This is a genomic window from Serratia sp. DD3, from assembly GCF_000496755.2.
Genome location: NZ_AYKS02000123.1, coordinates 1 through 57,671, shown reverse-complemented (window position 1 = coordinate 57,671; position 57,671 = coordinate 1). Strand labels below are relative to the sequence as shown.

The following is a 57,671-nucleotide window of genomic DNA, read 5'->3' as shown; positions in this document are numbered from 1 at the left end:
TCAATCAGTTGCTTCACCTGAGCTTTATATTCTTTCGACAACGCAGCTTGTTTTTGTTGTTCGCTAAGCTGTTTATCACGCTCAAGTTGTGCTTTTTTGTTTTCTTCTACCGCTTCTCTTGCCTCACGAGCTTGAACTCGTGACTTTTTAGCCGTTCTTTGAACTTTGGCCACTTTTTTGCTGGTCACTAATCCCGCTTTTAGCAACTGCTCTTGTAAGGTGAGCTTTGTCATCTTGGTTTCCAAATTCGTTGAATAATTTGTGCGATTATATACCCAAGCTCAATGAAGTTGCAGGACAAAACGCATGGCGTTTTGAACAGTGCCTACGGTTTACCCCAAGGAGCGGGGCTCTGACGAATGGAGTTAGGTGGCGAGGGAAGCGCAAGCTGGTCAGGAACGGATTTGACCACAGCTTGACCACGTCACCTACATGCAGCAACGCTTTCCGCACCAGGGCAAGCAAAGCATTTACCTTTTGCTTTACCGAACCCTGGCTTCCCTCAACTGACCGATGCCATCACTGCAATGCACAACCAGAATGGTGAACTGGCCCAGCTGGTGATCGAAAAGTGATATTCTGGACAAGTTGCTATCTGACAGCAGAGATGAGAAGAAAGCATAAGATCGCCCTCCGGTTTATTCTCTTTGTTAAGAGCCTTGATATATGACGGGTATAAAATAATAAAATCAAAAAATAGAACCATATATATTTTTATATTATTTCCTGCCGCAAGTCATACTTGCTAGGTTATTAACTGAGTAAAAAAACAAATGCTGCGCTATTGTAACAAATAGGAGTGTTATTATGGTAAGTAATGTTAAATGGTTGCCTTTAACTATCATCATCGTTCTGGCATTAATATTCTGGAATATCGCGCCACCTGAAGGGCTGAAGTTGGCCGCCTGGCATTCTCTGGTATTATTTGTTGCTACGATCATCAGCATTGTTATTAATGTGCTACCGATTGGTGCTGTTGGCATCATTGCGATCACCGTTTATGTTGTCCTCAATGCCGGTGGAGATGCCACCGCCGCCGATGCGATTAAAACCGGCTTAAGAAATATGAATAACTCAACAATCTGGTTGATTGTTGTGGCGTTTCTTATCGCGCGAGGATTCATTAAAACCGGCCTGGGGCGTAGAATTTCCCTGATACTGATTACCCTGTTAGGGAAAAGAACCTTAGGCTTAGCTTATGGTTTGGCATTAGCTGACTTGATTCTGGCTCCTGCTATGCCGAGTAATACGGCTCGTTGTGGTGGGGTTCTTTATCCCGTCGCAGACTCATTGGCACGTAGCTTTGAATCCCGGCCAGATGATGCTTCACGTAAAAAAATAGGCACTTTTCTGGTGACTTGCATGGGGAATATCAACGATGTTACTTCCGCCATGTTTATGACAGCCTTTACCGGTAACTTATTGATTGTAAAACTAGCCGCGAATGAAAATATTACTTTGACCTGGACCGGTTGGTTAGTGGCTGCGGTGGTCCCTTGCCTGGTTTCTTTTATCCTTATCCCGCTGGTTATCTACTTTTTTACTGCCAGACCCGAAATCAAACACACGCCTGATGCTCCAAAGTTGGCAAAACAACAGCTGGCAGAAATGGGGGGAATGTCAAAACCAGAGTGGATGATGGCAGGCACGGTTGTTGTGCTGCTTGTTCTGTGGATTTTTTACAAAGTGTTAAACATCGACCCAACCACTGGGGCATTTATTGGTTTATCTCTGCTGTTACTGAGTGGTGTATTAAGCTGGAAAGATGTGATTTCCGAAAAAGGGGCTTGGGATACGTTGATTTGGTTTGCTGCACTATTAATGATGGCAGATCAATTGAAAGACTTGGGCTTTATGTCATGGTTTGGCAACACGGTCGGCCAGGAAGTGAGCGGCCTGGCAGGTAACAGTAATTGGATAGTGCTATTGGTAGTATTGAATGCAGTGTATCTGTATGCGCACTATTTCTTTGCTAGCGGGAATGCGCAAATTGTCGCGCTATACTCAGTTTTCCTCACATTAGGTATCCAACTGGGGATCCCAAGTATGCCAATGGCTCTGATGTTGGCATTTTCCAGTAGCTTCTCATGCTCTTTGACACAATACACCCATGCACGCGGGCCCATTTTATTTGCCCCTGGCTATGTTCCCACCGCCACCTGGTGGAGTACCGGGTTTGTCTGTAGCGTGGTCAATCAGCTGGTGTTGTTAACTGTCGGTCTGGCATGGTGGAAGTTCTTGGGCCTTTACTAACGAGATTATTGATAATCTATGGCTTCTCCTCCTTGAATGAGGGGGAGCCTGTCTGTTGACCTTACTGACCGTACCAGCACCTGGTGGAACCCTGCGTACATTGGCAAAGATACCTGCATCATGTTTTCCTTACTCGGCAGCAGAAACCGTTAGAGTCTGTTGACTCCAGGCGGTGAGATGCCGCACCCAGCGCTCAAACAGCATATCGGTGATGATCGCCAACAGGGCTACCACCACGGCACCCTGGATCACATAGGCAGTATTAAAGCCGCTAAGGCCAATAATAATCGGCGAACCAAGCGTTTTAGTGCCAACGGTGGAGGCGATCGCCGCCGTGCCGATATTAATGATCACCGAAGTGCGGATACCGGCAACAATCACCGAAGCCGCCAGGGGGAGTTCAACACGCCACAGGATCTGCCTAGCACTCATCCCGACTCCTTGCGCAATTTCGCGGATGGCACTGGGTACCGATTCAATGCCCGCCAACGTACCCTGCAGGATTGGCAACAAACCGTACAGTACCAGCGCAATAATTGCCGGTTTTTCGCTAAACCCCATAACCGGTACCGCGACCGCTAACACCGCAATCGGCGGAAAGGTCTGGCCAACCGCCACAACGGTCTCCACCAGCGAACGGAACTCTTTACCTGCACGGCGTGTCACGCCAACCCCAGCGGCCACACCAATCACCACAGCAATCATGCTGGAGACCGCCACTAACAACAGGTGTGCCCATACCAGTGAGATAAAACTGTCTTGCTGATATACAGGCCGATCCAGATCCGGGAACCAGGCGGCAAACAGACCCTGTAGATGATTCATGCCAAACACCAATGCCAGCAGCAGGGCAAAGGTCCAGGGCAGTGGATCGCGTAGCCAGCGCAAGACCGATGACAGGTTCATGACAATGCCTTTTGGCTAATCAAATCACTGAAATACAACACGCCAAGCGCCTCGCCTTGTTCGCCAATCACCGGTAAGCATTCACAGCCCCGGGCCACAAACACCGACAGTGCTTCGCGCAGACTCATGGCGGCGGTGATGGGTTCCCCTTCCGCATGGCCAGGGCGTACCCGCTTAGCCACGGTGCTTAACGACAAGAGTTTGATACCGCGATCGCTGCGGCCAAAGAAATCACGCACAAAATCGTTGGCCGGTACGGTTAATAGCTCCAGCGGTGTGCCCTGCTGCACGATGCGGCCCTGGTCGAGCAACACGATACGGTCCGCCAGGGCCAATGCTTCGTCAATGTCATGCGTCACTAACACAATGGTGCGCCCGGAGAGATGATGAATACGTGAAATCTCAGTTTGCAACGCCGCACGTGTCACCGGATCAAGTGCACCAAAGGGTTCATCCATCAACAACACCTCTGGGTCAGCAGCCAATGCGCGTGCAACCCCAACCCGCTGCTGCTGCCCACCGGAAAGCTGGTACGGATAACGATGACGGAACAAATCCGCTTCCAGATGTAACAGCTCCAGTAATTCAGTCACCCGATCGCGAATTCGTGCGCGTGGCCATTTCAGCAGTTGTGGCACCGTGGCAATATTTTCCTCCACTGTCCAATGCGGAAACAGACCAACCGACTGGATCGCATAACCCATTCGGCGGCGCAGATCCTGCGGTTTAAATTTCTGAATCTCTTCACCGGCAAAGAAAATTTTTCCCTGATCGTGTTCGATCAGTCGGTTGATCATTTTTAACGTTGTGGACTTGCCTGAACCAGAGGTGCCGATCAGTACGGCAAATTCACCCTTGGCAATCTGCAATGTAAGATCGTCCACCGCGGGCTTACCCTGAAAAATCTTGCTGACCTGATTAAACTGAATCATCGGCGTGACACTTCCAAAATTGAAACCATAAACTTGAACAGTGAATCGACGATTACCGCCATCACGATCACCGGAATAACCCCCAGCAGCACCAAATCCAGTGCGCTACTGAGCAGGCCCTGGAACACAATAGCGCCAAAACCTCCGGCACCAATCAGCGCCGCGACCACCGCCATGCCGACGGTCTGCACCGCAAGAATACGCACGCCGGTCAGGAACAACGGCAACGCCAGCGGTAACTGTACGCAGAAGAAAACCTGCCCACGCGTCATCCCCATGCCACAGGCGGATTCGATCACGCTGGCTGGCACAGTTTGCAACCCAGCGACAACACTGCGTACCAGCGGCAACAGGGCGTACAGCACCAACGCAAAAATTGCCGGTGCCATACCAATGCCACTGACGCCATGTTCTGCCAGCCAAGGAAATGCTTTCGCCAAACCCGCCAAAGGCGCGATCAACAGGCCAAACAAGGCAATCGACGGAACTGTCTGGATAATATTCAGTGTGGAGAATATAGGCCTCTGCCAGCGTGCAGAGCGAAAACACAACACCCCGAGCGGCACACCAATCAATAATGTCGGCACCAGCGTCGCCAATAGGATAGTCAGGTGCTGTAACAGCGCGGCATCAAACACATCTTGCCGATTGTAATACTCTTTCAACAATGAGAGTTGATCCAACTGATGGCTGAACAACAGCACCAGTGCAGGCAATATCACCAACAGGTTGCTGAGCATGCGCCATAAATGCGAGGAGGTAATGCGAGTGATGGCGTCGGCAGCCATCAGCAGGCTCAGCGCTAGCATCAGCCAACAACCGCTCCCCAAGGAAGTGCGCGCCAGTTTGGAACCTTGTTGTGCCAACTGCAGGGCGGCATGGCCGCTTATCCACAGTGTGAGCGTCAGCAGCGTCGAAGCCGCCAGCACGGTTAATAACGCATTGCGCCTGAGCGGTGCCAATAGGCTGAGAGCCGCCAGTAGCAACAGGGGCGCCAACAGCCACAGCGGCGGACCGTGCAATAGGGACATCAGGGAAATACTCGTGCCCGATAACAGGCGATTGGGGGCATAACTGAGAAACGGCAGCCCAAATGCAGCCAGCAGCAACAGAATAAACAGTGTCAGTAATACGCGGTTTTTTACGGCAATAATCAAAGAAACTCTCCGGCTCCATGTCGGCCCCCATTGGGGGCCAGAGATGTTATCCCTTCACCAAACCTTTCTCTTTAAGGTAAGCCGCCGCAACCTGTTTGGCGTCCTGACCTTCCACCGCGATCTGCGCATTGAGTTTTTGCAGCGTCGGACCGTCCAGTGAAGCGAATACCGGTTTTAGTAATTCAGCGATGTTGGCATGCTGTTTAAGCGTTGCTTCACGAATAATCGGTGCTGGCGCGTAAATCGGCTGCACTCCCTTTGGATCTTCCAGCGTTTGCAGCCCCAGCGCTGCTACCGGGCCGTCGGTCCCGTAGGCCATCGCCGCGTTCACACCGGAGGTTTGCTCCGCCGCCGCCTTGATGGTCACCGCAGTATCACCACCGGCCAACGACAGCAACTGATCCTGGTTCAGCTTAAAGCCGTAGGCATCCTGGAACGCGGGTAGGGCATCCGAACGCTCGATGAATTCAGCTGACGCCGCCAGCTTGAACTTGCCGCCAGCGTTGATCCACTTGCCCAGATCGGCCATTGTTTTCAGATGATTGGCATCCGCCAGGTCCTGACGGATAGCAATGGTCCAGGTGTTATTGGCCGGCGCGGCATCCAACCAGACAATTTTGTTCTTGTCATAATCCAGCTTTTTCACTTTCTCAAAACCGGCCTGAGCATTTCTCCATGCAGGGTCTTTTTCATCAGAAAAGAAAAACGCACCGTTGCCGGTGTATTCCGGATAGATGTCAATTTCACCGGCAGTGATCGCGCCGCGCAACACTTTGGTGGTGCCAAGCTGTAACTTATTGGTGGTTTTAATGCCGTTAGATTCCAGCACCTGTACGATGATGTTACCGAGCAATGAGCCTTCGGTATCAATTTTAGAGCCAACGCGCACCGTATCGGCTGCTTGCGCCATACCAACGCTCGCGGCAAGCAAACCCAGCGCCAGAGCAAAGACACGACCACGTGAAGGGGCGATTACCATACTTTTTCCTCTTGTTGTGTATTGTCCAGCTATTTGGCCAGAACGATTGAAAAATCTTGAGAAGCGCGCGTCCATCGCACTATAAATGTTTCCGTCGACCAGTACCTTTGGACAGAATACCCGGTATGCTCACAGCAGGGCGACCTTATTGTTTTATCTCTGAACCTACATCCTCAAAGCATCAACATCTCTGGCCTTCAGTGTCAGGATATTCCTGGTTGGCGTGTAAGATGTACTATCTTGCGTATCATCCTGCGTCATTTGGCAGATAATACTTTCTGAGCGAGGAAAGCCGACACACATGCAACTGGCAAGTATGACGGATATATCAGACTAATACAGCCCATTTTATACCAAAATGATCAGCCGGGTCAGGGAGTCTCCCCATGTGCTGGATGGGTTGCTGTATCACCTCATCAGGTCATAACAGGTGTGCGGTTCCCCGCACACCTGCCATCACATCAAGACATTAAAGAAAACAGATCAAGCCCTTAGAATTTATACCTCACCCCCAGCATCGCCGCTTTGTCATCATAACTCTGTTGCCCAATCTGGTTGGTCAGGCTACCCCAGACACTCAGGTTGTTGTTGACCTTACCTTCGACACCGAGTTTCACTTCAACCAGATGACGGCTGCCAGTCTGTTGCATCTCCATGCCATCCATCGTCACACCCGCCAGACGGGTGTTGTGGATCCAGTTCAGTTCCAGATAGCTGGTCAGGATCTGTGGATGCGCTTTATCCGCTCCTAATTGCGTATCGTTAGAGAACTTGGCACCCAAACGCGTTTGCAGATTATTCTGTCCACTCTGCTGTACCAACGTGCCGTTGTCCTCGGTGAGATCACTCATCTTCGCACCGTTGAGAGTGAGCTGGGCTTGCGGCGTGATATAGCCACTGTTGTCAGCCACCTGATAGACCTGGAACGGATAGCCCCCCTCCACCGACATGCTCACACCACGCAGGTGGTATTTTTCACTGGAGAGCAGATCACCGTTCACTGAACCTTCAAACCACTCGTACTGCAGCCAAGTGTGGACATAAGGGCTGTTATGTTTGACGGCATTCTGATACCAGGTGCCGTAGACACCGATACTGTAACCCGTCAGGCTGTTATCCGCCTTATAGGTCAGTGACGTGGCGTCGGTGGTACCGGTAGAGCGTGCATAACCGGCCATCACGCCTACACCCACGTAATCCTTACCCGTCAACTGGCCATCCCACACTTCGCCACCCAACTGGGTCACAAAGCGACTGCTGGTATTGGAGAGCTGCCCGCTGGCATCCTTGAATTTGTTGCGTGAGATAGATTGACGTAACCACAGGCTGGTATCCATATCGTCCGTGCCATTGGCGGTACTGCTGGCGCTCATGTCTTCCAGGCGGCTGTTAAACAGAGTATTGGCCGCCGCAATATTGGCGATATAGCCTCCCGCTTCTGGACGATAAGTCGGTTGGACATAGTTCGAGCGCAGATACCAGTTGCCATTGGTCGGGTCAGCCGTCGTGCCTTGATAGAGGAAATATTCCAAAGCTCCAGCTACCGCACGGCCATTGAGGGTAAAGGTAGCGGCAGAGGTGCCGCCAACACTGATGATTTCAATGCCGTTCGTGTTTTGTGCCCCTTGACCGCCGATATTATTCACCGCCACGGTCCCCGTTCCCGACGTGTCGCCCGCTATCACTAGTTTATCGGTGGGTGAGTTATCGCCGGCCAGGACGCTATCAAAGGTCAGGTTACCGCCTTGACCAATATAATCACCATTAACGGTGAGGGTGCCGTAATCAACGCCATTAGCACTGCGGCCTACCAGAACATTCCCCTCATTGGTAAGGTTACCAGTTACGGTGCCATCACCACCGAAGGTGCCATAGGTCTGTACAAAGACATCGCTATTTAATACCACCGGGCCACTTGCCGCAGGTAAGACTGCGCTCATGAGAGCTGGCTCAGTGCCAATGATCAAAGACCCTGCCTGCACCACGGTGGCATTGGCAGTCACAGTGCTGCTACCGATATATACCATGCCGTTACCTTGCTTGGTCACCACGCCCGTGCCGCTAATCGGCGTAGTCAAATTCCAGTAGCTCGTATTGCTCAGTATGAGATTGCCGTTATTGTTCACCGACGCCGCACCAAAGTTTTTAGCTTCGGTTGCCGTCATCGCATTGTCTGATTCCAGCGTGAAAGTACCGCTATAATTACTGTTATCATTCATTAACAGAACATCAGAGTTATTGGTCAGTAGCGTATTGCCAGAACCGGATAGCGGGTTATATAAACCACCAACGGCATCATCGAGATTTAAAGTGCCATCGACAATAATCGCACCAATACCCAGCGCTTTGGTTTCTTTCAATAACGCTGTAGCACCTGCGTTAATATCGGTGATACCGCGATAATCAGGGCTGTTGCTCGTCAGTGTTAATATTCCACCCGTGAGTACTAAGCCACCCTTGCCAGTCAACATGCCGTTACTTAATCCGCCATTGCCAACGGTTAGAGTACCTTCGCCCATATCCAGCAGCGCGTTGGCTTCTGTGTTCAGTGTGCCGACACTTTGTGTGTAGGTACTTAAATCAACTGTTGCGCCATTGCTAATACTTAAGTTGCCGGTATTACCCAGCGCGGAATTAGACCCTAGCTGTAAAATACCTGAACGCACCAAGGTAGCGCCTGTGTAGCTGTTGGTGTCATTAGACAACACGACGATGGAACCATCGTTAGGCGAGTTCACCGCCAAATCACCCGTACCGATAATTTGTGCAGTGAGTTCATTAGCCGCCGTGCCGTTATCCGCCAAAGCTCCTGTCAGTACTAAAGCGTCGTTAGTCGTTGTCAAAAGATCCAAGACAGACAAGCCATAATTCATATACAACCCATCCAGCGCTTCTCCCGTGGTCAAACCAAAACCAAAGGTGCCTGTTGCTGCAACTGTGGTGCTATTGGGATTGAGAATTCCTTGCTTATAAGTGGAGGTAATGGGTGTATTGGTGCCATCAGTTAAGGTCAACTCTTGACCCGTTCCAGTTGCAGTACCTTGGATTAAACCCACTACGATCGCCCCGGTATCCAGGCTTAATACGCCAAGACCGGTAATATCAGGCTGCACATTTGCCGGTAATGCCACGCTCACCGTACCGCCACCTGTGGTATTAATTGAGGTTGCATTGATGGTGCCAGCTGCAGTCAATTGCCCATTGTTTTCAATGATTTGGTCATAAATCAGGGTGCCCCCATTAAAGGTTAACGCGCCGATGGATTGCGTTCCTGTTCCCACCGTGGTGGTGCTGCCTGTATCTAAGTTCAGCGTAGTGCTGGTATTGCCTGTGGTGTTATCACCAGAAAGCAGGAACTGGGTATTGAACAGGTTGACCGTACCCGTAAAGCCATTGCCGATATTCGCACCAAAACTAAATTGGTTATTGTTCGTGGTAACATTCATCACGCCTGTACCAATTAGCTGATTATCAAAAATAAAATTACCATTATTGTTGATATTCAAGGTGTCGCTGCCCGTCACGATATCGACGATGGTGGCAGTATTAAGCAAGTTAGCGCTATCGATATTGAGTGTTGAGCTGTTGTTGATACTGACCGTGCCGAGGAAAGTATTGGCATTAGTATTAATTAAATCCACGTTACTGCCTGATAACGCCCACGTCCCTGCACCACTGAGAACATTATTTAATGTGCCGGTTAATTGATTAAAGATTAAGGTGCTACCCGTTTCGATATCAACCGCACTCGCCCCCAGATTTTGGTTGTCACTGACACTCAAGGTGCTGGTACCGACAATATTGATCAGGCCATTTAACCCGCTGTTATTACCAGAGAGCGCCATATTGGCCGAGTTATTAATCAACACGGTGGAATCAGTCACTCCGGTCAACATGTTGGCAACCGTATCTGTCACTCCGCTGAAAATTAGCTGTGAAGTGTTCGTCAGCAAGTTCACTGTAGCCGCCGCATCACCCAAATTATTGGCAGCCGTTACCGTCAATGCACCGTCAGCATTAACGTTATGAGTACCTGAAAAAGTACTCGCGCCAGACAATTGCACCGCGGCGTTAGTATTGATGACGCCAGCACCTCTAAACTGATTGGCAAAGGTATTCGCACCGTTGAAATTTAAGGTACCCCCTACATCCACCAGGCTGCTGACGCCAAGATTACCCGTACTGTTGAGTGTGACTGTGGCCCCAGAAGCAATATTGGTCGCGGCGGATAACGTATTATTATCAGCAGATAAGGTCAGTGTGCCTCCGGTGACATTCAGGGTACCGGCACCCGTTAATCCACCCACGGAATCGGAAGTACCGCCATTGCTTATGTTCAGCACACCTTGTGCGAGGTCAATGGTTCCCGAATTCGCCAATACTTTAAGATTTTGACTGTGCCTATCAAGATTCCAGGTAGCCCCGGTATTCACGGTCAAGGTTGACGTGCCACCAAGCACATTATCAGCGCCAGAGATCAGGTTGCCAGCACTGATGGTTGTCGCTCCCGAATAATCATTGTCGTTATTGGAAACCGTTAAAGGGCCGTTAGTGGCATCAAAAAAGATGTCACCCGTGCCGGTAATCAAAGCTGTGAGTTCCCGATTAGACGTAGGGTCAGTGCCTGTGGCAACTTTCAAGGCATTGGCGCCATTGAATACTAAATTCAACTCGGTTAAGCCGTAATTCAGATAAAGCCCTGCGGCACCGGAAGTGTCACTGTCCGTCAAGGCGTAGTTATAGGTTGCGATGGCAACGGTATCTGCTCCCTGAGTAATGTTCGCCGTCACCGCAGTACTCGAATCAATGGCAACCCCATTGATCTGTAAGGTGAGGTTACCTGCACCTACCGAAGGACTAGTAGCATTGATTAGCTTAGAGCCCACCACACCGCGGTTTTGATCGAGAATGGAAAGGCCTGTCGGTACAGGATTGACGTTATCCCATCCGAGCCCGGTATTGAGATTAATAGCGCCACCATTAGCCGTAAATGTACTTACATTTAACACACTTTCTGCTTCGGCTAAGGGCGCGCCAGCGGTAAAGGTCAGAACAGCGTCATTGTTGATTTCCAGATTCTGTATGCTGGGATTACTGGATACACTAGGCACGCCCACTGTAGTTACACTGCCCGAGTTAAGGGTTAGTGAAGCTCCAGCTAAAGTAGCTGCGTTGGTATCAGCCAAAGAGAATTGAGTATCTTGTAAAGTCACTGTGCCAGCAAAACCCGTACCAACGGTATTAGCAAAATCAAAAGCGCCATTGGCGGTATTGACGTTAACCGTACCTGTACCGAGCAATTCATTGCCAAGTGTGAAGGCACCCGTGGTGTTAATATTGAGCACGCTGTTGCTATTAGCAAGATTGAGCGCTGTTCCAGCATCCAAGGTCGTAACCTGATTCATGGTTAACACCGCCCCGTTATTAAGAACGATGTCGCCAGTGAGGCCAGAAACGCGGGTCGTATTATCCGACAAATCGATACTACTATTGGTTAATATCCAATTCCCTGCGCCAGTTAACGTGTTATTCAGCGTTGATAAAATGCCACTATTGTAACCATCAAAAATCAGCTGCCCGCCACTGGCAATGGCTACTGAACTTCCACCTAAATGCATGCTGTCGCTGGCAGTCAGGGTGCTGGTGCCGTCAATATTAAATAATCCTGCAAAACCTGAGTTATCGGTGCTTAATACCGTATTGGCGCTATTGATAACCTCCACGGATGAGCCCGTTACGCCCACAAGTGCCGCCGTTAATGAATCATTAAAGCCATTCAAGATCAGTTGAGCGCCACTATTGAGCAAATCAACAGTACTCGTACCTAAATTGTTAGCTTGAATGGCGGTCAGGCTACCGGGTGAAGTCACATTATAGAAACCAGTAAATCCGGTGTTATCAGCGGCCAACGTAATGGCAGCGTTGGCATTAACAGCGCCCGCGCCTGACAACACATTATCGAAGTTAGCGTCAGCGGCATTGAGATTCAAGGTGCCAGCAACACTAATCCCCCCTGAGCCCAAAGCGTCCGCGGCACTTAAGGTAACAGCAGCGCCTGTATTAATGTTCGTTTGTGCCGTGTAGCCATTATTCGCCGCTGAAACGGTAAAAAGACCATTTTGAACATTTAAGTTACCTGTGCCTACTAATCCGTTAACGCTGGATGAAGTACCGCCGTTAGTAAGAGTTAACGTACCACCAACAAGATCAAGGATGCCTGCATTCGTCAAAGAGCCTACTGTTTGCGTGAAACCGCCGAGGTTAACGATCGTGCCTGCTAATGTGATTAATGATGACGTATTGCCCAATGCACCATCAGCGCCAACATTCAATGTGCCTGAATCTACGCTAGTAGTACCTTGATAATTATTCGCACCATTATTCAAGGTAATGGGGCCACCAGTGGCATCAATAGCTAAGTTACCTGTACCTGTGAGTTGCGCGCTTAGCCCTGTGTCAGTGGCTCCTGCTGACGTTAATGTGAGGGTTTGCCCGTCCAAAATTTGCGATACAGATAATTGTTCATAAATACTTAATCCCAGATTACTGACCAAAGAAAAACTGAAGGTATTTAAAGCAACATTATTACCCCCTTGGAAATAAGCGACATCTCTGCCTGGAGCAAGAGTCGCACCGCTAAGGTCCGTCAGGGTAAAATTAGCCAACTGGGCTGGAGTCAGTGAATTTTGGCTACTTACCAGATCCATTAATACCCCAGTATCGAGGTCTAACAGGTTGCCTGAGGTTAACAATTGTGGGTCAGCTTGAATGGTAGAATTACCCGTGGTACTTAATGTGTTCGTAGTAATAAGAGCGCCGGTGGTAAAACGCAGCGCCCCGCCACCAAAGTTTAAATTACCAATATTGTAATTACCGGCGGACATGGTAATCACACTGCCCGAGTTATCACTTAATGTTGCATTCTGTAATACGGCACTATTAATGGGTGTTAAATCCAAAATGGTATTCGAAATATTGGCGGTTCCAGCAAAGGCGTTACCTACGCCAGCACCCGCACTAAAACCTGTACCCGCATTATCAATATTAAGGATACCGTTACCTGTCAGTGCATTATTGAAGGTGCCAGCGTTGGTTAAATTCAAAACACCATTTAACTCAATAGCAGCACTACCTAACTGGTTGCCCGGCGAAAGAACACTGTAGTCACTCGCATTTAATGTGCTACCGAGTTCAACATTCCATGTACCCACAAAAGTATTAGCACCGGTTAAGGTTACGTTAGCACCATTTAATAACTCAGTATTACCAACCCCGCCAATCACAGCGCTGAAATCACCATTATAATCAGCGCCAAATACCAGTTGATTTGTACCAATGCCTGACAAATTAATGGTGCCGGAAGTGACATTATTAGTATCACTCAAGATTAGCTGAGAGGCAGTATCCAAGTTAATCGCAGAGAAATTTTGTAATGACGTGGTGGGAGCCAATGCAATAACAGAATTAATTAAACTCAGCGTGTTAATTCCCGTGCCTGCATTCAGTAACCCCAGTTCTATTGGACTCACGAGGCTTGAATTATAAATATTGAAAAGATCATTGTCTGTCCCGGTTTGAATATCCGCAACGGTAGCGCCTTGATAAATATTAACGGTATTAATACCATTACCTAAATCAATCACATCATTGCTTACTGAACCCGTGTTAAGCGTTAACACATCATTACCCGCGCCACTGGTGAGGGCTGCTAATGTTCCATTATTGGTAATGGTGTTACCGATTCCCCCCATTGCAACGCTACCACTGACAAGGCCATTATTGGTTAAGGTTTGCGCTAGAGCGCCATTATCGTAACTGATGGCAGTGATTCCAATAAGAGAGGTATTAGGGCCGACAATTACGCTTTCCGAACCAGCAAGCGTGCCTGTGGTGGAGATACCTTTACTGCCACCCGCGATTGAATCAATGGTGAGATAAAAATTGGTTAAATCCAGTGCTGCGGTTGTGCGAAAACCAATACTGGCAGGATCCGTAAGATTGATGATGTTGGTTCCGGCGTTAAAATTATAACCCCCCGCCCCCCCCGCGAACGTGAACACAGGGCCAGCACCGTTGTTATTAATCGTGGTATTGCTGAGATTTACTGTCGCGGCACCACTCGCTTTAACAATCGCTTGTCCTGTGCCATTGATATTAAAGGTTGTTCCGTCAATAGAATGGGTTCGAGCACCTGTAGTGGAAGAGAAATTAATGCCGTTAGCGGCATTGGTGGTCGCAATAGTACCGCCGGTTAGATTGAGGATGGTATTGGCATCACTGAGCGTAATACCGTTGCCCGCGATAGCATTAATAATACCCCCCGTGCCAATCACATTCATGGTTTTACCAGCGGCCAGTGTTGACGTGAGGGTGATGCCCGAAATATTACTGGTGATCGTGCCCGCATTGGTGATATTCACGGTGCCCGCAGAAGCATTATCCGTCACGTTGATGCCCGTGGCTTTGACAATATTGCCCGCACTGTCATTCATAACCACAACATTGCCCGCTGAGCCTGTTGCGGTTTCACTGACATTAATCCCAGTACCTGCGCTAGGGGCACCAACACCAGTACCATCCGAAGAAATCAGTCCATTAGAACGGATATAGATATTACCCGTTCCACCCGCACCCGTTTTGCTGACATAAATACCGTTGTTGCTAGCGCCTGAGGCGACAATAAGACTGGATCCCGCCCCTAGGTTATAAATCACATCACCCGGAGAGGTAGGGCCATTATCAATCTTGGAACCGACAGTGCTGGATGCATTACTGATCACATCCCCCGCCAGATTATTCATAATAAGAGTAGCACCGGTACCAAATGTCCCTGCTCCAGTATTATAAGAGCCTATCTGCACACCGTTATTAGCCACCCCTAATGGGTTTTGCGCAGAAAATGCCATATTAACAATGGCACCATCATCAATCTGGTAACTGTAGGTTTTTCCTGTTCCTCCTTTGTCAGCAGGTCCATTAGTAAAAACACGGCCTGTGGCTGTTACGTTGGAAGTCCCATAAAAATGCATCAAACTATTAGCCGCATTACCCATACCCCAAAATATGGCTGGATATCCACCACTACCCAACCCAGCAACAGTACTTGTGCCGGTGAATTCCACCGTAGTCGCTAAAGCCAACTGGATAAAAGCAGCATAAGTGATACTTCCATTAAAATTAACCAGTCGCAACACACTGTTATTATTGGCAGGCAAAGATGTCCCACTATCATCACCAAGAGAAACTATTTTGCCATTTGGTATAGTTCCAAAATTATCAAGACTCACTGTAACGGCTGTTGTGGTATTAGTGACCGAGTAAAATATAGGACCGCCATTATTGGAGCTAATATTACCAAAATTTTGAAAAGTCAGATTGCCAGAATCCGTTGCCGCACCAGTGAATGCCTCAGCTGCATTAAAGGTAAAATTATTTCCCCCACCATCAATAACCAGGTTATGTCGATTATTAGTATTATTTAACAAAACAGGAATAGATGAAGGAATGACCAAGGGAGCGGTGATAAGTACTGTCGTTGGCGCATTTGTCGCACTATTATTGATTGCATTCGTTAATGCCAAAACGGTACCTACCTCAACGCAATTCGGATCTGCCGAGCATTGAATCGCTGTGATGGCATAGGCGTTTTGATAGATGGCCAGAGAGGAAAAAAGTGATAACGCGATAGCGCTATTTCTGAATAAGTTATTAGATTGAGTCCTTTTTTTATTACTTTGATGAGAGCAACTACTGTGGTTGGCTGTTTTCTGTTGACTCTTGGTAAGCTCACTGACAACAACCCAAACCTGTAATGCTGCACTCCATATGACTCTGTAGGACTTATTCATGTTTAATCCCTCTACTGATATTCTGGCAACCCATTGTTTTTAAAAAAATCACCATGTGGCATTAAAACGAGGCATAACGCAAATAAAAGAAAATCTCTATTAAAGCGTAGACTCTTTTTTTTATATTTCAACCAAGAGGAGAGATGCTGAATATTAAATTAACGCTATGTTTTTAATGAATAACGAGCTGGTCAGATAGACTTGTTCATTAAGCGTATCCTGCAGAAAATCGTAAAGGTTCGCCATAGTCGCTTGGGGAAGCCACAGCGTTTCTTGTTCAAAACGGTACTCAACGGGCACTTTTCCATCGCCGCATGAGTCTGCTTCGTGCATTGTGTCGCCCGCGTATACTGCTACCACGCAACAGGAAAATATCAGAACGCAAAAGGATTCGCGCCATGTCAGTTACCACATTCCGCATCACAAGCCTGGCCATCTTTGCTCTGCCATGGTTGCTCAGCGGCTGCGTTTACCATGATTACCCCACCCCGCAGATTGAGGGCACGTTGACTAACGCTGGAAAGCCACTGGCCGGGGTAGCGGTTTCGTTAACTGAATTCGACCGCCAAATCGCCACGGCACAAACCGACAGCAACGGGCATTTTTCAATGGCACCAAAGGGTAATTGGCATGTGTTTATTCCCGTAGGGCCACAAGACCGCCTGAGTCACTGGTCGCTGACAACAACTGACCATCAGGGACAAGAAATTAGCATTTACACCAGTCAGCGCCTTGGCGGGGTTTTCTCGGGCTATTCAAGAAACGACCGAGTGAAACTGAACTGCGAACTATCACCAGCAGGCGAGAAGAGTCGAAGCCAGGAAAGCACTCTATTCTGCGAACCCATTCCCGTTAACGACCCGTAATTACCAGGTGATGCGGTTGCTTAGGAACAGCCGAGATGCGGGTGAAATCTAAATAACTACGCGTAATAGTGCGACAGGTGGGAGTGAGGCAAGTTAGTCGACCTTGGCGCGCATGGACGCGCGATACAAGCCCCCAGGGAGAGGTTTACTGCGTGCCGGCGTTCCTGATCACTCCCAGCTACCAAAAAGATCAAGTGTAGCGGTATTAGGAACATCTATTTAGGGGGATGGTATCCCGATCTTTCGGTGGAAATATCGTAATGATTTTTTTATTGAGATTTTTTGATTTAACGGGGGCGGTGAATATTTGGCGGAGATCACAGGAGTCGCATTTGATCGCTAGTGCTATTGAATTTACTTAATTTTATCGTGTTGGATTTTGGTTGGTGCCCCCTATAATGCCCCCAAAAAATTTTGCTTGTGGAAACTGGGGGCATTGAAGCTATTTTTTGGTATCGGTTTTCCACCGCAGTAAACCGGCGATATCCTTTTCCCCCTCAACTTCTTTTAAGCGGCGTTGCTGCTCAGCAAACTGGACGTATTCAGCCTGCGCTTTTTCATCTGCCGTTTTCTTACTTACCGTGCCTGTTCCTTGTAGAACCTCGCGGTCATTAAATTGCAGGAACTGATCCAGCTTTTCCTGCCAGTCACGCAGGAACACCTGCTGGCGACGCCTGGCCTGATCTTCGGCAAAATCCAGCCACATGTTGACCACGCGGTTAAGTTCGCTGACTTCGTCTTGATTGAGGTAGTTTTTCGCCACCGTCACATCGCTTTTACGCACCTCTTCACCTTTATAGCTACTCAAGCCCATATGGGGCTGGCTGGCATCAGCACGTTGGTGGATCAGTTCGGCAGCAGTATGACCGGTACAGGCAAAATGCAGTTTGTTCTGGATGGTTTGAAAAAACAGCGTTGTTTCTTTGAGTGAAGGTTGGTAGTCGGCGGCTAACGCAAAAATCTCCCGAACCCGCAAATAAACCCGCCGCTCGCTGGCACGAATATCGCGGATGCGTTCCAACATCTCGTCAAAATAGTCAGGCACGGCAGAGGAACCCACGGGCGGATTTTTCAGCCGCTCATCGTCCATCACAAAACCTTTGATCAGGTATTCCTGGAGCGTTTGGGTTGCCCACTGGCGGAATTGGGTACCTCTAGGTGAACGAACGCGGTAGCCAACAGCAAGAATGACGGGCAGGCTGTAGTGAAGCATATTACGATTTACCTGACGGCTCCCTTCCTGTTGAACTTGTAAGTAAGACTTACAGGTTGCGTTTTGCTCAAGTTCACCTTCGTAGATCGCTTTAATGTGTTGTGTGATGGCTTGGGGAGTGACCTGGTAAAGGTTCGCAATAGTCGCTTGAGGTAGCCATAGTGTTTCTTGTTCAAAGCGGCATTCAACGCGTACTTCACCGTCATCGCTGGCGAACATAACAAATTCACCTGCAGGGGATTGGGTTAAGTGTTTATCTGTCATGCCGCCCTCCGCTTTGATCCGACTTACAATGCTGTATCCGCGTAGTATGCCAGAGATCCACGTTGAAGCTCATTGCGTGCCTGGATAAGAGTACACATTTTTATCATCGGTTGCGCATGGCAGCAGTAGTGCAAAGCGGACGTTGGTGGGAGCTTTACACTATATTTGGGAGCGATGGGAAACATAAATACAGAATATCGATGCGGACTCGGAATAAACCAATAAGGCCTATGTTATTTAAAGATATTATTTTTCGATAATTCAAGGGGCCACCAATAGGGCACCCGGATGGTTTGGCATCAAAAAGGGAATAGGTTCGATACTGTTTTCTCCTGTCAGAGTATTAAATGTGGTTCAGGGTGGTTCCAAAACACGGCCCCATATCAAGCATCAGTTATCTTCCGGCGCGTATCCATCATCCGATTAGCGCCTTGGCTTTAGCTCTAATCTCTGCCAGTTCAGCAGGCGTCACTGTGCCTTTTTTAGTTATCTTCCTCGCTCTCCAGTCAACACAGGTCACTTGGTCAGCAAGGGCTACGCTTTCGCGGCTGCCCGATAATTCTACCTCAAAGGGGTAACCTTTAACCTTCGTGGTGCAGGGAACACAAAGCAGCAGGCCAACGGGATTATTATAGGAAAAAGGGCTAAGCACAACGGCTGGGCGGTAACCTCCCTGTTCGTGGCCTTCTACTGGATCAAAATCAATCCAGATCAGATCCCCGCAAGTGGGAACAAAGCGTGAAACCATTTAGAGTAATTCCTTTCCAACGGGTACACCGAAAGTTACCTTTTCGTGAAGGTTCTCTGGTGTGATGCCGGATAACAGCGACTCGAGGGAATATTCTTGCGTTTTTACCGGGATCAAAACGATCTGCCCCTCCTCGTTTATTTTCAAATCAAGTTTGTCTTCAACATGCAATGCTGCCGCTTGCATGATGCTGGCCGGTATCCTGATTGATGGGCTGTTACCCCATTTCTTTAACGTTACAGTAGCCATTTTCATTACCTCTCTTAAGCAAGTATATACACTGTATAGGATACACAATGTATCTACAACTGTAATAATTAATACATCAGGAGTTTCTGAACTGCCGAGAGTACGGTTGGGGATGTCAGTGGGTTTGGATATGCGGTTAATGTTTGGCGAAAATATCGTTCATCTGTAAGCGTGGCTAGTACCACACCTTCCGTTTAATGCGATGAGATATCATGCTCTTGTCTTTCAAATTCACAGAAGATGAGAGGCAATATGGCAAAGAAGAACCCTTGAACTCCCGAGGTGTAGTGTGAATTATTCAACGCACAGCAACGCTCCGGGCTCAATCAATCTAAGTTCTGCAAACGACACAACATCACACGCAGTGCTTTTTTCAATGCCAAAAAACGATTGGCACTCGACAGCACACCACAAGATAAACGGCTGGAGCGTGCCATCAAGCCATTTGTCATTGGCAGAAAAAATTGGATGCTGTCAAACACGCGCAGCGGTTCGCGGTCGTATAGTCTTGTTGAAACGGCAAAAGCCAATGGGCTTGTTCCCTTTGACTACCTGATACAGGTGTTTACCCAACTGCTGACCCTTGCCGATGAGAGTGAACTGGCATCGCTACCAGTTAGCAATGGTACACATGCACTCTTAGCAACCTGCAGAAATAAAATCACCATTGAAGCTGACTGGGATCACGGAGTTGAATAAGACCAACGCAAACAACAGTAGAATGATCCCCCCCGTCATCATGACTACTCGTGCAACCTGCGGAAGATAAGCATTCAAGACGGCACTACTGGTATTAATAATGAAACGCTCCCGCAGATGGTGCACAAGTGTTGCCAAGATCATAATCGAGAGCGCGGTGCCCAACGCCATACTCATGGCGGAAATCACTCCCCAGGTAAATATGCCAACTGCATTGGCAAAAACCAGGATCATAATTGCACCACTACAAGGGCGTATACCGATGGCGGCAATTACCCAAAGAGTATGGCGCCAGTCACCCGTCAGTTCACTGACACTAGGTAAATGCCGATGTCCGCAATCGCACTGTCCATTGTGACTGTATCCTCGTGAGGCTATAGCAGAGGGTAATACGGATGATCCCTGTAATATACGGAATGCCGATGGTCTTTTCGTAGATGATCTATGCGACTGCATTCCGCTGGCACGGCATAAAAGTATCAGACCAAAACAGGCTATGAACACAGCGCTCCCTTTCTCTACCCAATAGCGACTAAGGCTAAGATCGCCCATTGAAAAATTGAGGGTAATCGCTAATATCAGAACGAATAGGATAGCCATCAAGCCTTGCAACAGGCTACCGAGTAGAGTAATCAAAAGACTACGCGGCAACTGTTGTCGATGAGTGGCCAGATAGGTAGTGATGACAAACTTACCGTGTCCTGGCCCAATCGAGTGAAGAAATCCATAGGCAAAACTACCCAATGCCAGCATCACTCCACCGCGGTATTGATGTTCCCGTTGTTGCAAAAGGTAAGTTATCAGAGAACGGTGCATGTAAATCTGCATATTGATGCAAAACTGCACGAAATCAGCCCAGTGATGAATAACTAAACACAACGATACAACGAGTAGTATTCCTACCATTCCGATGCCAATAGTGCTTTTCAGCGTTATGTTTACCGATTGTGTTCTCATGACTTGTCAAGTTTGCGTTATGTTATCTTGTAAAGCATAACCTGAACGACAGGATCTACAAGTTGCGCATAGGGCACCTTGGTTTTCTGCCACTTTTAGTGTCAGATACAGCATCTGGTGATCCTTCGGATTTGTGTAGGATTGGAGATGGGATTTCGTATTGAACCATGATCAACTTCTTTATTTTGATAGATGAATAGAGTTTTTGTAACAATCCCCTTTCTCATTCGGTACTATAGCGCAACATTTTTTTAAAGTGCGGTTGTTCGGGTGCTATCGCTTTTTTCACTTTCTCGCCGCCAGTCCCCCATTTATCTGGCGTTGCTGGCAATACTGATGTTGTTCGTGGCTCCAGTGATTTCGAAATCGCTGGATCACCAGCGTGCCAGTCAGCCTTGTTCGGCAGCGATCGCCAGCACACACAATAATATGCCTGATATGGCGGCCATGCATCACGCCATGCCAGGTATGGAGCATGAGCTCCATGCTTCTTTGGACAGTGCCTGCGCTGTCTCCCAGAGCATGTCCCACCACCTGGCTTCAAAGCCGGGCAGTTCACCGATGGAGGACATCGCCTGCGGCTATTGTCAGCTCCTCATTCACTTACCGCTGATTCAGACTGTTTTCATTCCTTTTATCTGGCTGATACGGCTTGTTTCACAGGCACCGTTTTTGCCTGTCATTGTTGCTCCGTTACTGTCCGCTTGTTACTCCGAATACCAGCCCCGAGCACCGCCTAGCCTGTTTTCACTGCATTAAGTTTTGCCGTTCAGCAAGACAATAATTTACCGATCGCGAAACAGAGCCGGATACAGGCTCACCGTTTTGCGACGCTCTATGTTGGCCATTCCATATGGTGGTCAGCGAGTGCCTGCTTGGGAAAGGCAGGCCGATAAAAACAGGCTTTAACCATGAAAAATACTCGATTCTCTTTATCACCGCTGGCAACGATGATGGCCTTGATGTTCACCTTACCCGCGTTTGTTCAGGCTGAAGACGGCCATGAAGGACATCAGAATAGCGCGGCTACCCCAGATGATGCATCGGTAATGGTGGTTACTGCACCAGCCATTTCTCCACTGACGATCGTGACTTCACCTAAAACACCGCGCCAGCCGGTTCCGGCCAGTGACGGGTCTGATTATCTGAAAACCATTCCGGGGTTTTCTCAAATCCGTAACGGCGGAACCAATGGCGATCCGGTTTTTCGCGGTATGTTCGGTTCGCGTTTGCGCCTTTTGACCAACGGCAGTGAAATGCTCGGAGCCTGTCCCGCGCGTATGGATGCACCGAGCTCCTATATTTCACCGGAAAGTTTTGATCTGCTGACGCTGACCAAGGGGCCACAAACGGTGCTTTGGGGGCCGGGTAACTCTGCAGGAACCGTGCATTTCGAACGTGAGCGACCTTCTTTTGAGAAAGCCGGTATTCAGGGGGATGCCAGCCTGCTCGGGGCATCAAATAATCGTTGGGATCAAAATGCGGATCTCAGTCTGGGGAATGAGCAAGGTTACCTGCGCCTGATCGGCAACAAATCACGTTCTGACGACTACAAGGATGGTAACAACCAGCGAGTTCCTTCTCAGTGGGATAAGTGGAACGCGGATATGGCACTGGGGTGGACGCCGGATAAAGACACCTGGCTGGAGCTGACCGCAGGGCAAGGCGATGGCGAAGCGCGTTATGCCGGGCGCAGTATGGATGGTTCGCAATTCAAACGCGAAAGCCTAGGGATGCGCTTTGAAAAGTCCAACATCGGGGACATGTTCGACAAATTTGAAGCCAGCACTTATTACAATTATGCCGACCATATCATGGACAATTTTTCGTTGAGATCACCCGGCAGTATGTTAATGGGCGGCATGGGTTCGTCCATGGGCGCCATGCACGACAGTTCATCAATGAGCATGGGGACGTCATCGGCTATGGACATGTCATCCTCAATGAACACGGCGAGCAGTTCGAGCATGAATATGAGCATGCCCATGGCTATGCAACTTGATCGCCGGACCGTCGGTGGCCGCATGATGGGAACTTGGCTGTGGAGCGATATCAAACTTGAAAGCGGCGCAGACATGCAACAGAACACGCACCGTAATAAAGAAAGCGATAGCTGGGTGAAAGATGCTCGCTTCCGTAATTATGGCGTTTTTAGTGAGTTGACCTGGACAGCCACCGATCAGGATAAAGTCGTTAGCGGTGCGCGTCTGGATCGTGTGTTGGTAGATAACTTTACCGACACCGGCCTTGCAGGACGTAACGATGTGTTACATGCCGGGTTTGCCCGCATAGAACACTCGCTGGCAGACATGCCACTGATGCTGTATGCCGGTGTGGGTTATACCGAGCGTTTCCCTGATTATTGGGAACTGTTCTCTCCAACCTATGGGCCTGGTGGCAATACCAGCTCCTTTAATAGTGTAAAAGCGGAGAAAACCACTCAGTTGGATATAGGTGCACAGTACAGCACCAAGAAACTGAACGGGTGGGTGTCCGCCTACGTTGGGCATGTTAACGACTTTATTCTGTTCCGTTATGATCCCAACAATGCGCGCGTTAGCGAAGCCGATAACGTTAATGCCCGTATTACGGGGGGAGAGACTGGCTTCAGTTATAAACTGACGGACAGTTGGAAAACCGAGACCAGCCTTGCTTATTCGTGGGCTGAAAATACCCGTGACAGCAGACCATTGCCACAAATCCCACCGCTGGAAGCCCGCCTAGGGCTGTCATGGGAAAAAGGGGACTGGAGCAGTGCCGGTTTGTTGCGTCTGGTCAGCAGCCAGAACCGGATCGCCGAGAATGAAGGAAATGTCGTTGGCAAGGATTTTGCCGCCAGCCCGGGTTTTGCGGTCTTTTCTGCGAATGCGGCGTACAAAGTCAATCAGTACGTCAAAGTCAGCACGGGTGTCGATAACCTGTTCAACAAGGATTACAGCGAACACCTGAACCTTGCTGGAAACAGCAGTTTCGGCTATTCCGCGAATACGTCTGTTAATGAACCGGGGCGCACCTTGTGGGCAAAAGTTAACGTGAAGTTCTAACCCTTGTGATCTCGCCTTGGCGGTCGCCGCCAAGGCGATCAATTTTTTTGATAATCAATGGGTTTTTAGTTTTGGATTGCTTCGAATATCGTTGATAGTCAGTCCTTCATATTCTCATGGGGATAATGCCTTGTTATTACGTCATATTTTATTTTTTAGCGTCTCGACTGCTCACTTAAAAAATGGTTCTAGCGCGACTAGTATGTTCAGTTCAACCTTAACACTAATAACTATATCATCATGAAAAACTGGAAAAAATTCGCTTTAAAACTTCATCGCTATCTTTCTTACCTTATGTTCATTCAGCTTTTTTTATGGATACTAGGTGGGGTTGTTTTCTCCGTTATTCCTTTTAATGAAATCACTAAAAGTGGGAACGTTTTGGTCAAGCCAACGGTGATACTCCCTACAGGCTGGCAAAAGCATCTATCAACCTTAGGCAGTGAAGATATAACTAACATCACAACTTTCGTCAGCGCCATTGGTCCTGCTTATCGACTTCAGCAAGCATCAGGAAATGTTCTCACCATGACCATTGATGGCCAATCTTTCCCGCAAGTAACAGAGGAACAGGTTTCACAATTTGCAAAAACACTGCACCAGGGGGAGGGGAAAATTCAGCGGATAAAGCGCCTTGATAGCACAGAATACCGCTTAGGTATTGTTGATGAGATGTACGGAAAGAAGGGGGTCTGGCAAGTCCAGTTCGATGATGACTATGGTACTCGCCTCTATTTCGATGGCAGGACGGGGGAATATTTATCGGCACGTAATAACTTCTGGGCTCTTTACGATTTTTTCTGGCGTTTGCATATAATGGATTACCGTGACGGTGAGAGCTTTAATGGCATTTTGTTGCGCATATCGGCCATCGTAGCGCTATTTTTTACACTTTCGGGGATGCTCCTGACCTTTCTTGCTATAAAACGCAATATCAAGGGGGTATTACGACGTTAATACAATCCAACATGTCTTCTTGATGGAAGACATGTTGGAAAGAAAGCCTCAGTCGACCAGTATGATCATCGAAACGCGTCAAATGCGCCTCTTAATACGGCGGTTCTTATACGCCACACCGTATCTTTTTGTTTACAATGTCATTTGGTGAATGGTTCAGGTTTTTTAAATATTCCATTTAAAATCAGTTGGATATGCATTCTCAGAATGCGTAAGCGTAAACCCAGCGCCGTGCGTAGTCATTAAGCCAGTACTGGTAACTTAGACGTCCATCTGTACAGACGGACATCTAAGTATGGGATCCCAATCCTGGCGAAAGATCCCCGTAAGAATTATTCGAATGACTTCAAGCTCCGTATGGTTGAACTGGCTTCCCGTCCCGGAGCTTGCGTTGCTCAGATTGCCCGTGAAAACGGCGTCAATGATAACGTTATCTTCAAATGGCTACGGCTTTGGCAGGATGAAGGCCGTATATCACGCCGCCTTCCGGCAACAGTCGAATCTTCATCATCACCGACTACCCTTCGTCTTCATGCCTAACTGGCGCTGGATGGCACGATAATCGTGTGCACAGTACTGGTCATAAATCTTGGCGTTGACAACCCAAGGCCCCGGATAAATTGTCACTGTCGAACTGGTAATTACATTTATAACGTTATAACATAACAAATAAAGCAAAAATTGATGCTTCTCAAACGTCTGGGGAGATTTATCTCAACCAGCAGACGTGACAGATGGGCTGGTTAAAATCTGTCAATAATATGGTAGGAGAACCGTAAGCGATGTCAGACGTTTCAGTAGAGATGAAAAAAGATAGCCGACTACCCGTTACCGTTTTATCTGGCTTCTTGGGAGCAGGAAAGACCACGCTGCTCAATCATATCTTAAATAACCGTGAAGGCAGGCGCATTGCAGTTATCGTTAACGATATGTCTGAAGTGAACATCGATGCGGCCTTGGTCAGAAATGGTGGTGCAGAACTTTCCCGGACAGAAGAAAAGCTTGTAGAGATGACCAACGGCTGCATCTGCTGCACGCTACGCGAAGATCTGTTACTGGAAGTGAACCGGATGGCCAAAGAGGGGCGTTTCGACCAGTTGGTGATCGAATCAACCGGGATTTCGGAACCTTTACCGATTGCTGAAACCTTTACCTTTGCCGGTGATGATGGAGAAAGTCTGTCGCAGGTTGCCAAACTGGACACCATGGTAACGGTTGTAGATGCCTGGAATTTTTTAAACGATTATGAATCTGAAGACAGTATTCAATCACGCGGTGAATCTTTAGGGGAAGAGGACGAACGCTGCGTTGTAGACCTGCTTATTGAGCAAATTGAGTTCTGTGACGTGCTTATCCTCAACAAAACCGATCTGATAGATCAGGCTCAGAAAGAGCGACTCGTCGCCATTATCCGCTCTCTTAATCCCGTGGCAAAAATCATCAACGCGCAATATAGCGTGGTTCCACTGGATCAGGTACTTAACACGGGTCTGTTTGATTTCGATAAGGCGGCACAGGCCCCCGGTTGGTTGAAAGAATTACGTGGTGAACATCTGCCTGAAACTGAGGAATACGGTATATCCAGCTTTGTATTCCGGGCTCGTCGTCCCTTTCACCCCACCCGATTCTGGCAGATCATGGAAAATGAGTTGGCCGGTGTCATCAGGTCAAAAGGATATTTCTGGCTCGCCAGCCGCCCGGAATATGCCGGTACATGGTCACAGGCAGGGGGTGTAGCACATCAGGGGCTTGGGGGAATGTGGTGGGTAAGCGTTCCGCAAGAGGAGTGGCCAACGGATACAGAATCCCGCAACTTTATCGCCTCCCATTGGGTTGATAACGTAGGAGATGCTCGTCAGGAGCTGGTTTTTATCGGGATGGAAATGAATGAAAACGTATTACGCATCCGACTTGATGCCGCGCTACTCACGGACCAGGAAATGGCGGAAGGGCCCGAGAAGTGGCGCACCTATCCAGACCCTATCGAGCCTTGGTATGAAGAGTGATATTACGTATCCAACTCAACCGGATATCAAAGGTATATACTTGAAATAATTCGCGTTGTTTGTAGGCGGCAAGCGCTGACCAGCAGGGTAAGTGACAAATCTGCTTGCAGCAGCCCCGCACTTTGTGGGCCAAGTAATGCAGCCAACACCCAAGCAACTTGAAGTATGAAGGATACATTATAATTAACTAATCAGGAGTAATTGATGACACCGAATATTATCCCTACCCACCTACTCGGCTTAGCAATATTACTGACTGGCATTCCATCATTTGCCAACGCCCATAGTCATGGAATACCGCTAACCGAAGTGGAACAAAAAGCCAGTGAAGGTATTTTTGAGGATAAAGAAGTAAAAGACAGAAAGCTGAGCGATTGGGATGGCGTTTGGCAGTCGTTAAATTCTTATTTACTAAATGGGGATTTAGATCCTGTTTTAGCTCAAAAAGCGAAAAAAGGCGATAAAACGCAGGAAGAGTACAAAGCTTATTATAAAGAGGGCTATGCGACAGATGTTGATATGATAGGCATCGAGAACAATGTCATTGATTTTCATAAGGGTGATGCCGTTAATTCATGTAAGTACGCATACTCAGGATTTAAAATATTGAATTACCCTTCTGGTAAAAAGGGCGTGCGTTATCTGTTTGAATGCCAAGACAGTCAGTCCAAAGCACCTAAATATGTTCAATTTAGCGACCATATTATCGGACCACGAAAATCTCAGCACTTTCATATTTATACTGGTGATAAGTCTCAGGATATTTTACTGAAAGAGATGAATAACTGGCCTACTTATTATCCATATTCCTTAAGTAAAGAACAAATTGTCCATGAAATGCTGGCCCATTAATTTACCCCTTGATCATTGAAAATGCTTGATTTTGTTCGCTACGAGGATCATGGCTTTTTGCCATGATGATATTTATCACCGCAGAACAGAAAATCGAACTCGAACGCCTACATGATTCCAGTAAGGATAAGCTCGTTTGTGATCGCATAAAAGCTGTCCCTCTTGCTTCTGAAGGCTGGAGTTCTGTGATGTTCAAGTTAATCGGGTATAATCCCTGCAATGATCGCGTATTTCCCTTTATAAGCGTTTGCTTTTGGAACTTAACCGGCAGCCAGATTTAATAGTGCCCTACCAGAGGGCACCCTTAGATAAAGTTACAGCCAATGCAATCTCACATGTACCGTTGGCTTATACCCGTTCCGGCAGCACGCCAGGGTAATGTTTGGCAATAATATCGTTCATCTTGTCCATCAACTCAGGCTTTCTAAATGTCAGATGCGCTGACCCCTTCATGAAATATTTGATTGTAAAATACTCATCTTCATAAACCTCCGCCCTCAGTCGGTGGGCACTGATATGATCATACAGCCGAGCGGTGACATCCCTCCGATTATCCGGTATCGCTTTGCCCTCCAACAGGAACAACATTCGTTCAAGATCCGCTAATTGGTCCCGCCGGTAACTGTGGTTCAGCGTAAACCCCCATTGGTTGTAACTTACCAAACCGTTGACGATCACTTTCTTGCCAAATTTGCAGGGATGGTTGCTTTTGTAATCCCAGGAGAGCGATTTGAAGACGTTGATCACCCCTCGCTCGAATACTTCATCTTTGTTCTGATGCAGGTGCTCAAAGGTACTGAGTATGCTGGCTTCGCTGATGGCAGGAATAGTATCCCCCTCTAGGTTTCTGTACCACTGGTCACGGGCTTGAGCGTCCATCAAACTCAGCATGCCGGAGCGCTTCATCAGATCCCGCCATATAACGCGATCAAGATTGCGGGTGATCACTTTCATGGCCGTTTCTGCTTTTTCCATAAGCCAGCAACCGCAGCGGAAGTCTTGTCGCATGGCCCAATCTCTTGCCACTCCACCGCCAATACTGCTGGTGATGGCCTAGATACTCTCAAGCTGGTGAATAAGGGCTTTGATCTGTTCCAGCGCGGCATTACGACCAGTAACGATACGTTCAATGCTGGTGGAACAGATAACTTCGGTATGGCCGGTTAACACTTCTGGTTCAGTGTGGGTGAATGCTGACATGATTTAGTTTCCTTTATTTAAGCAAAACGCCACCCAGTGGGTAGCGTTGATGCTTGTTTAGGGGGAATACGTTATGGCGGTTATTACGTTGACTGATTTGCCATGGACTGAAGGTTGAGAACCATGTTCAAGGCCTGTTCCACACAAGGCAACAGTTTGCTGGAGTCGGTCATCTTTTCATCGTTATCGAAGATGAGCGTTGAGTGACAATCAATATTGTCCTGCAACCAGTCAATGAGGATTTGTAGCCCTTCTGCAAGGGGTAATGAGCAAGGCGAAGTCACACTGGCGTATTCGGATCCACTGGTTTTCTGCAGCGAATAACCGTGGTTATTGACCGCCTTCATCAATTCAGCCAGCTCGATACTATCAACATCAACGGCTATCCTCCCCATGTTCAATCCCAGTACGAGGATACTGTCGGCTTCAATATTCAGGTCGATTTTCACGGATGTGTCACCTGTCGTTGATTTTTACCATTGGTGATATGGGTGATGGCCTTGTAACCCCGGCGTTTCATCAACCCCGTTGCCTGTCTGGCCCGGAGAATATCGATAGGCGTAATAAACGGTGATTGTTCGCGGATACTCCACTGGAACGGATGCTGCAGGATCGCCAACAACTTTTAAGCGAATTGCGCAGCATACCGGAATTTGAGCATTGCGTGGGGGCATATTGGTATCTTGAATATGGCCATCAAAAAGGCTATTACCTGCATGGCACGTTTTTCTTCCCTACCGAAGATCCTGACACCGGGCCGATACTGGCGAAACACATCGGTGAATACTGGCAAAACACGGTGACAAAAGGTGATGGCTGTTACCATGCAAATACCCGTGTGCAAACCGAGTATCAGTATCCTGGCTGCCTTTTCGTGCAACAAGGCGATAACGATATGCTTAAGCAGTTGGAATGGTGGTTGATATGCATGACCTATGTGGATCAATTCTTCCCATTGGCGTTGCCTGAAGGGCAACACGCATTCGACACACAGCCCTATGTCTATTATTTACGCTCACAGAGTGATTGGACGGAAACCTCTCTCTACGAAGCAGAAATGATGAACGAATGGGTCGATAAGATGCGCAAAAAAGCGTAACGCGTTACCGGGTGAACTGCGCCACTACGGCAAGGATGCTGGTGGAGATGTGGTGCAGTTCACAATAGATGTGGCAGATTTGTTTAATCAGGTCTACGAGCATTTTCAGCAGCATAAAGTACAAAAATTTTTGTTAGCAGTGCTTTTGCTTGTGGCTATGACAACAGTCACCCATCACAAACGCTACATTCTGAATACGTGACTTCAAAGTTCCTGCAATCCCTACCCTGTACCAACGTCTGGTAAGTGAGTGTTTAGCGGGAACGCTGCTGAATTGAGTTAAAAAACATATCCCAGAGATGCTCAGCCATTCCTTCATTGGTAAGCAGTGAATCCTGCGAGCCCCTAGAACCCAAAAAACCCATCATTGGACGGAAACCAAGAATTTGCCCATTATCAGCAACTCTCAGACTTTCATTACAACTATTGTGGCTCACGCCATTCTGACTGTAGCAAATATCACCCAATCCCATATTTCGACTGCCGCGCCAAATACCACACTGACCAACTTTGCTACCATTTATATAAACAGCACAATTGAAGGAATCAGCGTCACGTTGGTAAAAATCAACTTCTAACCCCGCATGGCGCTTTTTGAGTTCGGCCAATGAATTTTCGAAAAAACGGGCAACATATTCGAAACCCTCACGGCAGGCCCGATCTTTATCGAGATCGGTAAAACTCTTTGAAAGAGAAAGGTTGCTAGATCGCGGCGTAAATATAGTATTTGTCGCCTGAAGACCTGGGTGGATTGAAGCAGGAGAATGAACATTTACACTCTGCTGAGGCTTTTTCGTCTCCATTTCTGCAATGGCACGAGATACCGCATCAACAACCTGAACATAACCTTCATCGTGGCTGGCAAATTTAGTTATGGGCTTACCGTCGATTGTCGCCGCCATAATGCTACCAAATGGCAACCGATGCCAGGCGCAATCTCTTAATATCACCGGGATGACTACTGCCTCGCCCCGCTGATGACGCTCTAGCGCGTTAGCCATCTCAACCTGATAGCAGTAATCAGACGCGATGAAATCGCTACTGATCAGCAGCAGAATAATATCAGCCTCGGAAAAATACTGGTCAATCTGGTGTTCAAACTCCTGCCCTGGAACGATGCGGCGATCATGCCACGTGGTGATCTTTCCCATCCGCTTCAAGGGCGACAGATGTTTTTCAAGCTCATTGCGTAATGCTTCATCCGCATGGGAATAGGAGAAAACGAGAGTAGTCATAGATGCAAGAAACCCCGATAGATAAAAACGTAAATACCGTCATTTTACGCCATAAACGTGAAAGAGTAATCCCCGTTTACTGTAAGTGATTACCCCTGAAATCAACCTTTCATCTGCAAAGCGTTACAACATAGCCAAGCAGAAGCGTAATCTCCCCGTTTGTAACCAAGAGTCTAACCCTACTACTTGGCACCGGGTTCCAATGAATATGGTGATTCATCGCATTGGCTTTAACTTTGGTACGCCGAACACCGATACCGTCCAAAATTACTAGCTTCAATCTTACAACTGACGCTGTTCCAAGCTGGTATAAATCGTTTTGATTTCACTTTTTAAGCTCTCGCCACGGTACACCATCGACGTATCGTACCGTTGATACTTCTCCTCTCGCGCGGCGCTGAACCAGTTAAACGACCCGACACACAATAGCCCCTCGTCCCCTATAATAATTTTACTGTGAACACGATTGACCAGCTTCGTCGCGATGCCTATCTCGTTCAGTTTTTCCAGCGCAGCGTGAAGACGCTGCTGCTTCTCTTTGCGCTTTTCGTAATCGGCGTGTTCAGTATTGTAATTCTTGTCCGTAACCACGGTGATATCAATGCCGCGCGAGCGCGCTTGGATCATCGACGTCAGAAAGCCTGTTTGTTCCAGCTTTTGCCAGGTCAACCAAGGAGAGACGATGGTAATGTTCTTCCCAATAGTGCCGAAGGTCTGGTTCAGAAACGCATCATGCTGTGCTACACCGTGCAGTGTCGAGATTTGTGTCTGTGCCCCGCTTAAATCTTTACGTTCCTGATACTCAAAGTGCAATGCGTTGTTGTCTGAAGCAAACAGGTATTTTGCCAACAATCCTCGCGGCGAAGAGCCGGGTTGGATCTCAAACAGATCCATATCGCCGAAGACCAGTGTAAGCATCCGGTGGTCTCACCTTGCGTAAATAACCTTATTGGTTATTCTGTTCGTACTAATTAGGCGAAGGTGTTTTTTGCGAAGGGTAGCAGCTCGTCCAGTTGGCTATTTTTCCATGTCGGTATATGAGTAAGAACGAAGCTCAACCAGGTAAAGGGTTCTATACCATTGAGTTTGGCGGTTTGTAGCAGACTCATGATACCGGCCATGCGCTGCCCGGCCAGCAGTGAACCTGCAAAGAGCCAATTTTTTCTACCCAATGCCACAGGACGGATGCAGTTTTCAATATGGTTGTTGTCAATGGGGAGCGCGCCATCATCCAGATAACAGAGCAAGGCTGGCCAGCGTTTCAAGGCATGCAGGATAGCTTTGTGGATCCCCGAGTTACCAGGAACTTGATGTTGTTGTGCTAATAACAGGGCATGCAGCGTAGCCAGATGCGGTTTGGCATAACGGTTTCGCCATCGTTGCCGATTTTGGGTTGTTCGCGTTTTTATCAACCGCTCTAACTTGTACAACTCGCGGATGCCGTCCAGTACGCGTTTGGCCAGTGGGTGATGGTTAACTTTGTATTGCTCAAAGAACTTACGTCTGACGTGGGCAAGGCACCCGGCTTCTTTTATTGCGCCAGAAGCAAAGAGTGATTTATAGCCAGCATAGTCATCAACAACCAACGTACCGGTAAAACCGGTCAAAAAAGTCTGTGCATAGCCCCCATTGCGTCCAGGTTGGCAATCAAACATCACCATACGCTGCTCTGCCGCTGCCGGAGAAGCATACGCCCAGAGATAACCACGCTGTGTGGTGCCTTTTTTACCTGCCAGCAGGGTGAGTGGCGTTTCATCAGCGTGCAATACCTTCTGCTCACAGAGTAACGCATGCAACCGTTCGACAAGGGGTTTGAGTGCAACACCCACTTTACCCATCCAGTCAGACAATGTACTGATTGGTAGTGTTATTCCATCGCGAGCGAAGATTTGGCTTTGCCGATACAGCGGAAGATGGTCAACACATTTATTGATGGTGATATGTGCCAATAAACCGGGGGCAGCCTGACCTTTATCAATCACCTGCGCCGGTAACTCGGCACTGTGTACCGTCTGGCAGCACGGGCAACTGTATTGTGGACGCACCGTTTTTCTGACAATAAATTGTGCCGGAATATAATCCAGTGTCTCGTTGATTTCATCACGGAGAAAACGCAGTGGATCACCGCACTGTGGGCAGTTTGCGCTCTCCGGCTCTAGCCTGATTTCTTCACGTGGCAAGTGAGCGGCTAATGCCTGGCGCTTGGGTTTATTTACCGTAGCCAGTGGTGCTGCGGGCAAGGTTTTTTCCAGTTCAGCTTCCAGCGCACTAATATCAGTTTCACTGTCCTCATCCAACAGGCTGAGCTGAGCGGGTGAGAAGTTTTCTGCCTTGCGTCCAAACCGGGCTTGACGTGCCTGAGCCAGCAACTCAGCCAGACGAGTATTCTCACGCTGGAGTTTTATCACCAGCGTGCGTAATTGGTCATTAGTCAGGTCGGACGGCAATGTCATCATGGCAATCATATTACCACATTGATTAAATATCATCATTTAAATCAAATGATTATGTGGTTATTTTTATTGCCACTTCGTCAAAATTTGGCCTTCGATCTGTTGCCAGTCAATGCCTTTTATCAACCACGAAAATTGCTCGGTGGTCAGTGTCCAGGTGGTGTCACCTTCTCGAGGCCAGACAAAATGACCGCGATGTAATCGACGTACCGCCAACCAGACCCCGTGCTTATCCCAGCGCAACAACTTGATGCGAGTGCGTGCTTTATTACAGAAAATAAACGCGGCTTCACTTTGCCAGGTCTGACCGAGATGTTCGGCAACATATTGGGTTAACTTATCCACCCCACACCGCATATCTACGGGCTGGCGAGCAATCCAGACATGTTCAGGGATCAACATGTCTGGAGTGCCTGAAGAACTTGGGGCAACTGGTGCAGTTGGCAGGAAATAGATAACCCGCCAGGTGTATTAACCGAGATGATGCCCGATGACGCTTTCACGGTTGTGGGAATAAAAGGAGTCACCGGGCTTTTAACCGCTTTATCAGCCTGCATTTTCCAATAATGAAAAGTGGCTAACTTCACGCTATTTTCACGGCAGTAAGCGGATTGGGAGAGTCCACTGTTTCTCCAGTTATCAAGATGCTGCTGTTTTTCCTCTTTACTGTATTGCATGGTCTATTCTCAGGCTTGTTATTCAATATCGAGAATAATGAAAGGGGTTATTAGCTGCAGCAAGGTGAGTTGCCCGGATGTTTACTACTGACGTGGGACAATGTTGATCTTCAAAAGGGTACCATCCACCTGAGAGAAACGAAAACAGGTATTGAACGACATGTTCAGTTATCGAGTCAGGCAATTATCTTTCTTGAATCGCACCTCTCTTCTTCACTGACTCATCACTTGTTTGCTTCCCGTGGTAGTGCTAAGCCGATCACGCAGCATTTTTTGAACGAAGGGACGGATCGATTACGCAAGTTGGGGAAAATGCTTGATATACCTCGCTGGACGCCACACGACCTACGTCGAACCGTGCGTACTGGCTTGGCCCGTCTTGTATGCCCCAGTGAGTTTGCAGAGGCCGTTTTAGGCCACTCCCGCAAGGGTATCGAAGGTACCTACGATCTCTATAGCTACGATAAAGAATGTAAGATCTGGTTGCAAAAATGGGCAGATTATCTTGATACGTTGAAGGCGTGAGTGTCTAGCTCATGCACTAGCGTACCTGAATCACTTTTTCCTTTGCTGATACCGGCTAAACTCAATCACATGTATGTCTTGGTCAATAGTTGCTCCTGATCTCACCAGGAGCAATTGACAATCCTTGCAAATATTCACTCTGAACACAATCCGCCCGTTTCTATCTAACGTTTAGTTGCTTTCTACTCGGCATGCTCGTCTGTATGCTCGCTGATCGCTTCATCGATTTCATTGAGGCGCTTGCTTACATAGCGTGTAGTTAACAGCTTGGGAAAGTGTTCTCTGTGCTCAACAATACCAGTGACAGCGCTGAGGCTATCTTCAGGCGACCATTTGCTGAAATGGAACGTCTGACTGTCGAGCCAGTTAGCGACGGCTGGGTATTGCGGAGCATATGAGAAAAGACGAGCCACGGTACGGCGTGAACCTCGTACGCCATTTTCTTCATATATCAGTCGGTCACCAAAATCCTGCAACAAGACAATATGCCGTTTCACATCGACATCACGGGTGAGGAGCACATCAATTAGCGCCTTTATCGTTTCATCTTGCTGTTCCACGGTTAACAGATTGAACAGCGCACGCACATGTGACGGTTTCAGCAAAGTGGCTAAGTCGGTATCGACGTACCAGTCGTGAAAAGCGAGAATATCGACGGTGCCGGGATAAGATATCTGATAAGTAAGCAGGTGTTGCAAAACTGCCTGGTAATTTGGATGCAAGGTTTCCATGGCGTCAAGCAGGATATCTTTTTCACCTATGAGTTTAAACAACCCTTGATAAAGTGCATCCTTAGTGTTCTGTAGCCCCTCCCATGCCCACATGGCTTGCAGGAACGCAGGAGCTAGGTCCGTTAATCCATTTTTTACAATGGAAGCAACCACATGACTTTCCCAAGGTGCCAAGAAGGATAACGCCAGTGGACTTCCTACTGCATTGACTATCAGGGGGAAGCTCTGTGTGACGTACTGCCAATGAGACAGGGCGTACACGCGCGAATTTTCCATAAGCGAGGTTAATGCAGGTATGACTAATACCGCAAGCTCTGGCACCTCAAGGGCTGGTATGAGGCGCTCGAATGACTGTAAATAAAGCAAATAATTGCCGAATACTGGCATAAAGTCTGACGACTTAGTAAAAGGCATATAACTGTCATAACTCGTAAAACTTCCGATGGCAATCATATGTGTCAGTGCATGGGCTGCCACTTCAGAAGGGTAATGTTCCAGCAGATAAACTTGATGTGCGTATAACGAGATATAAGAAGTCGTATGCCATGTATTGTTCAGGACTAGTTGACGAAAAGCAGCACGGCTTTTTATCTCGTTGCCAGATATGAACATCTCCATATTTTTAGCGCTTTGAATCGGCTCTGGCGAAGCTATTAGGCTGTTCAGCGGCTTATTGTTAATTTTCACATGTCGAATGATACCCGGTGCAAAAATGTCTCCCTCACTGTCATCCGACAGATAGGCTTGGATAGCCAGAGCAGTCTGAGAGAAGTTCAAAGATAAGTCGATTATTTCCAGTGCAGAAAAATCCTCTTCGTACCCGAACAGGAAACAGTAATAGAGAGGTCCAGATAGAGGTTTAGACAGATATTTAAGATAATTTTTCCCCGTCAATACCGCATACCGATCCACTTCTTCAAATAGCTCTAAATTAAACGACTCATCGTCTAGATTGGTAGCTTCATTGTAACGGTTTAGCTCATCCATCAATTGTGATGACTGACGGGCAATAAAGTCTTCATGCCCCTTCACTAACCCCTTCTCCTGCAGAATACACAAAGCTTGCACAAATTTGGGATGATATTGTTCACGCACGTGTCGCGCGTAAGTTTGGTCAAGCAAAATGATGACTTCTTGCATAATTGGCGCTATTTTGGCTTGCATTTCAGGTTCTACATCTGCAAGTAATAGGCACCATTGAACCGGATCAGTTCCGTGCAACTGGCGTCGCCAAGCATTCTCAAAGCCAAAAATACCGTATAGAGCCATGAATGCCGCCAAGTCAGTATTATTCAATGCTGCTCTCAAGGGCTCATCCAGTAGTTCACTTTTAGCCAATGCGGCATGCGTCTGATAGTGGATGCACAGGAGGTATTCACGCCATTGCGAATGATCGTAGTGGTAAAGGCGAGCAAACTGCGCCTGGGTTTTAAGCATCTTTGCGCAGAAAGTGTCGCTCAACCCATGCAGGCCCTTAAGCTCATTCAGTGTTCCTTCTTGGTAATCGAGCATCAGGTTTGTGAAAGGATGACCAGCATACCGCACTAATAGCAGATAGAACGCGATCAGTACGTGGTGATTGGCTTGTGCAGGCAATGTGAGGGAAGTGATCTTGATGTCGTTAATCATTTTTTTCATGAAACGCGGGGTGATCTGCTTGTGATTTTGTGGCAGAAAACGCTCCAGAAGCTCGGCGACCTCATAGCAAGCCTCTGGCACTGGATCAGCAAGCGTCTCGGACCATAGCGTTGCAAAACCATGTCGCCAGCCAGCTGAAAGGATTGGTGGTACCAAAAAGTTAACCGGGATACGTTTGGAAATGAATTCCCGCCCTTCCCCACTATCCTCTGACAATGATTTCGATACATGTTCAGCTGAATACGGCAGAACGATCTTCAGTTTTTCTCCAGCTGTGGCAGAAATAAGCTCCATGTCACTCCATAATTCTTTAACCTTGCCGGAATTAATACGATCAAGGTTATCAATTATCAGAATGAAGCGTACGTCAGTCGGCAGACATTGTATAAAACCATTTAATGCAGTGTAGAGTTCAAGAGTGCCGACCTCACGACTTATCAGCATTTTTTCAGTGATAGTATCTTCACTATTTTTTTTCAGAATATCGCTGACCGTAAAATCTTCTGAGCGTTTACCACAGAGTTTGAACGCACCGAGCACCATAAAGGGGGATAACAGGCAAACTACCTCGATCAAAAACAACCAAAAGCTCATAGTAGAACCAGTGAACAATTTATTGATATCATTGAGGAAGTATCGTAATGATTGAATGGACAATATACTGGAAAGCAAAAAGGCGATGGTCCAGAAACTGATTTTGCTTTTTTGGTGCCGAGTATAGCGTAGGGTGTTTCCCAACGCACTGTCCCGATGATCTTGGAGTTCTTTTTTATCGACCCCAGGGGTTTCTTTTAAGCCACGATAAATCAAATCGATCAGTGCTTTCTTTGTCGTGCCAAAGTGATAAATCTCCGCATCAAACTCAATAAATCGAAAATTACTTTCCTTAAGGTTTTTTTTAATAAAATGAATTATGGTCGACTTTCCGGAACCAAGACACCCCTCAAGGCCGATGATCTTGATATCCTCATTAATAATAACCTCTGACATTTTCAGAGCAACATTATGATGTTGTTGACCTTCAAATAAATCGTTATCAGAGGGCGATTCTTTCTGTAATTTCAATTCCATTGCAACTCCAGAGGTCAAGGGATGCATCAGTTTTCATTGTATTATGGTGAAAAAACGAGTGTATCCACATGATTCCATTTTTTCCAGCAACTCTATATAAAAAACAGACCATCAAGCAGAACCAATTTTCTCTGCTTGAAGAGCGTGACACACTATCTCCTGCTAAATCCAAGCAGATTCTCTCGTAGAGAGAGGTACAGTACAACTCAACGTCAAAAACGAGTAATTGGCTTGGCTCGCTTCTTGGGTTTGCCCGAATATGCCTCAGGGATACTCTGATGCTTCAGCTTTAATTTGAGATAAGGGTGTACCCACACCACTGGCTCACTGCTGACAATCCCATCATGTTCACTTGAGCCACATACACCCCGATTCAACAAGATCGTCTCATACGTTGCCAAGCTTTCAATGCCCTGGAACATGTGGCTGAGGATGCGGCAGCGGTCCTTATGGGTGATTTTATTGGGATTGACCAAGTATGTTTGGCGCACTGCGTTGCGGATTGCTAGTCCTCGCCCCGGACAGTTAACCCCTTGCCCAATATAGATCTCAACAAGCTGAGAATGTCAGAACGGTGGAACACCAAAGTAAGCTTGATATATACCAGTGCGCTGCCGATTTAAAGTTTGCTAATGCAGAGAAAGCTAATTCAATACCCATCACATACCATATTCAAAAGACCGATGATAATTTTAGTAACGTTAGTGCATAATGTATTCACTTTTTATTAAGGGCTATTTCTTTATTTGCTTTTGCAATATCACAATAATACTCATTAATTGACAATGGATCTCCATGCGGATTTTCATTCGCATTTCTAACCATACACATGGTACAATAATCTTTATCTGAACATTGAACACATTTCGGGAAGTCATGCTTTCTTATTCCCCTTAGATATCTAATTTTATCTGATTTATACCAAATATCGCTAAGGGTATCATCCTTCACATTGCCTACAATATAATTCTGCCAGCCAGCGCAAGGATATACATTTCCATTATCCGCTATACAAATAGAAGAATTACAAACACTACAGACAGAATCGCTTTCCATAATATTATTTTCTGCTTCTGTTTTTTTAATATAATCTGGATTGTGTTTAAGTTTATAACTAATCACCTCTTTTACTTCATTAATTGATAATCGACAATTAAGATTGTTTATTGAATTGTTATATTTAGCTATAATGACATAATCACTCCCCGCATGAATATTATATTTATCAGCCCACTCCACAACATCATTATAATAATTTTTATTCTGCTTCATTATAGGGCAGCTTATTTGTAGGGGAATGTCATTTTCAATTAGATTTAAAATTGCCCTTTTTGTTTTTTCGAAGCTGCCTTTTCTTTTGGTAATTTCATCATGGATGTCAGGATTCATAGAATACAACGATACTTGCACGCCCAAGAGTGGGTTTGATTTCATTTCTTTAAGTATTTCACTATTAAGAAAAGTCAAATTGCTAAGGATGTTTACTGAAAATTCACCTTCTCGGCATGCTTTTAAAAAATCACAAAAATTTTTGTGCAACATTGGCTCCCCACCACTTAATGTCAAATGTAACACCTTCATTTTTTTACATTGTTCTAATATGTCATAGAATAGTACAGGTGAGATATTGTTTATTTTATATTCATGAGGAATATAACAGTGGATGCATCTTTCATTACATTTGCTCGTAATTTCTATATGTAAGCTTGTAAGCTGAGGTTTACCACCGAAGTGTTCTTCTAAAAAATTCTGAGTAGATTTCTCTGGATAAGCAATAGTCGGTGAAAGAATTTTTCCTACTTTTTCTTGCTCTACATCTTTATAAGAAAATCCTTTATCTTTTTCTTCACATTCATGTGGGGTTTTTCCTGATACAATAAATCCATCAATTTCCAGCATGGAATAAAATTCCTCAGAGTCATTTTTTATTATATCAGCATCAGCACCTGTAAATTTATTTATTATTTTTTCAACTATTTCGTCAAATGGTTGAGGTTTTATATTTAAAACAGAGAAAAAAATCGCTCCACTTTTTGACAGGATCTTATCTCCAATATAACGCTCATTGGCATTCGTTTTTTTATATCCAAAATTTCTGTTATCTGTTATATAACCAAATGAATCATATTCTCTGAATATAATATTGGATTTTTTCTTTAAAAACATATCAATATACCTTAATACGTAATGAGACGACGGTTAGGGAATACCATTGGATAAGTAAATTATCAGCCATACACTATACATAAAGAAGTTGCTAGAAAAATATATAAACGCAATTGTTAAAAGGGATCGTTTTTTTAAGCTTTAATAATAAAGATCATATGACATTTATATCCTCTATTTTTTGTGATTTAAGCTTTTTCACTCGTTCAGGTCGAGGAGGCCTCTTGGTATTAGAAGTCTAACCGGTTAATATCAAGAGGCTTTTTCTTAAAAATGCCAAATATATCAGTTTACCTGTAGAGATGAAGATTACAAGTAACTAATTAGCGTCCACTTGGTTTTGGTGGATTACAAGGTCTTCCGCTAGGCTTATTATTTGGACGACATTCAGCCATTTGAGTAGTGCTTTGTGCTAGCACTTCAGGTTTTTTGTAAATCATTCAATAAATCTCCTTTTTGTAGACCTACGATTTTTGACATTTCATTGTCGACAAGTACGATGGGAGATACATTGTTTTGGATCAAAATATGGCAATTTAAATGCTTAAAAATGCATCTAATGTTTCGTTTTATTGAAGTGTTCATGTGGTTCACTTAAGCGTTGCTACAAAATAGGTTACCCAAGTAATCGACCCATATGTGCAACTGTCTCTTATGCTAGCCAAGTACTGATACAAGACAAATCCTTTCCATACCGCAATTGTATGTCACGATAGAGCCACATACTCAACAACCTAAATACCTGCGCCAAATAGTAGATCACTGAAGGGAACTCAATCCGGTTTGAGCGATCTGATCAATCGCCAAACATCACAAATCCTCACAACCGGACTGAGTTATGCCGATCATAGCATCCATACCCCGACATGAACGACGCCAGATGCAAAAAATTGTCCAGAAAACGCCAGATAAAAATTATGCCAGACGCCTTATCGCCATGTTGATGTTACACCGTGGCAACACACTGACTTACGTAGCTAAGACCTTATGTGCCGCCCGTTCCTCTGTCGGGCGGTGGGTGAATTTGTTCACATTATGCGGCTATGAAGGATTGGAAAGTCTTTCACCTGGACGACCCAGAAAATGGCCCACAGAGGCGATGTTGAAAATGCTTGATTTGCTCGTTCAGCGTTCTCCCTAGGACTTTGGCTATCTGCGTTCTCGATGGAATACAGAGATGTTAACGATTGAAATTAATAAATTATTTAACTCAACGTTACATCCTGGCTCACTTCGGCGCTGGTTGCCAAGAGCCGGTATTGTATGGCGTAGAGCGGCCCCAACGTTGCACATACGAGATCCTCATAAAGAGGAAAAACTGGCGACTATCGAAACCGCATTGAACAATAACAGTCCAGAGCATCCCGTTTTTTATGAAGATGAGGTGGACATCGACCTGAATCCTAAAATAGGTGCCGACTGGCAGAAAAGGGTCAACAGAAACGCATCGCTACACCGGGCAAGAATGAAAAACATTATCTCGCAGGAGCCCTTCATGCCGGAACCGGTAGGGTTGATTATGTCAGTGGGACACATAAAAACTCGAGTTTATTCATTAGCCTGTTATGCAAGCTGAGAAGCACATATCGAAGTGCCAAAACCATTACGCTGATTGTCGATAATTACATCATTCACAAGAGTAAAGAAACATTGAACTGGTTGCGACGGAACCCGAAGTTTATTGTTATTTATCAGCCAGTATACTCACCATGGGTAAACAGAATAGAGCTTCTGTGGCTGGCTTTACATGAGACAGTCACACGTAATCACCGTTGCCGGACAATGTGGCAATTGCTGAAAAATGTGGGTCAGTTCATGAAAGCCGCCTCACCGTTCCCTGGCAATAAACCTGGCTTAACAAAAGTGGAGCGGTATTAGGCGCAGGTATTTATACCATCAACACTTCACGCATCCATCCCAACAGCCCCCATCTCACTTACCGTGACGTACCCCCAGTCTGCTAACTATTTAACTTGAATAATATCTGTTGTTCGGAATACACTCATTAGCCACATTAATATTCATGGCAGGCCGTCGTCGTATCTAACCGGAAAGGACAATATATCGATACTGCTGATCTTATTGATACGCTATTACTGGCTACCTGGCTGCTCCCTTGACCATTAGCAAGGGTCAATCAGTCACCGTGGATGCGCGACTACACTGCCAGTGTATGGAGCGGGTTCAACAGGTACAGGATAAGCTGACAACAGGAAGCGCAATAAAGAATTCAAAACGATATATCTAATAGATTTCAGAATATAAGTAGATGGTAATAGGCGAACTCCCGGACGCTGGGTAAACCAGATTAGGATAAGCTAGGAAGTTCGCATCTATGCTTTCTGAAAGGTACCAGCGATATTTGCACTATAAAATATAATAATTGCCCTAACAATAACTCTAGGAAGGAGATGCTGTGAACAAAATACGTTTCTTACGCGCTTTATGCATCGGTATATTTGTTGCTATGTTGTCCGCCTGCGATTCTGGTGGGGGAGAATCTTCAGACACCAACCCACCGGTCAATCCAGTTACACCGCCTGTTCCAGAGCCTGTTGTTCCACCTGTTCCAGACCCAGAGCCTGTTGTTCCACCAGAGATTGCGACTCTAGATATTATTACGGAAAGCAAAGATGGCATTATCCTGTCTGGCGCTGAAATATTCTTTGATGAAGTAAAGGTATCATCCAGCGACCAAAATGGCGTAGCGCAACTCTCTACTCTTCCTGCGGATAAGAAGGGTTTCTGGGTGGTGAAAGTGAAAAAAGCGGGTTATGTGACGCAAGCAGTCAAAGTTGCGGTGCAGAAAAAAATGCCGCCGATTGTCATACATTTGATGCCAGTAACAGAAACCAAATACCTTGAAAATATTGAAAAAGCGCAAGGTATTTCCAGCCTGACTATGAATGCCCACGTTATTCTGCCTGAGGCTGCATTGGTTAATGCGGACGGAACCCCTGCAACAGGCAAAGCGCGAGTTGAATTGACGCCTTGGAATATTGACAGCGATGACCTGAAAGCCATGCCTGCCAATGGACGCGCTATCACCGCAGATAGCCAAGAGGTTGACTTGATCAGCGCAGGGCTAATGGCCGTCGCTTTTTATGATGAAGCCGGTAACGCCTTGAATTTAGCTGAAGGTAAAACCGCAACCCTGCAGATGAGCTTGCCGTTCTCCAACATTGATGGTCATGATTTATCGGCAGGTGGCAAAATCCCAATGTGGTACTTCAACGAAAGCCTGGGGCTATGGGAAGAAACGCCTGATGTCAAAGGGTCGGCAATCGTGATAACCCGCGACGGCGAGAAAATGTTGATGGTAGAAGCTACCGTGCCGCATTTCTCATCATGGAACTGGGATTTTAAATTTGAATCTGCTGGCAGTACTTTCTTGCAATGCGTAGATCCCGAATCCAAACCTATTGCCTGTAGCATAACCGCTTCTGTAGTACTCGTTGACGGCTCAAAACTGGTAAAAAGCAATAACATTGGTGCTGAAGGTGAGACAGCCTATAATATGCCCGATCGGGTTAAGGCGATCACTTGGAAAGCGATGGGTTTGTCAGGAGATAATAAACGTCTGATGGGCAAAATTACGAACCCATTGGATACGACGGGATCGGGTGTTGTGATTCCTGGCTCGATATCTATTCCTTTATCTGCCCCTTATCAATTTACCGCCCAATGTCAGTTACCTGACTCGACACCAATCGCCTGTAACGCCAAGATAACACTCAATGGCAGCACAGAGGTTGACCAATATAGTTTACCTGCTGATGGATCTGTCATTTATACGCTACAGGCACCGCAATTGATTAATTGGAGCGCGTATCAGTACATATCCAAAGAAAATGGTGAGATTTGGAAATATACTGCGGAAGCTAGCAATGCGTCACTGAATGAAAATAAGTTAGTGATGACCTTTGCTGCTCAGCCGGAAAAAATTAACCAGAATTATGTTTATGTTCGTTGCGATCCTCAAGCAATTGACTATCAGAACCTTCAACAATATTTTGCTATTCAAGAATGTGAAGTATCAGTGGGGTCTCAATATTGGGAGCCAAACTTGCCTACACAGCCGTCTATTGTTTCTGCGATTATTCCTGCAGGAGTGGTTTATCCTCTAGCCGTTCTTCCTGAATGGATTGCTCCTGAATATGAAACATTTTATCTTAAAGCGGTCAGTTCACTTGGTTTGGTGAGTGAGATTCGTGAAGAGTGTTTCTTCCATGCTGGTTATGACTTGCCGAAAGATGGTCTCTTTAACAACAGTGGCCAGATTTATAATTTATCTTTGATAGGTTTTTGTCCGACGCCTTAATTTTGCGTAATCCCTCATTTTTTGAGTATTACGTCTTATAGTTAAGTTCGAACGCACGTTTTGGGAGCCCACTCTGTGGGCTCCCAGCCCACTTTCAGCCCGGCAACCCGCTCATCCAGGTCAATGCCTTTGGCATTACGCTCCGCTTCCAGTCGTCCCTGCAAACGTGACAAGATTGCGGAATGGTAATAGGAGCGGTAATTTAGAAAAAATTAGCTGGTATCAATCTGTCACATCCTGCGGCTGGCGACCTAACTGCCAAATTTTTTCCGCATAGTGACCCAATGCCCACAGGCTGATCCCCAGCACAACAAAGAAAATAACTTTTGGCATACTATCCCAGAACAACTCGAAGAAACGGCTATACAGATTAATACCGAGGAAGGTCAACCCGAATCCACGCAACACGCCATCGTCTTGCTTTAGCCCGAGCCAGATAGCGGTGGCTGCCGCGATGCCAAATAGCAGGCTCCAATGCAACAGTTCGATCTGGCGTACGTTGTTCCAACGGTCAAGATCGCTATAGTTACCAAATATCGACAGGATCCACAGTGCGATAAACAGATACAGCAACCCCATTACCAGTGAAACCCGCTCCAGCCCACGTTTGACCAACGCAGGTTTCAGCATAAATGCGGCAGCGATCAGGACAAGACCGAAAGCAATAAAACGGATCGGATAACTCATGCCCAGCCAGTAGGCCCCCCAACCAGACATGTAGCCGGTTTCTGCGCCAAAGGCACTACCGAGTGATAACAAGGCAAACCACCAAACCAGCCCAGAACGGCTGAACCAGCCGATAACCCCGTACAACACTGCGCCCATTATCAGCAGTTTAGACACCCGCCCGCTGCCATTATCCAGCCAGACCCCCAGTTGCCATAATGAGCAGGCGGTCAGCAGCACACCAATAAACAGGATGGCTTCGTTACTGTAACGTTTGTCAGGGTAACGTATGCGGCGACGAAACGCCCAGATATAGGAAAGAGTCGCCAGTATCGCGGCGTTTACCATACGCACGGACGCATCGAAGCGGAACAGTGCGCTGAGTTTTTCCAACAACTCAGTGTCGGTGAACAGGCTGGTAATCGCGATCAACAGTGAAACCAGGGCAGCTAGAAATGAATAACGCGCCAGTCGACGCCAGTCAAAAGATTGAACCTGCATATTTTGCAGCAGTTGTTGATGTTGTTCAGCGCTAAGTGCCCCTTCCTCCTCCCAACTGTCGAGTGCTTTACGCACTACCACGGCATTTTTCTTGCTGATTTTCATTTTTGCATCCTTGAATAGCAAAAGTTTTTTGCCAGTATATACCTGCCTGATCTTGACCCGCCATCTCCATCAGTCAATGAGTACTCTTGGCCTTCTGGTTTTGCCGAACGTACCTTGATATCTGTCAGGCCCATATCCATGTCCTCGCATGTGCTTGCGGTGAGTATACAGAGAATCATAGAAGCAACGTATATACCCAAATGTATACTTGCAAACAGCTTGAATAGGTTGAATTGCGTTGACTTACAGAGAGTATAGAAGGAAGAAAAGTGAGTGATGCCATGGGTTTCAGGCAAAAAAATAGACGTCGGTTGACGTCTATGATTTCGAAATGGTGCCCGGGGCGTGACTTGAACCCGCATGGCGTTGCCGACGAGGGATTTTAAATCCCTTGTGTATACCGATTTCACCACCCGGGCTGAAAATTGGAGGCGCGTTCCCGAGTCGAATATGTAAAAGCTAATGAGAATGGCCTCTTTAGCATTTTTAAAGATGGTACTTGGTATGGGCACCTTTATATAAATGGTGTCGCTGAGGGCGGTAATCCTGTACCCATTGATCTATACCGAGAAGCTTTTGTTCAAAGCGTAACTAAAGCTATCGCTATATCGGAGGTTATGAAATAATAAGTAACTTGACCAACGATAGGCCGCTGAACTTTTTGGCCGTGGCGTTAATGCCTTCCCACGTTATGAGAATGGCAAGACCAAACCGCCGCTGGCGCTAGTCAAGTTGTTTAAGCTGCTAGAGCGCCATGCTGACCTACTCAATATGTAGAAAACTACTTGACATTCTTGAAGTTCACAAGTTGGTGCCTAGATGCTTCACTACCACCCACGGGCCACAGTCAAGGTGATGGATAATTTTTAATTGAACTGAGTTTACAAGAGGGGCGATCCTGGAAAGATCTTGAAGATTGTTTTTACCGGAACTTTCTGGAGGAAGCGTAATTTCCTTCAGTCCCTTTTCCATATACCGGTGGATAAACTCAAAGCGCCACGATCATTGTAGAAGGCAGCGTAAATAAATATGGACCTATATAAGCCCGCCCTATGTTTGGTACTCATGTTCCGAAAAAAACATTTTTTGCCAACTTTTCGTCGTATTTTTACAGGTGGTATATGAAAAAATTAGCGGCTCTATTACTGCTTATCAGTATGATAAGCGTTCCTATCCTTGCCAGTGCTTTTGATCTGAATAAAGAACTCGACGATGAAGCATGGGATAGAATCAACAACGCCTCAAGTGATAGAGAATCGGTTTATATCCCTGAAGTGTATAACGGAGTCATTTATGGCAACGCCAAAAAAGGGAACATATCGTTTAACTACGGCGGAGACCTATCTATCCCCACCCTAAAGGTAGAGGCATTAGATAATTGTGATCGATCTTTTGGTGATTGCCAACTGCTTGTAACGTGGCAAGACGGATGCATGGCGGTAGCGTGGTCAGCTAGCAAACAACGTTTTTTTCATACCACCCCCACTAAAGGGCTGAAACTAGAAGACAAGGCCATCTCCTCTGCCATGCAGGCTTGCACCGCCTCGGGGGCCAAAGACTGTAAAATGAAAGGAGAAATAGGTGACCAGGTTGAATGCACCTACAGTGGGTATGATAAAAAATCCCCCACAGACTATCGTGCCATTTTTGGCAATGTTAATGCGGGTCAGGTATGGATCAGCAGCCTAGTTAACGATCCGGGCAAAGCGGGGCAAGAAGCCTCAAGCAACTGTGATAAAAATTATGGCAATTGCCAATATGTGGTGTCGTGGCATACGGGGTGTACAGGTTTAGCGTGGTCGCCTAGCAAACAACGTTTTTTTTATTCGCCCGTCAATGTAACCCCTGAAGAACAGGCGGTCTCCTCTGCTCGGCAAGCCTGCACCGCATCGGGTGCGACAGACTGCAAGGTGTCCGATCAGACCATCTGCACCTCGACTGACCCTTAAAATTGAGTTTAAACAACCAGATTAAAAAGCATAAAAATCTTGTAGTGGTCAACCAATATTGGCCACTACATTAGACTGTTCATGGAACAGCCGCTCTGACTCATTTGGTGTTAAACCGCCGTTATGCCAATGGGGTCTGAGTTCACTGTAATACCCTGTGATATAGCGGGTAATCGCATTTTTGGCATCAATAAAATTTTGATAACCCGTGATCGGTCCCCATTCCGTCTTCAAGCTTCTGAAGAACAGTTCCATCGGGCTGTTATCCCAACAGTTACCGCGCCGACTCATACTCTGCTTAATCTGATAACGCCACAGCACTTGGCGGTATTTACGGCCGGTATAGTGGCCTCCTTGATCACTCTGGAACATGACACCTGTAGGACGACCGCGTAACTCCCACGCCATCAGTAACACCTTCACCGTCAGTTCCGTGTCGGGTGAATAGGACATTGCCCAGCCAACTGAAGAGAGAAAAGTGAGTGATGCCATGGGTTTCAGGCAAAAAAATAGACGCTTTTTGCGTCTATGATTTCGAAATGGTGCCCGGGGCGGGACTTGAACCCGCATGGCGTTGCCGCCGAGGGATTTTAAATCCCTTGTGTATACCGATTTCACCACCCGGGCTGAAAATTGGAGGCGCGTTCCGGAGTCGAACCGGACTAGACGGATTTGCAATCCGCTACATAACCGCTTTGTTAACGCGCCTTGGTACTCTTTACTTCTTCAAACATTTGGGTCTTCAAACATTTACTTCTTCAAGCATTTGTTTTTTCAAACATCTGGTTTTTCAAGTTAAAGCTGATAATTATCTGTTTTAACTTCAAACCACAAGCAAGAAAGGTTTCCACACTCTGGTTCAACTTGTTGATACTCAACGTTATTTAACAACATTGGCTGTCAACACGGTCTGCATTATGTACCAATAGTTTTCCCTTAGCAACCCCCTATTCTCAATAAAGCGCGCTCTGACATTCTGAATGCATATTTTCCGTTCACAAAGATGCATTCTTGAACATTTGTCTATGGCAGGAAACTTGCTACTTGCAATAAGGTGGTGGTATCACTGGATGGCAGCCCACCCTTGGAACCGGTGCAGCAATGCAGTGTTTTGCTCTATTTGGGATAAAATTGATCTCTCTTCAATATAACCTACTATACTCGTCGTACTTATTGCATCGGTACCGTTTCGGTTTGTGCTTGTTTTTTGAGCGTTTTTTTTGACTTGTGCTCGAGATGCAAATCCAATTAGTGACCGCATACAGGGCTTATCTTTTATTTTTGTGGAAAAATAGACGATGTACTTTTATGAGACGATGTTTTAGGCAACCGATATTGACTTTTTAGTGGTCAGGGCTCGACACAATCCACTGTTTTTTATACCCTTAGCGGGGAATGCCACCTATCTCCAAGTCTTTTTCTTTAGAAGTACATGAGTGATGCGACTGAAATTTCTTGTCACTCCGCCCTTGTCCAGCGAGGGTGAGGCAAGTATACATAGGGCTATTTGACGAGTTGGGAGTTATTGATGGAACAGGAAAATAATGTCAGTAGTATTATTCGACAGCACCTTGAAGAAGCATTAAATGCTATTGGTGAGTTTGTCTGGGCCTATGTGGTTTTATCTAAAAGGGATATGTCCTGTATCTATGGAGTGACCAACTACCCTAGCGATTGGGTCAACCATTATAAAGAAAAAGGCTTGCAATATACTGACCCCGTGGTCATCACTGCGCTTAACCGGTTGACTCCATTCTCATGGGATGAAAATCTGCCCATTGCTCCAGGGCATCAATCCCATGAAATTTTTAATAAGGCCCGTGAATTTTCTGTAACCAATGGGTATACCTTTGTGTTACATGATTTTAACAACAATCTGGTTACTTTATCCTTTATTATTGCGCCAGAGCGCAGCGCTGAAGTCACACAAGCCTTAATCAAAAATAAAGGGGAGATTTCAATATTATTAGCCTCAGTACATGAGATGTATCTTGCATTAACCTCGTTATCAGAAAAAAAGCTCTCTGACAGTGAAACCAGGTATCAATTTACCACGAGGGAAAATGAGATCCTTTATTGGTCAAGCATGGGGAAAACCTATCAAGAGACCGGGATTATCCTGGGTATAAAGATGTCTACGGTCAAATTTCATATGGCAAACATCGTTAAGAAAATGGGAGTGACGAATGCTCGGCATGCAATACGTCTAGGGATGGAACTTCAACTGATTAAACCAGTTGATTAATTAATTGAAGGCTCAAATGACAGTGGCCAATCACTTAGTATTCTTTCATCCGGCATGATATACCGGCTGTTTATTTTTTCCTTTATGTTATATTGACTGTTAATATCTACATTACCCAGTAATAGATAAACAGGCTCATCTTTTTCAGACATGCCAGTCGCTAACACGGTAACATCCCAACCTGAAGTTTTGATGATTTGCATCATTGAATGACTTGCAACGGCTATAATGCCATCATAATGATGTAGCCGAGCATAATTAATCAGTGACAGGAACAGCACCATAGTAACAGGAAAGTGACTCCCTAGCAGGGTGCGGCTTCTTTTTTTATCGACGAAGAATCGTGTAGATTCAATATAGCTTCCTTCTGGGATCGTTACATTATTAAAAAACGATGAGAATGTACTGTCTAACATATTGCTATCTTTCATATCAATAATCCTGGTTCCACATATAACCATATCCTGTTCAACTCCAAAGATATAGTTGGCCCTTTCATTATCAAACTGATCAATTTCTTTGTCATCTGAGCAAGTCACTGCCCATTGCAATCTATCTTTAAATGTGGTCTTTCTTAACATAGATAAATCTTCGAACACCTCATTACTTAGGGATAGATAGTTAGTACTATAAATATTAAACATAGTGTCACCTGTATATGTATATATCCGTCATATATCAAGTTGCAGGTGTACTTGTGAGTCTAGTATTCCCTATCAAGTTATTGGATTAATTAGCCTCATACTCGTTAGTAGTGAAAGTGGTTTTTAAATAGGCCAGGAATCACTTCCTTGTTAATTTACCCTAATGATGTAACATTGTAATATTCAAACCGGTGATTAACCGATCTTTCAGACCATTCAACTTACCACTCTATTACTATCCTCCTGCAGCTTGAATAAACATGGATAAAAATAAGTTTATTTGACAAAATCAGTGAAGTTTCAGTAATAGCATGCCGAGCTATAGGGATGATAAATCTTTTTAGTCTGCTTTGGCTAATTTTGTGTATCAGTTTCCGCGCTATCCCCCTATTACAGCCAATAAAACTGGCGAATCCATGGTTGCGCTTGTACTAGGCGCTGAATTTTCTGCTGCGGACAGAGCTATTCGCCACACAATTTTACGCAACCCGCCAGAATATTCGCCCTACTGGGCTGAGCATTAAAACTCATCTCACTGGATAAAACGCCGGGGATTCAGTGAACGCCCAAGTCATCACCAACATGGCATCGTCTGTTTTATCATCACGCTTACTTATTTATCAGCACTCTTACTTGGTGGTATCGCTACCAAAGTCATTTATGATATAAGCCTTTTTGTGAATGCTCGACACAATAAAATATATCTAATTGTTTTTATTCAATTACTGTTGATTAATCATGCTGTTTGTAAAGTAACAATAAGAATAAAAAGAGGTGAATGGCAGGTGTAAAGGAAGGGGTTAACAATAAATTGTAATCGCTTACATCTCTTTTGCAAACAACATCACAGTTTAGTTACCATCCCTCGGGTAAAATTTTCCTAGGCATTTTCTTGATGATCTCCACCATCACCTTCGTTACTGCCTGCCCCAGGCCAAGCCCGGCTTAGCCGCTTATAGATGCCTTTGGGGCCATTTTTCAGGGAACAAACAGAGAGTCAGGTCATAAGTAGACTGAAACAATCAACCCAGCCACATACATAATATGAGTAACATTATATGAAACCACTAAAAATCAAGATTGCAGGGCTGCAATTTTTACAATTTCTGGCCTGGGGAAGCTGGCTGATATCAGTCGGTGCATACTGCCTGCACACCAAACAGTGGAGTGCTTCTGAATTTGGCAGCATCTTCGCCACCATTGGTATTGCCGCCCTTTTTATGCCTACGCTGGCAGGGATCGTGGCCGACAAATGGATTAACGCTGAACGCCTCTACGCCATACTGCAACTCGGTTGTGCCGCAAGCATGGTTATGGTCCCCCAAATGGAAACGCCACAACAGCTCTTCTGGCTGATGCTGGTTAACATGCTCTGTTATATCCCGACCATCTCCCTTGCATTTTCGGTCTCCTTCAGTGTCATGACCCAAGCTGGCATGAATATCGTCAAGGAATATCCGCCCCTTAGGGTATTTGGTACCCTGGGCTTTGCCAGCGGCATGTGGCTGACCAGCCTCTCCGGGTTAGAGACCTCTCCCCTTCAGTTTTATATTTCAGCAGCCTCTTCGTTGGCTGTAGCGGTGCTCGCCATGAGCATGCCGCAGTGTCGCCCAAGCGGTTCAACTGCCGGCTCGGTCGCACAACAGTTCCTCAGCTTCGGTAAGCTATTTGCCGACAAACGGTTTGGTGCCTTCTTTATCTTCTCCGGCTTGCTCGGGGTTAGCATGCAGTTGTCCAATGCCTATGCCGGTACCTTTTTGCATGATTTTTCCAGTAATCCTCTTTACAGCGACAGCATCATGATCCGCTTCCCAGCGGTGATCGTCTCTATCGGCCAGATGTCAGAGATGTTCTTTGTGTTGCTCGTGCCGTATTTCCTGACTCGCTACAGCGTGAAAACCGTCATGCTCATCAGTATGCTGGCTTGGGTTGCCCGCTGGTTGCTGCTCGGCTTTGGTAACCCTGGCGAGCTGTGGTGGATGATCATCCTCTCCATGCTGGTTTGGGGCGTTGCCTTCGATTTCTTCAACCTGGCAGGTTCCCTATTTCTCGAAACCAACGTTGATAACGGCATGAAGGCCACAGCACAAGGCCTGCTCCAAGTGATGATTATCGGTGTCGGCGGAACACTCGGCGGCTTCGCCAGTGGTTGGATGATCGACGCATTCTTTACTCATGATGGCATTCGTGACTGGCGTAGCATTATGATCGCCTTTGCCGCCTTCAACTTGCTGGTTGCTTTCAGCTTTATGCTGTTCTTCAAGGGCTCAGTGTCTGCTAAGTCCCCATCGGGCCCGTCAGATATCAAAGGTGCATCCTGATGATTACAACGAACGCCTATAGTCGTATTCCATTGCATCAATTACAGCCGCTCGGTTGGCTACGCGACCAGTTAGCCATCCAGTGCAACGGCATGAGTGGTCATCTCGACCAATTCTGGCCTGATGTACAAGATAGCGCCTGGTTCGGGGGCGATTCCGAAGGGTGGGAACGCGCGCCCTATTGGCTCGACGGTAGCATTCCGCTTGCCTGGTTGAACGGTGATGAGGGGCTAATCGCACGCATCACCGGCTATGTCGATTATATCCTCACCCATCAGCAGGAAGATGGCTGGCTTGGCCCTAAAAATGCCAACACGGTCAATCCAGAAGCCAAAGAAGGATACGATATCTGGGCACAGTTTCTGGCAGTTAAAATGCTGATCGAATACCACGCCTTTACGGAAGATGCGCGGGTTGAAGCGGCTGTGGAACGGGCCCTACGCAAGATAGAGGGCGCTATCAACTGGACCCCGCTGTTCGACTGGGGTCAAGCCCGCTGGTTCGAGTCCTTTATTGCCATCTTCTGGCTCTATGAACGCAAACCGGCTCCTTGGTTGTTGGACCTCTGTGTCAAGCTGGAGGCACAAGGGTTCAACTGGCAACGCTTCATTGCTGCCTGGCCCTGTACTGAAGCCACACCCAAAGGGGCGTGGAACTTTATGAGCCATGTGGTCAACAATGCCATGGCTGTCAAGGCTTATGCCCTGGTGTGGAAACTGACCGGTGAAGCGCGTGATCGGCAAACACCTTATGACTTTATCAACCAACTGGATCGCCACCATGGTACCGCTGTGGGGACCTTCACCGGTGACGAGTGCCTGGCAGGTAAGAGCCCATTACGCGGTACCGAGCTTTGTGCCGCCGTAGAGTATATGTACTCACTGGAGCAACTGATCACCATCTATGGGGATCTCAGTTTTGCCGATCGCCTTGAGAAGATCGCCTTTAACGCTTTGCCGGGCTATTTCACCCGGGATATGTGGGCGCACCAGTATAACCAACAGGTCAACCAGGTTGCCTGTGTGGTTGACCCCGATATGCCATGGAATACCAATGATCCTGATGCCAATACCTACGGTTTGATGCCGCACTTCGGCTGCTGCACCTCAAACTATCATCAAGGGCTGCCCAAATTTGCTACCCATGCCTGGTTACAAAGTGCAGAGGAATTGGTCGCGGTCTCTTATATACCCCTCGAGTTCACCACCCAGCTCAAAGGGCAAGCGGTCAAGGTCATCAATAACAGCCACTACCCCTTCGCAAACCGTGTGTGCATCACACTCGAGTGCGATAACGATGCTGACTTTGCCGTGCGCCTGCGCATTCCGTCCTGGTCAGAACGGACAGTTATCCGGCTAGATGGTGCCGTTTTCAGTAGCGGAGCACGGCAAGAGGTGGTGATACAGCGCAACTGGCAAGGCTGCCATCAAATCGACATCGAGTTCGACTTCCAGTTACAGCAAGAATCTCGTGAGCAAGGGGCGCTGGCCCTCAGCTATGGTCCATTGGTCTATGCCCTGCCGCTGGAAGAGGAATGGCAACGCATCAATAGCGATAAGCCGTACCGTGAGTTTCCGCACTGTGACTACAGCGTGACACCCACCTCAGCGTGGAACTGGGCAATCGACCCCAGCAGTGTCGAGGTCATCTTGGCGATACCGGGGGCCATCCCCTTTAGCCGAGAGAACCCACCATCCACCATGCGGATCAAAGGCATTCAATTGCCCAACTGGCAGTCTGCAGTACCTTGTCTCGCCAGCGCACCACCACAGAGCCCGCTATCTGTGCAAGGAGAGGAAACCGAACTTATTATGATCCCGTTCGGCTGTACTCATCTGCGTATGGGCGAATTGCCTTGGTACCAAAAATTGTAAGCCGAAGTGACCCCAAGGGTTCTTTGGTGACTATACCCAAGTTCAATGGAGTAGCAGTTTAGAGTCTTGATTACAAAAACAGGCGAACTTAGTAAGTTCGCCTGCTTATTTCCAATACCCAAATTTTGTTGCTTATATTCAGTATTAGCCGCCCTGGGTAAGGGCGGCAAAACATCGTCAATCCTGTTACTTCATACAGGCCAAGATCGCAGGAATCGCGGTGGAGACATTTCCTGATGTCACCTGAACTTGCCCTGTTCCGGTATCTGTTGTTACCCAGATCCGCTGTTGAGCACCCGGGAAGCCTGAACCAGGATAGTTAGCCAGATTACCCCATTCAGCCCAAACAGCGCCGAGCCCTCTTTGCCCATTACCACTGGCTGGGGTAGTCAGTAACATCTCATCCATCGTCGGTATCCTTGCATAACCACTGTTAATACAGTTGGTGGTAGCAATAGCCGCCGAACCTGATGATATCCCATTGTAAACATAGGCAATCCATGTTTTTACCGTGAACTTATAGGTAAACACTACCGAAGTATCACTCTTCCATTTAGCCGTAATCGTCACTTCACCACTAGGTTGTGAAGCCATTGTCACGACCCCAGTATTAGACACTGACACGGCAGATGACTGACTACTCGTCCAGGTATAATTACTGTTTTGCGCAGTATTACCATGTGGTGCCAACTGGAAGGTCGCATTGGTAAACCCTGTTGTCGGGAAACCACTTGCGATACCAAACAGTGACGGTGAAGAGTTCAATTGGGTATCCACCGTTGCTTTAGCAAAGTTTGGCGCTACCTCAATATTCAAAGTTTTACTGCTTACCTGATTACTGCTATTCGTCACCGTCGCGGTAAGCGTAGTAACAGCACCAGCATCGGTAGTAGTAAAGTTGATCGAAGCGCTACCCGTTGCATCAGTGACTGCGGTATTACCCGAGACAAAAGATACGCCACTGCCACCCGGCACACTGAATGTGACTGTCATACCTTGAACTGGGTTGTTACCACTATCCGTGACTACTGCCACCGCAACCTTAGGTACAGTAGAAGTCAAAGCGGTGATTGCAGCAGTAGATGGATCGGCAGTCAACGTCACCGTCGCGGTTTTGCTCAGGGTATTACCATTCACCTTGACGGAGATATTCGCCGTACCCGCCAACGTACCGGCAGTCAGGGTCGCCGTATAAATACCGGAGCCTGCCACCGTTTCAGTCGCCGTATCTATACCCCCCAATGATGTTGCGAAGGCAACGGTTTGACCACTCACCGTATTGTTGTTGACGTCTTTCAGCGTCAAGGTCACTACGGAGGTCGCCGTCCCATTCGCTACCATGCTAACCGGGTTAGCAATCAAGGTAGACTTGGCTGGGTCAAGCTTGCTGCTATCACCGTTCAACGTCACCGTCGCAGTGTTGCTCAGGGAATTGCCATTCACCTTGACGGTGATGTTAGCCTTACCGGCAAGCGTACCGGCAGTCAGGGTGGCCGTATAGATACCGGAACCTGCCACCGTTTCAGTCGCGGTGTTTATAGCCCCCAATGAGGTTGCGAAGGTCACGGTTTGACCACTCACCGTATTGTTGTTGACGTCTCTCAGGGTCAAAGTCACCAGTGAGGTCGCAGTCCCATTCGCTACGATACTCACCGGGTTAGCGGCCAGAGTAGACTTGGTAGGATCAAGCTTGCTGCTATCACCGTTCAACGTCACCGTCGCGGTATTACTCAGCGGATTGCTATTCACCTTAACGGTGATATTCGCCATACCCGCCTGCGTACCTGCGGTCAGGGTGGCCGTATAAATACCGGAGCCTGCCACCGTTTCTGTCGCCGTATCTATAGCTCCCAACGAGGTTGCAAAAGCCACCGTTTGACCACTCACCGTATTGTTGTTGACGTCTCTCAGGGTCAAGGTCACCAGCGAGGTCGCCGCCCCATTCGCTACGATACTCACCGGGTTAGCGGCCAGAGTAGACTTGGTAGGATCAAGCTTGCTGCTATCACCGTTCAACGTCACCGTCGCGGTATTACTCAGCGGATTGCTATTCACCTTAACGGTGATATTCGCCATACCCGCCTGCGTACCTGCGGTCAGGGTGGCCGTATAAATACCGGAGCCTGCCACCGTTTCTGTCGCCGTATCTATAGCTCCCAACGAGGTTCCGAAGGCAACGGTTTGACCACTTACCGTATTGTTGTTGACGTCTCTCAGGGTCAAAGTCACCACCGAGGTCGCCGTCCCGTTCGCTACGATACTCACCGGGTTAGCGGCCAGAGTAGACTTGGTAGGATCAAGCTTGCTGCTATCACCGTTC

At 46.9% G+C, this 57,671-nt stretch carries 36 protein-coding genes, 3 tRNA genes and 8 pseudogenes (1 of these 47 running past the window's edge); 19 read left to right on the top strand and 28 right to left on the bottom strand.

Annotation, left to right across the window (positions count from 1 at the left end):
* Positions 1 to 233 carry the beginning of a DUF2058 domain-containing protein gene (locus tag IO95_RS22690; RefSeq protein WP_023492844.1) on the bottom strand. The gene continues 307 nt to the left of window position 1, outside the view, so 233 of the gene's 540 nt are visible here — the first part of the coding sequence; its start codon is at positions 231 to 233; its stop codon lies beyond the left edge, outside the window.
* Between the two features lie 574 nt (positions 234 to 807).
* Between IO95_RS22690 and IO95_RS22685 the strand changes: the two genes are divergently transcribed.
* Positions 808 to 2,253, top strand: a complete 1,446-nt coding sequence (locus tag IO95_RS22685) for a DASS family sodium-coupled anion symporter (protein ID WP_037384806.1) — start codon at positions 808 to 810, stop codon at positions 2,251 to 2,253.
* 129 nt (positions 2,254 to 2,382) lie between these two features.
* On the opposite strand, the gene IO95_RS22680 is transcribed toward IO95_RS22685, so the two are convergent.
* The 6 genes from IO95_RS22680 to IO95_RS26585 all read right to left on the bottom strand — a co-directional run bounded on the left by IO95_RS22680 (position 2,383) and on the right by IO95_RS26585 (position 16,408).
* Entirely contained in the window at positions 2,383 to 3,159 is a 777-nt protein-coding gene (locus tag IO95_RS22680; protein ID WP_023491890.1) for an ABC transporter permease, read from the bottom strand.
* Positions 3,156 to 4,091, bottom strand: coding sequence for an ABC transporter ATP-binding protein (locus IO95_RS22675; RefSeq protein ID WP_037384803.1), 936 nt, complete (start codon positions 4,089 to 4,091; stop codon positions 3,156 to 3,158). The genes IO95_RS22680 and IO95_RS22675 overlap by 4 nt, the downstream gene beginning before the upstream one ends.
* Positions 4,088 to 5,248 (bottom strand): ABC transporter permease, encoded by a 1,161-nt coding sequence (locus tag IO95_RS22670; RefSeq protein ID WP_023491191.1) that lies wholly within the window; start codon positions 5,246 to 5,248, stop codon positions 4,088 to 4,090. Before IO95_RS22670 ends, IO95_RS22675 begins: the two co-directional genes overlap by 4 nt.
* A 46-nt stretch (positions 5,249 to 5,294) precedes the next feature.
* Positions 5,295 to 6,227 (bottom strand): ABC transporter substrate-binding protein, encoded by a 933-nt coding sequence (locus IO95_RS22665; protein ID WP_023491190.1) that lies wholly within the window; start codon positions 6,225 to 6,227, stop codon positions 5,295 to 5,297.
* A 491-nt stretch (positions 6,228 to 6,718) separates the two neighbouring features.
* Positions 6,719 to 16,075: an autotransporter outer membrane beta-barrel domain-containing protein gene (locus IO95_RS22660; RefSeq protein WP_037384801.1), complete on the bottom strand. Its 9,357-nt coding sequence runs from the start codon at positions 16,073 to 16,075 to the stop codon at positions 6,719 to 6,721.
* Between the two features lie 153 nt (positions 16,076 to 16,228).
* Positions 16,229 to 16,408, bottom strand: coding sequence for a hypothetical protein (locus IO95_RS26585; RefSeq protein ID WP_037384798.1), 180 nt, complete (start codon positions 16,406 to 16,408; stop codon positions 16,229 to 16,231).
* Positions 16,409 to 16,473: 65 nt separating this feature from the next.
* On the opposite strand from IO95_RS26585, the gene IO95_RS22650 reads away from it, so the two are divergent.
* Positions 16,474 to 16,941: a DUF6795 domain-containing protein gene (locus IO95_RS22650; protein ID WP_023492661.1), complete on the top strand. Its 468-nt coding sequence runs from the start codon at positions 16,474 to 16,476 to the stop codon at positions 16,939 to 16,941.
* A gap of 442 nt (positions 16,942 to 17,383) precedes the next feature.
* On the opposite strand, the gene IO95_RS22645 is transcribed toward IO95_RS22650, so the two are convergent.
* The 3 genes from IO95_RS22645 to IO95_RS22635 all read right to left on the bottom strand — a co-directional run bounded on the left by IO95_RS22645 (position 17,384) and on the right by IO95_RS22635 (position 19,415).
* On the bottom strand, positions 17,384 to 18,418 hold the full coding sequence (locus tag IO95_RS22645; RefSeq protein ID WP_023492662.1) for a virulence RhuM family protein: 1,035 nt from the start codon (positions 18,416 to 18,418) through the stop codon (positions 17,384 to 17,386).
* 415 nt (positions 18,419 to 18,833) lie between these two features.
* Positions 18,834 to 19,166, bottom strand: coding sequence for an endoribonuclease MazF (gene mazF / locus IO95_RS22640; RefSeq protein WP_023492663.1), 333 nt, complete (start codon positions 19,164 to 19,166; stop codon positions 18,834 to 18,836).
* Positions 19,167 to 19,415, bottom strand: a complete 249-nt coding sequence (locus IO95_RS22635) for an AbrB/MazE/SpoVT family DNA-binding domain-containing protein (protein ID WP_023492664.1) — start codon at positions 19,413 to 19,415, stop codon at positions 19,167 to 19,169.
* Positions 19,416 to 19,829: 414 nt separating this feature from the next.
* Between IO95_RS22635 and IO95_RS26580 the strand changes: the two are divergent.
* Positions 19,830 to 19,991 (top strand): annotated as a pseudogene (locus tag IO95_RS26580) (transposase domain-containing protein); the annotation flags it as partial.
* A 63-nt stretch (positions 19,992 to 20,054) separates the two neighbouring features.
* On the opposite strand, the gene IO95_RS22625 reads toward IO95_RS26580, so the two are convergent.
* The gene (locus IO95_RS22625; protein WP_037384791.1) at positions 20,055 to 21,071 is read right to left on the bottom strand and encodes a nickel/cobalt transporter; all 1,017 of its coding nucleotides are present in this window, start codon (positions 21,069 to 21,071) and stop codon (positions 20,055 to 20,057) included.
* A 270-nt stretch (positions 21,072 to 21,341) separates the two neighbouring features.
* Between IO95_RS22625 and IO95_RS22620 the strand changes: the two genes are divergently transcribed.
* The 7 genes and pseudogenes from IO95_RS22620 to IO95_RS25460 all read left to right on the top strand — a co-directional run.
* The gene (locus IO95_RS22620) at positions 21,342 to 21,830 is read left to right on the top strand and encodes a DUF2946 domain-containing protein (RefSeq protein ID WP_152554915.1); all 489 of its coding nucleotides are present in this window, start codon (positions 21,342 to 21,344) and stop codon (positions 21,828 to 21,830) included.
* Positions 21,831 to 22,120: 290 nt separating this feature from the next.
* Positions 22,121 to 24,115 (top strand): TonB-dependent receptor domain-containing protein, encoded by a 1,995-nt coding sequence (locus IO95_RS22615; protein ID WP_369794339.1) that lies wholly within the window; start codon positions 22,121 to 22,123, stop codon positions 24,113 to 24,115.
* Positions 24,116 to 24,355: 240 nt separating this feature from the next.
* Entirely contained in the window at positions 24,356 to 25,072 is a 717-nt protein-coding gene (locus IO95_RS22610) for a hypothetical protein (protein WP_037384788.1), read from the top strand.
* A gap of 295 nt (positions 25,073 to 25,367) precedes the next feature.
* Positions 25,368 to 25,588 (top strand): annotated as a pseudogene (locus IO95_RS24575) (transposase); the annotation flags it as partial.
* Between the two features lie 266 nt (positions 25,589 to 25,854).
* Positions 25,855 to 27,078, top strand: coding sequence for a zinc metallochaperone GTPase ZigA (zigA, locus tag IO95_RS22605; RefSeq protein ID WP_023492827.1), 1,224 nt, complete (start codon positions 25,855 to 25,857; stop codon positions 27,076 to 27,078).
* A 204-nt stretch (positions 27,079 to 27,282) separates the two neighbouring features.
* The gene (gene zinT / locus IO95_RS22600) at positions 27,283 to 27,930 is read left to right on the top strand and encodes a metal-binding protein ZinT (RefSeq protein ID WP_037384785.1); all 648 of its coding nucleotides are present in this window, start codon (positions 27,283 to 27,285) and stop codon (positions 27,928 to 27,930) included.
* A gap of 62 nt (positions 27,931 to 27,992) precedes the next feature.
* Positions 27,993 to 28,121, top strand: a pseudogene (locus IO95_RS25460) (IS630 family transposase); the annotation flags it as partial.
* Between the two features lie 157 nt (positions 28,122 to 28,278).
* Here the strand turns inward: IO95_RS25460 and IO95_RS22590 are convergent.
* The 3 genes and pseudogenes from IO95_RS22590 to IO95_RS24565 all read right to left on the bottom strand — a co-directional run.
* Positions 28,279 to 29,130 (bottom strand): annotated as a pseudogene (locus IO95_RS22590) (DUF4942 domain-containing protein).
* An 83-nt stretch (positions 29,131 to 29,213) separates the two neighbouring features.
* Complete coding sequence (locus IO95_RS26365; protein ID WP_037384783.1) at positions 29,214 to 29,579, bottom strand: DUF5983 family protein; 366 nt, start codon at positions 29,577 to 29,579, stop codon at positions 29,214 to 29,216.
* Positions 29,576 to 29,722 (bottom strand): annotated as a pseudogene (locus IO95_RS24565) (TA system toxin CbtA family protein); the annotation flags it as partial. The gene IO95_RS26365 and the pseudogene IO95_RS24565, both read right to left, overlap by 4 nt.
* A gap of 9 nt (positions 29,723 to 29,731) precedes the next feature.
* Between IO95_RS24565 and IO95_RS22580 the strand changes: the two are divergent.
* Entirely contained in the window at positions 29,732 to 30,229 is a 498-nt protein-coding gene (locus IO95_RS22580; RefSeq protein WP_037384781.1) for a hypothetical protein, read from the top strand.
* 254 nt (positions 30,230 to 30,483) lie between these two features.
* On the opposite strand, the gene IO95_RS22575 is transcribed toward IO95_RS22580, so the two are convergent.
* The 5 genes and pseudogenes from IO95_RS22575 to IO95_RS22555 form a co-directional block, all read right to left on the bottom strand.
* Positions 30,484 to 31,464 (bottom strand): toll/interleukin-1 receptor domain-containing protein, encoded by a 981-nt coding sequence (locus IO95_RS22575; RefSeq protein ID WP_023492581.1) that lies wholly within the window; start codon positions 31,462 to 31,464, stop codon positions 30,484 to 30,486.
* A gap of 282 nt (positions 31,465 to 31,746) precedes the next feature.
* Positions 31,747 to 32,373 (bottom strand): annotated as a pseudogene (locus tag IO95_RS22570) (phospholipase D-like domain-containing protein); the annotation flags it as partial.
* A gap of 62 nt (positions 32,374 to 32,435) precedes the next feature.
* Positions 32,436 to 33,929: an IS66 family transposase gene (locus IO95_RS22565; RefSeq protein WP_051791328.1), complete on the bottom strand. Its 1,494-nt coding sequence runs from the start codon at positions 33,927 to 33,929 to the stop codon at positions 32,436 to 32,438.
* Between the two features lie 54 nt (positions 33,930 to 33,983).
* The gene (gene tnpB / locus IO95_RS22560; protein ID WP_037387292.1) at positions 33,984 to 34,319 is read right to left on the bottom strand and encodes an IS66 family insertion sequence element accessory protein TnpB; all 336 of its coding nucleotides are present in this window, start codon (positions 34,317 to 34,319) and stop codon (positions 33,984 to 33,986) included.
* Positions 34,313 to 34,594, bottom strand: coding sequence for a hypothetical protein (locus IO95_RS22555; RefSeq protein ID WP_023492905.1), 282 nt, complete (start codon positions 34,592 to 34,594; stop codon positions 34,313 to 34,315). The genes tnpB and IO95_RS22555 overlap by 7 nt, the downstream gene beginning before the upstream one ends.
* A gap of 69 nt (positions 34,595 to 34,663) precedes the next feature.
* Between IO95_RS22555 and IO95_RS24560 the strand changes: the two genes are divergently transcribed.
* A complete protein-coding gene (locus tag IO95_RS24560) occupies positions 34,664 to 35,119 on the top strand; it encodes a tyrosine-type recombinase/integrase (RefSeq protein ID WP_072011655.1) in 456 nt (151 codons plus the stop codon).
* A gap of 182 nt (positions 35,120 to 35,301) precedes the next feature.
* Here the strand turns inward: IO95_RS24560 and IO95_RS22545 are convergent, their stop codons facing one another.
* Both IO95_RS22545 and IO95_RS22535 read right to left on the bottom strand, forming a co-directional pair.
* Positions 35,302 to 38,559: a P-loop NTPase fold protein gene (locus tag IO95_RS22545; RefSeq protein ID WP_023492439.1), complete on the bottom strand. Its 3,258-nt coding sequence runs from the start codon at positions 38,557 to 38,559 to the stop codon at positions 35,302 to 35,304.
* Positions 38,560 to 39,276: 717 nt separating this feature from the next.
* The gene (locus IO95_RS22535) at positions 39,277 to 40,725 is read right to left on the bottom strand and encodes a radical SAM protein (protein ID WP_037384771.1); all 1,449 of its coding nucleotides are present in this window, start codon (positions 40,723 to 40,725) and stop codon (positions 39,277 to 39,279) included.
* Positions 40,726 to 41,563: 838 nt separating this feature from the next.
* Between IO95_RS22535 and IO95_RS22530 the strand changes: the two are divergent.
* Positions 41,564 to 42,603, top strand: a pseudogene (locus IO95_RS22530) (IS630 family transposase).
* Positions 42,604 to 43,141: 538 nt separating this feature from the next.
* Positions 43,142 to 45,046, top strand: coding sequence for a hypothetical protein (locus IO95_RS22520; RefSeq protein WP_023492677.1), 1,905 nt, complete (start codon positions 43,142 to 43,144; stop codon positions 45,044 to 45,046).
* A 222-nt stretch (positions 45,047 to 45,268) separates the two neighbouring features.
* Here IO95_RS22520 and IO95_RS22515 read toward each other — a convergent pair whose 3' ends face one another.
* Entirely contained in the window at positions 45,269 to 46,318 is a 1,050-nt protein-coding gene (locus IO95_RS22515; protein ID WP_023492676.1) for a DUF2157 domain-containing protein, read from the bottom strand.
* 332 nt (positions 46,319 to 46,650) lie between these two features.
* A tRNA-Leu gene (locus IO95_RS22510) sits at positions 46,651 to 46,737 on the bottom strand.
* 241 nt (positions 46,738 to 46,978) lie between these two features.
* Between IO95_RS22510 and IO95_RS26575 the strand changes: the two are divergent.
* A pseudogene (locus IO95_RS26575) lies at positions 46,979 to 47,095 on the top strand (type II toxin-antitoxin system MqsA family antitoxin); the annotation flags it as partial.
* Positions 47,096 to 47,439: 344 nt separating this feature from the next.
* On the top strand, positions 47,440 to 48,267 hold the full coding sequence (locus tag IO95_RS22500; protein ID WP_023492847.1) for a DUF4189 domain-containing protein: 828 nt from the start codon (positions 47,440 to 47,442) through the stop codon (positions 48,265 to 48,267).
* A 48-nt stretch (positions 48,268 to 48,315) separates the two neighbouring features.
* On the opposite strand, the gene IO95_RS22495 is transcribed toward IO95_RS22500, so the two are convergent.
* From IO95_RS22495 to IO95_RS22485, 3 genes are all read right to left on the bottom strand, one after another.
* Positions 48,316 to 48,759: a DDE-type integrase/transposase/recombinase gene (locus tag IO95_RS22495; protein ID WP_072011713.1), complete on the bottom strand. Its 444-nt coding sequence runs from the start codon at positions 48,757 to 48,759 to the stop codon at positions 48,316 to 48,318.
* Between the two features lie 48 nt (positions 48,760 to 48,807).
* Positions 48,808 to 48,894: transfer RNA gene (locus IO95_RS22490), tRNA-Leu, on the bottom strand.
* A 7-nt stretch (positions 48,895 to 48,901) separates the two neighbouring features.
* Positions 48,902 to 48,975 (bottom strand) — tRNA-Cys (locus tag IO95_RS22485).
* A gap of 820 nt (positions 48,976 to 49,795) precedes the next feature.
* Here IO95_RS22485 and IO95_RS22475 point away from each other — a divergent pair.
* Complete coding sequence (locus IO95_RS22475) at positions 49,796 to 50,512, top strand: LuxR family transcriptional regulator (RefSeq protein ID WP_037387281.1); 717 nt, start codon at positions 49,796 to 49,798, stop codon at positions 50,510 to 50,512.
* Here IO95_RS22475 and IO95_RS22470 read toward each other — a convergent pair.
* A complete protein-coding gene (locus IO95_RS22470; protein WP_037387277.1) occupies positions 50,509 to 51,156 on the bottom strand; it encodes an acyl-homoserine-lactone synthase in 648 nt (215 codons plus the stop codon). The two genes, IO95_RS22475 and IO95_RS22470, sit on opposite strands and share 4 nt — an antisense overlap.
* 1,058 nt (positions 51,157 to 52,214) lie before the next feature.
* Between IO95_RS22470 and IO95_RS22465 the strand changes: the two genes are divergently transcribed.
* Positions 52,215 to 53,477, top strand: a complete 1,263-nt coding sequence (locus tag IO95_RS22465) for an MFS transporter (RefSeq protein ID WP_023490292.1) — start codon at positions 52,215 to 52,217, stop codon at positions 53,475 to 53,477.
* Positions 53,477 to 55,351, top strand: coding sequence for a beta-L-arabinofuranosidase domain-containing protein (locus tag IO95_RS22460; protein ID WP_023490291.1), 1,875 nt, complete (start codon positions 53,477 to 53,479; stop codon positions 55,349 to 55,351). The genes IO95_RS22465 and IO95_RS22460 overlap by 1 nt, the downstream gene beginning before the upstream one ends.
* Positions 55,352 to 55,537: 186 nt before the next feature.
* Here IO95_RS22460 and IO95_RS22455 read toward each other — a convergent pair.
* The coding region (locus IO95_RS22455; RefSeq protein WP_200874200.1) for an invasin domain 3-containing protein at positions 55,538 to 57,671 on the bottom strand (2,134 nt) is incomplete at its 5' end.

Coding starts and splice junctions, on each gene's coding strand:
- IO95_RS22535 (WP_037384771.1), bottom strand. CDS start 40,725: ATGTTTTTAAAGAAAAAATCCAATATTATATTCAGAGAATATGATTCA.
- IO95_RS22465 (WP_023490292.1), top strand. CDS start 52,215: ATGAAACCACTAAAAATCAAGATTGCAGGGCTGCAATTTTTACAATTT.
- IO95_RS22610 (WP_037384788.1), top strand. CDS start 24,356: ATGAAAAACTGGAAAAAATTCGCTTTAAAACTTCATCGCTATCTTTCT.
- IO95_RS22660 (WP_037384801.1), bottom strand. CDS start 16,075: ATGAATAAGTCCTACAGAGTCATATGGAGTGCAGCATTACAGGTTTGG.
- IO95_RS22650 (WP_023492661.1), top strand. CDS start 16,474: ATGTCAGTTACCACATTCCGCATCACAAGCCTGGCCATCTTTGCTCTG.
- IO95_RS22625 (WP_037384791.1), bottom strand. CDS start 21,071: ATGAGAACACAATCGGTAAACATAACGCTGAAAAGCACTATTGGCATC.
- zinT (WP_037384785.1), top strand. CDS start 27,283: ATGACACCGAATATTATCCCTACCCACCTACTCGGCTTAGCAATATTA.
- IO95_RS22675 (WP_037384803.1), bottom strand. CDS start 4,091: ATGATTCAGTTTAATCAGGTCAGCAAGATTTTTCAGGGTAAGCCCGCG.
- IO95_RS22635 (WP_023492664.1), bottom strand. CDS start 19,415: ATGGCTACTGTAACGTTAAAGAAATGGGGTAACAGCCCATCAATCAGG.
- IO95_RS22615 (WP_369794339.1), top strand. CDS start 22,121: ATGGTGGTTACTGCACCAGCCATTTCTCCACTGACGATCGTGACTTCA.
- IO95_RS22580 (WP_037384781.1), top strand. CDS start 29,732: ATGCTGCAGGATCGCCAACAACTTTTAAGCGAATTGCGCAGCATACCG.
- zigA (WP_023492827.1), top strand. CDS start 25,855: ATGTCAGACGTTTCAGTAGAGATGAAAAAAGATAGCCGACTACCCGTT.
- IO95_RS22565 (WP_051791328.1), bottom strand. CDS start 33,929: ATGATTGCCATGATGACATTGCCGTCCGACCTGACTAATGACCAATTA.
- IO95_RS22645 (WP_023492662.1), bottom strand. CDS start 18,418: ATGACAGATAAACACTTAACCCAATCCCCTGCAGGTGAATTTGTTATG.
- IO95_RS22470 (WP_037387277.1), bottom strand. CDS start 51,156: ATGTTTAATATTTATAGTACTAACTATCTATCCCTAAGTAATGAGGTG.
- IO95_RS22460 (WP_023490291.1), top strand. CDS start 53,477: ATGATTACAACGAACGCCTATAGTCGTATTCCATTGCATCAATTACAG.
- IO95_RS22680 (WP_023491890.1), bottom strand. CDS start 3,159: ATGAACCTGTCATCGGTCTTGCGCTGGCTACGCGATCCACTGCCCTGG.
- mazF (WP_023492663.1), bottom strand. CDS start 19,166: ATGGTTTCACGCTTTGTTCCCACTTGCGGGGATCTGATCTGGATTGAT.
- IO95_RS26585 (WP_037384798.1), bottom strand. CDS start 16,408: ATGCACGAAGCAGACTCATGCGGCGATGGAAAAGTGCCCGTTGAGTAC.
- IO95_RS22500 (WP_023492847.1), top strand. CDS start 47,440: ATGAAAAAATTAGCGGCTCTATTACTGCTTATCAGTATGATAAGCGTT.
- IO95_RS22665 (WP_023491190.1), bottom strand. CDS start 6,227: ATGGTAATCGCCCCTTCACGTGGTCGTGTCTTTGCTCTGGCGCTGGGT.
- IO95_RS22555 (WP_023492905.1), bottom strand. CDS start 34,594: ATGCAATACAGTAAAGAGGAAAAACAGCAGCATCTTGATAACTGGAGA.
- IO95_RS22545 (WP_023492439.1), bottom strand. CDS start 38,559: ATGGAATTGAAATTACAGAAAGAATCGCCCTCTGATAACGATTTATTT.
- IO95_RS22575 (WP_023492581.1), bottom strand. CDS start 31,464: ATGACTACTCTCGTTTTCTCCTATTCCCATGCGGATGAAGCATTACGC.
- IO95_RS22475 (WP_037387281.1), top strand. CDS start 49,796: ATGGAACAGGAAAATAATGTCAGTAGTATTATTCGACAGCACCTTGAA.
- IO95_RS22685 (WP_037384806.1), top strand. CDS start 808: ATGGTAAGTAATGTTAAATGGTTGCCTTTAACTATCATCATCGTTCTG.
- tnpB (WP_037387292.1), bottom strand. CDS start 34,319: ATGTTGATCCCTGAACATGTCTGGATTGCTCGCCAGCCCGTAGATATG.
- IO95_RS22515 (WP_023492676.1), bottom strand. CDS start 46,318: ATGAAAATCAGCAAGAAAAATGCCGTGGTAGTGCGTAAAGCACTCGAC.
- IO95_RS22495 (WP_072011713.1), bottom strand. CDS start 48,759: ATGGCATCACTCACTTTTCTCTCTTCAGTTGGCTGGGCAATGTCCTAT.